Origin of the sequence: Arthrobacter oryzae (assembly GCF_037911235.1) — a bacterium.
Classification (GTDB): Bacteria; Actinomycetota; Actinomycetes; order Actinomycetales; family Micrococcaceae; genus Arthrobacter; species Arthrobacter oryzae_E.
This window is the reverse complement of the sequence record NZ_JBBLYW010000023.1, coordinates 1-55557: the sequence shown is the minus strand read 5'-3', so window position 1 is coordinate 55557 and position 55557 is coordinate 1. Positions and strand designations below refer to the sequence as shown.

Here is a 55557-nt window from a genome sequence, read left to right as displayed (position 1 = left end):
GCACCACCCACCCATACTTCAGCAACACAAGACCGGAAAGAACCATCATGAATGACGTAGCAACGGCGCTGGGCAGGCTCGAGGAGCTTGCCATCGAAGTACCTTCCTGGGCCTATGGAAATTCGGGCACGCGCTTCAAGGTGTTTGGCACGCCGGGCACTCCGCGGACGGTGCAGGAGAAGATTGCGGACGCCGCGAAAGTGCACGAACTCACGGGCCTGGCGCCCACCGTTGCACTGCACATTCCCTGGGACAAGGTGGACGACTACGCGGCACTGCGCGAGTACGCGGCGGGCCTGGGCGTGGGGCTGGGCACCGTCAACTCGAACACCTTCCAGGATGACGAGTACAAGTTCGGATCCCTGACGTCCTCGAACGAGTCCGTCCGCCGCCGGGCCATCGATCACCACCTGAACTGCATCGACATCATGCACGCCACCGGTTCCCGTGACCTGAAGATCTGGCTGGCTGACGGCACCAACTACCCGGGCCAGGATGATATCCGCGGCCGTCAGGACCGCCTGGCGGAGTCCCTGCAGGAGATCTATGCCGGCCTGGGCGGGGAGCAGCGCCTGGTGCTGGAGTACAAGTTCTTTGAGCCGGCTTTCTACCACACCGATGTTCCGGACTGGGGTACGTCCTACGCCCAGACCCTGGCGCTGGGGGAGAAGGCGTTTGTCTGCCTGGACACCGGCCACCATGCTCCGGGCACGAATATCGAGTTCATCGTGATGCAGCTGCTGCGCCTGGGCAAGCTGGGTTCCTTCGACTTCAACTCCCGCTTCTACGCCGATGATGACCTGATCGTGGGCGCGGCGGATCCGTTCCAGCTGTTCCGCATCATGTACGAGGTGATCCGCGGCGGCGGCTTCGGCAGGGAGTCCGGCGTGGCGCTCATGCTGGACCAGTGCCACAACCTGGAGGAGAAGATCCCGGGCCAGATCCGCTCGGTGCTCAACGTCCAGGAAATGACGGCGCGTGCCCTGATGGTGGACACTGCGGCCCTGGGCGAGGCCCAGCGATCCGGGGATGTCCTGGCCGCTAATGCGGTCTTCAACGACGCGTTCTACACGGACGTCCGTCCTGCGCTGGCGCAATGGCGTGAATCCCGCGGCCTGCCCGCGGACCCGATGGCCGCCTTCAAAGCGAGCGGCTACCAAAAGAAAATCAACGAGGACCGCGTGGGCGGCCAGCAAGCCGGATGGGGCGCTTAAAAGATGAATGTAACGACTGTGCATGACGCCGTCCGGGACCTGATTTCCCGTTCCAACCGCCTCGGCGCGGACAAGCGGAACACCAACTACGCCGGCGGCAACACCTCGGCCAAGGGCACCGCAAAGGATCCGGTCACGGGCGAGGATGTCCAGCTCCTCTGGGTCAAAGGCTCCGGCGGTGACCTCGGCACCCTGAAGGCTGAGAACCTGGCCGTGCTGCGCCTGGACCGGCTCCAGGCCCTGAAGAACGTCTACCCCGGGGTGGACCGCGAAGACGAAATGGTGGCTGCTTTTGATTACTGCCTGCACGGCAAGGGCGGCGCCGCCCCGTCGATCGATACCGCCATGCACGGGCTCGTGGACGCCGCGCACGTGGACCACCTGCACCCGGACTCCGGCATCGCGATTGCCACGGCCGTGGACGGGGAGGCACTGACCACCAAGATCTTCGGTGACAAAGTGGTTTGGGTTCCCTGGCGCCGGCCCGGGTTCCAGCTGGGCCTGGACATCGCGGCGATCAAGGACGCCAACCCGCAGGCCGTCGGCACCATCCTCGGCGGCCACGGCATCACCGCCTGGGGCGCCACCAGCGAAGAGGCCGAAGCCAACTCGCTCTGGATCATCGACCAGGCCGAAAAGTTCATCGCTGAAAACGGCCGTCCGCAGCCCTTCGGCCCGAAGCTGCCCGGCTACGCCGCGCTGCCGGAGGCCGAGCGCCGTGCGAAGGCCGCGGCGCTGGCGCCGGTGATCCGCGGGCTGGCGTCCACGGACAAACCGCAGCTGGGGCACTTCAGCGATGACGCCGTCGTGCTTGATTTCCTGGAAGCCGCCGAGCACCCGCGCCTCGGTGCCCTGGGCACGTCCTGCCCGGACCACTTCCTGCGCACCAAGGTCAAGCCGCTCATCCTGGACCTGCCCGCGGACGCGTCCGTTGAGGACTCCATCGCCCGGCTGCAGGAACTCCACACGGCCTACCGCGAGGACTACCAGGCCTACTACGACCGCCACGCAACGCCGGACAGCCCGGCACTGCGCGGCGCGGACCCGGCCATCGTGCTGGTCCCGGGCGTGGGCATGTTCTCCTTCGGCGCGAACAAGCAGACCGCCCGGGTCGCAGGCGAGTTCTATATCAACGCCATCAACGTGATGCGAGGCGCCGAGGCGGTCTCCACGTACGCCCCGATCGAGGAATCCGAGAAGTTCCGGATCGAGTACTGGGCGCTGGAGGAAGCCAAGCTCGCCCGGCTGCCGAAGCCGAAGTCCCACGCCACCCGCATCGCCCTGGTCACCGGCGCAGCGTCCGGGATCGGCAAGGCCATCGCCACCCGCCTCGCCGCCGAAGGCGCCTGCGTCGTCATTGCGGACCTGAACCTGGAGAACGCGCAGGCCGTCGCCGCGGAACTCGGCGGGCCGGACGCAGCCATCGGTGTGCAGGCGGACGTGACCGACGAAGCGCAGATCGCCGCCGCCGTCCAGGAAGCCGTGCTGGCCTTCGGCGGGCTGGACCTGGTGGTCAACAACGCCGGTCTCTCCATCTCCAAGCCGCTGCTGGAAACCACCGAGAAGGACTGGGACCTGCAGCACAACGTCATGGCCAAGGGCTCCTTCCTGGTGGCCAAGGCCGCGGCGAAGGTCATGATTGACCAGGACATGGGCGGGGACATCATCTACATCTCCTCCAAGAACTCCGTCTTCGCCGGCCCGAACAACATCGCCTACTCCGCCACCAAGGCAGACCAGGCCCACCAGGTCCGGCTCCTCGCAGCCGAACTGGGCGAATACGGCATCCGCGTCAACGGCATCAACCCCGACGGCGTGGTCCGCGGCTCCGGAATCTTCGCCGGCGGCTGGGGCGCCAAGCGCGCCGCGGTCTACGGCGTGGATGAGCAGGAGCTGGGCAAGTACTACGCCCAGCGCACGCTGCTCAAGCGCGAAGTGCTGCCCGAGCACGTGGCCAACGCCGCTGCCGTGCTCACCAGCGCCGAACTGTCCCACACCACCGGCCTCCACATCCCCGTGGACGCCGGTGTGGCCGCAGCCTTCCTGCGATGAGCACGTCGCTTAGCGGTGTCGACGGCGCTGATTCTGCCTCCAGCGTTTTTGCCGCCGTCGACATCGGCGCCTCCTCCGGCCGGGTCATCCTGGGCCGGCTTGCAGACCGCAGCGCAGGGTCGGGAGTGACGCTGGAAACGGTGCACCGTTTCCCCAACGGCGTGGTGGAGTCCGACGGCGGCCTGCGCTGGGATTTCGACGCGCTTTTCGCGGAGGTGCTCACCGGCCTCGCTGCCGCGGCCCGCGCCGCCGCCGAACGCGGCGAAACGATCAGCAGCATCGGGATCGACACCTGGGCGGTGGATTACGGCCTGGTCAACGCTGCCGGGCAACTCATGGCGCAGCCCTTCAGCTACCGCGATGACCGCAGCCGCGCCGCCGTCGCCCGGGTCCACCAGAAACTGGACCCGGCCCGGCTCTACGCCACCACCGGGCTGCAGTTCCTGCAGTTCAACACCCTCTACCAGCTGGCCAGCGAACAGGACCTGGACGGGCTGCAGGCCCTGCTCATCCCGGACCTGATCGCGTTCCTGCTCACCGGGCAGCGCCACACCGAGGCCACCAACGCCTCCACCACCGGTCTCTTCGACGCCGTGGCGGGGGAGTGGGCCACCGAATTCCTGGCGGCCCTGGACCTGCCCAAAAAGCTGTTCCCGCCGCTGGTCCAGCCCGGCGAAACCGTCGGCACCCTGCTGCCGGGAATCGCCGCCCGCACCGGACTGGACCAGGCAACAAAGGTGGTGGCCGTCGGCTCGCACGACACCGCCTCCGCCGTCGCGGCCGTCCCGTCGGCGGCAGCTGCCACCGGCGCAACCGGCGCCGGGGACGGGAACTTCGCCTACATCTCCTCGGGGACCTGGTCCCTCGTGGGGGTGGAGCTGAGCCACCCCGTGCTCACCGAAGCCAGCCGGCAGGCGAACTTCACCAACGAACGCGGCGTGGACGGCACCATCCGGTACCTCCGCAACGTCGGCGGGCTCTGGCTGCTCAGCGAATGCCAACGCACCTGGGCGCAGCAGGGATACACGGCGACACTGGACGAACTGCTCACCGCGGCCGCTGCCGTGCCGTTCGGCGGGCCGCAGATCAACGCCGACGATCCCTACTTCATCGCCCCGGACAACATGCCCGAACGCATCCGCGCCGCCGTCCGCAACACCGGCGCCGTCCTCACGGACAGCCCGGCGGCGATCACCCGCTGCATCCTGGACAGCCTCGCCGCCGGCTACGCCCGAACCATCGCCGACGCCGAACGCCTCGCGGACGTCCCCGTGGACGTGGTGCACATTGTGGGCGGCGGCTCGCAGAACCGGCTCCTCTGCCAGCTCACCGCCGACGCCACCGGCAAACGCGTGATCGCCGGACCCGTCGAGGCCACCGCACTCGGAAACGTGCTGGTCCAGGCCCGGGCAGCAGGTATGGCCACCGGAGGCCTCGCCGAGCTGCGGGCCCTGGTTCGCTGCTCGCAGCCCCTGGAAAGCTACCAGTCGGCGCTCGTCTGAGCTGAACCACGTCCCGGAACGCTGCCCCTGACTGACACGATCACACAACACCCAATAGCCCGTTCACAGAACCGGAATCCGATGCCCCTCTTCGACCTACCGCTTGAGCAGCTCCGAAACTACACGTCCGGCGTCACCGCCCCGGCGGACCTTGACGCCTTCTGGGACCGCACCATCAGTGAGGCCCGGGAGTACCCGCTGGACGCAGTGTTTGAGCCCGTGGACAACTGCCTGACGGTAATCGATACGTTCGACGTCACGTTCGCCGGCTTCGGCGGTTCCCCGGTGAAGGGCTGGCTGCACCTGCCGGCGAACCGTTCATCCGACGAGCCGCTTCCCGCCGTCGTGCAGTACGCGGGCTATTCGGGCGGGCGCGGGCTGTGCAACCAGGACACCAAATGGGCGCAGGCAGGGTACGCGCACTTCATCATGGACACGCGGGGGCAGGGGTACGGCGGACTGCTGGGGCACACTGCTGACCCGCACCCGTCCGCGGGCGGCGTGGCGCACGCGGGACTGATGACCCGCGGCGCCGGAAGCCGCGATGACTATTACTACCGGCGGGTCTACGTGGACGCCTTCCGTGCGGTGGAAGCCGCGCAGGCTCATCCCGCCGTCGATCCTTCCCGGGTGGTGGTGGCAGGCGTCAGCCAGGGCGGCGGCATCAGTGTTGCCGTGGCCGGGCTCGCGGCCGGAAGGCTCGACGGCGTGGTCGCCGCGCTGCCGGACGTCCCGTTCCTGCAGGACTTCCCCCGCGCCATCGACATCACGCCGCGCGGACCCTATCCGGAGATTGCCTCGTTCCTGGCCCGCCACCGCGACCGTTACGAGGCGGTCCTCGCCGTGCTCAACTACTTCGACGGCGTCAACCTGGGCCGGGCGGCAACCGCGCCGGCGCTGTTCTCTGCGGCGCAGGCGGACGACATCTGCCCGCCGTCCACCGTCTTTGCCAGCTTCAACGCCTACGGAACTGGCGCTGGAAAGGAGGCTCCGGCCAAGGACATCGAGGTGTACCGCTTCAACAACCATGAGGGCGGCCAGGAACACCAGTGGAACCGGCAGCTGCAATACCTGCGCAAGCTGCTCGGCTGAGGTCCCACTTTCCCCGTCCACCCAACTGACCCGCACTTAACGCTCCGAAATCGCGTTTTCGGAGCGTTAACTGACAGTCAGTTGGGGGATGGTCGCGCGCTTAGGCCCCGCAATATGAGGTCGCGAAATGAGCGTGAATTTGCGGGCCCGGCCTCCTGCGGTTATGGTCTTGGCTATGACTAACCGTTGGTATGCGTATTTTTCGTTGGCTCTGGAGGGGCCCGCGTCTAACTGACACGCATCCAACTTACCTTCAGAGCCAACAGGGCAGAGATCATTCTCTGCCCTTCGCCATTTCTCCGGCGGGTTCTGATCTGGGCCCGCTCCGCACCTTCCGGAACAGGACCCGCACCCATGAGCACCGCAGCAGCCACCGAAACACAGCATTCCACATCCAACCTGCGCGTCAGTGAATTCCAGCCGCTGCCGTCTCCCCAGGACATGATCGCGGAACTGCCGCTTGACTCCCGGGTGGCGGACATCGTCGAACGCGGCCGGGACGAAGTCCGGGCCATCATGGACGGCGTGGACGACCGCCTGCTGGTGATCGTTGGCCCCTGCTCGATCCACGACCCCAAGGCCGGCCTGGAATACGCCCGCCGGCTGGTGAGCCAGGCGGAGAAGCACAAGGAAGACCTGCTGGTGGTCATGCGGACCTACTTCGAGAAGCCCCGCACCACGGTGGGGTGGAAGGGCCTTATCAACGATCCCCGCCTGGACGGCAGCCACGACATTGCCACCGGCCTGCGGGCTGCCCGCCAGTTCCTGAAGCAGGTCACCTCGCTGGGCCTTCCCACAGCCACGGAGTTCCTGGAGCCCATCAGCCCCCAGTACATGGCTGACCTTGTCTCCTGGGGCGCCATCGGTGCGCGCACCACGGAGAGCCAGATCCACCGCCAGCTGGCGTCCGGGCTGTCCATGCCCATCGGGTTCAAGAACGGGACCGACGGCGACCTCCAGGTCGCTGTAGATGCCTGTAGCGCCGCCGCGGCCGCCCAGGCATTCCTCGGGATCGACGGTGACGGCCGGGCCGCGCTCGTTGCCACGGCAGGCAACCCGGACACCCACGTGATCCTTCGCGGCGGCCGCAAGGGCCCCAACTACTCCGCGGCGGACGTCGAAGCGGCGTCGGCAAAAATGGCAGCCAAGCAGCTCAACCCCAGGCTCATTGTGGACGCAAGCCATGCCAACAGCGGCAAGAGCCACCACCGCCAGGCCGAGGTTACCCTGGAAATCGGCGCCCAGCTCGAGGACGGCGGAGCAGCAGCCTCGGCCATTGCCGGGGTCATGCTGGAGAGCTTCCTGGTGGGCGGGGCACAGAACCTGGATGTGGCCGAGCACGCCGCCGGCACCGACCAGTTGGTTTACGGCCAGAGCGTGACGGATGCCTGCATGGAGTGGGATGTGACGGCGTCGGTTCTGGACCAGCTGGCAGCGTCCGCCCGGAAGCGCCGGGGCGCCCTGGAGGGCTGAATTTGTCCGAAGGTTCATCGGAAACTGGTTACGCCGAATGACTTTCACTATGGCACCATCAGCCACTAGAGTAACTAGCACAGGGTAGGTTGATGGCTCAGCATCGGCACACCGCAATGGGGTTTCAATGGGGTTGCCTTTATCAGCTGTCAACAAAGGAATAAGGGAAATGTCCGCAGAGTCGAACTTCTCGAACGCTCAGTTCCTGACTGTGGCCGAAGTGGCCGAGCGCATGCGCGTTTCCAAAATGACCGTGTATCGCCTTGTTCATTCCGGAGAGATGCCTGCCGTCCGTTTCGGCCGGTCCTTCCGGGTGCCGGAGGCCGCCGTCGAACAGTACGTCAAGGGTGCTGTTGTGGAAGGCCAGTCGGACACCGCATAAGCACCTTCGAAGCCGCCGCCGGGCCGCCGCCAAGGTGCGCAGCCAGGCGGGCGGTCAGTGAGTGCGCCGGATAAGCGGTACCCTGTTAGGGAACGTTTTTCGTTATTGTAAGAATCTGTTTGTTGTTTAGTCTGTTGCCTAGTCCACGGACCTCTTCCATCAGACAGGTACTCCATCTAGTTTGTAAGGAACTTTCGTGGGTTCAGTTATTAAGAAGCGTCGCAAGCGTATGGCCAAGAAGAAGCACCGCAAGTTGCTTCGTAAGACCCGCCACCAGCGCCGTAACAAGAAGTAGAGATACTTCCTACAGCGTGAGATGCCCGTTGCCTTTGGCAGCGGGCATTTTTCTTTGCCGGGAAACCGCAGGCAGCAGCGCTCAGCGCGGGCGCTCAGCCGTTCAGCCCGGGACGCTACGCCCGGGGTCCGCGGATGCGGGCGAAGCCTTTCCAGAGGCCGTAGACGGCGCCGCCGGCGGTTGCCGCCTTGAGGCCGAGGGTTGCAGCGCGGCGGCCGGAGCGGAAGTCGTAGACCGGCCAGTTGTTTTCGCGCGCGTGGCGGCGGAGGCGGGCGTCGGGATTGATGGCCACGGGATGGCCCACCATGCTCAGCAGCGGAATGTCATTGTGGGAATCGCTGTAGGCCCAGCAGCGCTTCAGGTCCAGTCCCTCGGCATCCGCGATGCCCTGGACAGCCACCGCCTTGGCCTGGCCATGCAGGATGTCACCCACCAGCCGGCCGGTGTACGCGCCGTCCTTGATTTCGCCCACGGTCCCCAGGGCGCCGCTCAGGCCCAGCCGGGTGGAAATCACCGTGGCCACCTCGATGGGGGTCGCCGTCACCAGCCACACCATGCGGCCCACCCGGAGGTGCTGCTGGGCCAATGCCTTGGCGCCCGGCCAGATCCTGGACTCGATCATCTCATCGAAGACTTCTTCGCCGAGGGCTTTGATGTCTTCCACGGTGATGCCGGCTGCCAGCGTCAGGGCCGAATCGCGGACCGCGTGGACGTCGTCCATGTTCTCGCCGCGGAGGACGAACTTGAACTGCTTCCACGCCATCCCGGCCGCCTGTGGCAGCGTGAAGGCGCCCCGCTGGTGCATTTTCCGGGCCACGTGAAAGAGGCTGGCGCCCTTCATGAGGGTGTTGTCGACGTCGAAGAAAGCGGCCTCGCCGTGCTGCAACGCACCGGCCGGCTGCCGGATCACGGCGACGTACTTCTCCTCGGGCATGACTTGAGTCTAGTCAATGGGCAAGTCCACGCCGTCACGACCGTGCCGTCGCGGCGGGGCAGAAGCCCGGGCTACGGTTGATGCATGGCACATCCCGACGTCGTCCTCATCACCAAAGCTGACTGCCACCTCTGCGACGCGGCGCGCGACGCCGTCGGGCGGGTCACAGCCGCACTGGGACTTGAGTGGACCGAACAACTGGTGGATAACCAGCCGGAGCTCCGCGAACGTTACGCCGAAGAGATCCCCGTGGTTCTGGTGGACGGGATCCAGCGCGACTTCTGGAAGATCGACGAAACCCGCCTGGAACGGATCCTTCGCCAGGCCGTGGCCAAGTAACCGCGGCTACTCCTGCTTTGTTGGCATTGCGGACGGGGCTCTAGAGTGGACTCACAACGCGACGCAATGGAGCAGATAGTGACTTCGCTGGATTCATCCCCCGAGGCCGTCCACGGGGAAAGCGGAACTGCGGCCAAGCAGATTCCGCCCGCGGCCGTGGCCCGGCTGACCATTTATTTGCGCGCCCTCACCACAATGCTGGCCGAAGGCGTTGAACGCGTCTCCTCCGAATCCCTGGCCGAAGCCTCCGGCGTGAGCTCGTCCACCCTCCGCAAGGACCTCTCCCACGTCGGGTCCTACGGCACCCGCGGCGTCGGCTATGAAGTGCAGTACCTGAGCCGAAATATCTCCGCCGCGCTCGGGCTCACCCGGGACTGGAAAGTGGCCATCGTGGGCGCCGGCAACCTTGGCAAGGCCCTGGCGCGGTACGGCGGCTTTGAGTCGCGGGGATTCGATGTCGTGGCCATTTTCGACGCCGACCAGATGGTGGTGGGCAATGAGGTTGGCTGGCTGCGCGTCAGCGACGTCGCGGACCTGGAGACGGTGCTCCAGCGGACCGGCGCCAACATGGTGGTGCTCGCACTGCCTGCCGCCGTGGCACAGGGTGTGTGCGACCGCGTCATCGCCGCCGGAGTGCGGAGCATCCTCAGTTTCGCCCCGGTGATGCTGCAGGTGCCGCCGGGCGTCAACCTGCGCAAGGTGGACATGGCCACCGAGCTGCAGATCCTGGCCTACCACGCCCAGCGCACCCAGACCCCGGAGGACGGCGAGTAACCCCGCCGGTCCGGTGCTGTCCAGGCGCCGTCGTCCGCCTAGCCGTTAGCGGCCGTAGGAGTGGCCGGGCTGCGCATACGGGCTTGCGAACGGGTGGTACTTCCGGAAAAACGGCGCTGAGCCGGGGAGGTACAGGAGCACTATCGCGGCCACACCGGCCAGGATGGACGGTGTGCCCGGCCCGTTCTCAAAAATGCCCAGCAGGGAAAAGGCCGCGAAGATCGTGCCGAGAACACGGGCCCAGTTCCGGCCCTTCCGGATATTGAACGCCACCAGCGCGTACATCAGGACGCCGAAAGCGGCAATCAGCGCCACCATTCCCACGATGACGCCCTTGATCGCCTCGAAATCCACGTCGGCTCCGCTGGTTGCCAGCCTCGCTTCCATCTGGCGGCGCACAGCGGGGTCGTCGATGGAACCCATCGAGAAAAAGATCGAGCCCACCCAGAAGAGGCAGGCGAGGATCAGCAGCCAGAAGGAGGCGTTCACCAGCGGGGGAGCAGCCCGGCCCGAGTTCCCCTGCTGCGGCAGTTCGGAGGGGTAGGCCAGGTACTGCGGCTGCGCGTACTGCTGGGGCTGTACATACTGCGGCTGCGCGTACTGGGGTGCCTGCGCGTTCTGCGGCTGGCCATATTGCGGTGCCTGGCCGTACTGCGGCTGCCCGTACTGGGGTGCCTGGCCAGATTGCGGCGCCTGCGCGTACTGCGCCGGCTGCTGGCCGTACTGACCGCCGGAGGCGGAATCGTTGGGCTGCGACGGCGGGAGGGGCGGGATGCTCATTAGTGATCCTTTGCAACTCGATTACTCTGTAATCTCTTCGGGGATCAGCCACATCATCCTGCCCCCAGTGTGATTTTGGTAACACGGTACCGCCTGCGGGGGTCTTCTGGGCAGGGTTTGCAGCTCAATTTCGGCTCAAGAGATTGCCGGGCAGACGCAAAGGGCGCGGACTCCGGAGGCGGGCGACTGAATTCGCCCGGCCATCCAAAGTCCACGCCCTCTGGCTGTGGAAACGCCGATGCTTCGGTTTGGTGCTGCGTCTGCCGGCCGGACTAGCGGCCGTAGGGGTTGCCCGGCTGGGAGTAGGGACCCCCGAAAGGCTGCTGCTTCTGGAAGTAAGGTGCGGACGCCGGGAGGTACAGCATCACGATCGCCGCGATGCCCAGCAGGCCCGAGAGGGTTCCGAGGCTGAGCGGGAACAGGCTGAAGATCGACAGGGCGGCCAGGACGGTGCCCAGGATGCGCGCCCAGTTCTTGCCCTTGCGCACGTTGAACGCAACCAATGCGTACAGGCCTGCGCCGATGAGGCCCACCACCACCATCATGCCGATGATCAGGCCCTTGATCGACTCGAAGTCCACGTCCGCGCCGCTGGTCCGCATCTGATCCTCGAACGTGCTGCGCATGGCCGGATCATCGAGTGCGGGAATGGCGATCAGCAGGGAGACCAACCACAAGACGCCCGCCGCAATGATCATCCAGAACGCGTTGTTGACCATTTTCGGCACACCGCCGGCTGCGACACCCTGCGGCTGCTCGGACGGGTACTGGGCGTACGGGGACTGGCCGTACTGCTGCGGCGCCTGCCCGTAAGGCTGCTGCGACTGCCCGTACGGCTGCTGCCCGTACTGCGGCGCGGCAGGAGGCTGCTGCCCGTACTGCGGCTGCCCGTACTGGGGAGCGTTCTGGCCGTATTGCGGTGCGGCCGGGGGCTGCTGGCCGTACTGCGGTGCGTTCTGGCCGTACTGGGGAGCCGCGGGGGACTGCTGGCCGTACTGCGGAGCGTTCTCCCCGTACTGCGGTGCGTTCTGCCCGTACTGCGGGGCATCGGGGACGGGCTTGCCGTTTTCAGGTTCGTTCGGGCCGGCCGGGTTTGCTGGAGGGGTGCTCATAGTTGGTCCTTTGCGGGTCGACTACTGATTAATCAGGTACCGGGATCAGTAACGGTTCCCTGCCCCCAGCATGGTTTGGTTCAACCGTACCGCGCTCCGGCCGCCCGGTGGATCATTCGGAAGAGGTATTCTGACCGGTCGAGTCAGGCGGCCACATCGGATAGGGATCCGGCGCCGAATCATGTGCATTAAACACAGCGCCCCGCTCCGTCGCAGGGACGGAGCGGGGCGCTGTGGCGGTGCAGTATCTACCGGTTGCTACAAGGCAGGTAATTAGGCAGCGGGGGCGATGAACGCGAGCTCGAGGTTGATGGCAACCTTGTCGCTGACCAGCACGCCGCCGGCTTCGAGGACGGCGTTCCAGGTCAGGCCGAAGTCCTTGCGGCTGATGGTGGTTTCTGCCGTGAGGCCGGCGCGGGTGTTGCCGAAGGGATCGACAGCCACGCCGTGGAGCTCGGTCTCAAGGGCCACCGGGCGGGTGACGCCCTTGATGGTGAGGTCGCCCTGGAGTTCGTAGGCGTCGCCCTTGGGGACGATCGCATTGGAGACGAAGGAGATCTCCGGGAACTTCTCGACGTCGAAGAAGTCTTCGCCGCGGACGTGGCCGTCGCGGTTGACGTCGCCCGAGTCAAAGCTGGCGGTCTGGATGGTGGCGTTGACCTTGGAGTCGGCAACGTTCTGGGCGAGGTCCAGCGTGGCTACGGCGTCCGTGAACTGGCCGCGGACCTTGCTGATGCCTGCGTGGCGGACGGTGAACCCGATTTCGCTGTGCGAGTTGTCGAGGGTCCAGGTGCCGGTGGTGATGTTGGCGGGCAGTGCCATGGTGTTGCTCCTTGTTTTCTGTGGTGGAAAGTCTCTTGCGAAGGACATCTGATCGCCAGCCAAAACTTCCTTGGTTGAAGTCTCAACTAACTGCTTCACCCAGTATAAACATGCATTTGCATCTTTTATTCCAACTCCGGGGAACATTTCTCCAAACTTCTGAGTTCTACTTCCTGTAGAAGATTTCAGATCGCCCGACATCTTTGAGAAACTGGTAGACATGCCCCAAGCCACTGTTCATCTTCTTCGCCATGGCGAGGTCCACAATCCGGACGGCATCCTCTATGGACGGCTGCCGGAATTCCACCTCTCCGACCTCGGACAGCAGATGGCCAAGACGCTCGCCGTGCACTTCAGCGACCGCGCTGCGCAAGGGGCGAACATTGTGCACCTGGTGGCGTCACCACTCACCCGCGCCCAGGAAACCGCCCTCCCCATCTCCGAAGCGCTGAACCTCGAAATCAATACCGAGGCGCGCATCATCGAAGCCGGGAACCACTTTGAAGGCCTCCGGGTCAACAAGGCTGAACTCCTCAAGCCCAAGCACTGGCCGCACCTGCGCAACCCGTTCGTTCCCTCCTGGGGCGAGCCGTACAAGGCCCAGGCGGCCCGCGTTATCGCAGCAGTGCAGGACGCACGCCTCCGAGCCATTGAGCTGGGCGGCGATCACGCCGAAGCCATCCTGGTCAGCCACCAGCTGCCCATCTGGTCCACCCGCCTGAGCGCCGAAGGCAAGCCCCTCTGGCACGATCCGCGCAAGCGCGAATGCACGCTCACGTCCATCACGTCGCTGGTGTTCGACGACGACGGCGCCGTCCTGCGCGTTGAGTACAGCGAGCCTGCCGCCGCACTTTTGCCTGGCGCATCGAACACTCCGGGGGCCTGAACGTGGCCGGATTCAAATTCAACAAGGCAGCCAGCGCACGAAATGACATGACGAACGCTGCGTCCCGCCGCAGTGTCCTCGCAGCAGGCGGCCTGGGGCTGGCCGCCCTCACCCTGGGACTGTCCGCGTGCGCCCAGGAGGACGCCCTGGCCAAACAGGCCAGGGCAGGGGACAACAAGAACTACGTGGCCGGGGACGGATCCGTTACCGAATTCGCCGCTGCCGACCGGAAATCCGCCGTCACCATCAAGGGGACCCTGTTCGACGGCACCACCGTGGAGCCGGCTGACTTTGTCGGCAAAGTCACGGTGCTCAACTTCTGGTTCGCTGCCTGCGCGCCGTGCCGCGTCGAGGCCCCGTCACTCGAAGCCCTGCACCAGGAGTTCAAGGAGCAGGGCGTGCAGTTCTACGGCGTGAACCTCCGCGATGAAAAGGCCGCCGCCGAGGCGTTCGACAAGACCTTCAACCTGACCTACCCCAGCTTCCATGACAAGGACGGCGGCGTGCTCCTGGCCGTCTCCGGGCTGGTCCCCCCGGGCGCCGTGCCCACCACGCTGGTGCTGGACAAGCAGGGCAGGGTAGCCTCCCGCGTCCTGGGCGAAATCCAAAAGGGCACGCTCAAAGCCCTCATAGCCGCCGCCGTGGCAGAGTAGCGGCGCCCCCACCGTGAACAGCCCCTTCGCCGAAGCCATCCTGAACGGTTCCCTGCTGCTCGCCATACCCGTGGCGCTGCTCGCCGGACTCGTGTCCTTCCTCTCGCCGTGCGTCCTGCCCCTGGTGCCCGGATACCTGGGCTATGTCACCGGACTGACCGGCGTGGACCTGGAGAAGCAGAAGCGCGGCCGGATGCTTGCCGGAATCGGCCTGTTCGTGCTCGGTTTCTCCGTGATTTTTGTCCTGCTGGGCGGGGCTTTCGGCCAGCTGGGGTCCATGATCAGCGGCGGCCAGAACGCATGGATCACCCAGGTACTGGGCATCCTGGTAATCATCATGGGCGTAGTGTTCATGGGCGGATTCAGCTGGCTGCAGCGGGACGCCAAGATCCATGCCAAACCGCCGGCCGGGCTGTGGGGTGCACCGTTGCTGGGCATCACCTTCGGACTGGGGTGGGCGCCGTGCATCGGCCCCACCTACTCCGCCGTCCAGCTGTTGAGCATGTCCGGAGGGTCCTCGGCCGCCAAGGGCGCGTTCCTGGCCTTCGTCTATAGCCTGGGGCTGGGCATCCCGTTCCTGCTGATTGCCTTGGCCGTGCGCCGCGGCGTCGGCGTGATGTCCTTCTTCCGCAAGCACCGCCTCGCCATCCAGCGGATCGGCGGGGGAATCCTGGTGGTCCTGGGCCTGCTGATGGCCAGCGGGGTCTGGGGCGCCTGGGTTTCCGGGCTGCAGTACTGGTTCCAAACCGATGTGAAATTGCCGATCTGATGAGCGAGCGAGTGAACGACAAGAACAAGCCTGCACCCGCGGACGAGACAGCGGAGAACACAGCCCAGAACAAGAACGCGGCGACTCCCGTGGCCAAGGCCAAGGCGGAAGCCGCACTTCCGGCGCTTGGCCTCAAGGGCATGCTGCGCTGGGCCTGGACCCAGCTGACGAGCATGCGCACCGCGCTGTTCCTGCTCCTCCTGCTGGCCGTTGCTGCGGTTCCCGGATCGCTGTTCCCGCAACGCCCCGCCAACCCCTCGATCGTCACGCAGTACATTGCTGACAACCCGGACTACGGCAAGATCCTGGACTCCCTCCAGCTTTATGACGTGTACTCCTCGGCGTGGTTCTCGGCCATCTACATCCTGCTGTTCATTTCGCTGATCGGCTGCGTGGTTCCCCGCGCGATCGCCCACTACAAGGCCATGCGCTCCCAGCCCCCGCGCACTCCGGCCAGGCTCTCCCGCCTGCCCGAGTACGGCACGCTGGTCATTCCCGCGGACGCCGGGATCCCGGCGTCGCGCGCTATTGCGGACGCTGCAGCGAAGCTGAAGAAACGCGGTTACCGCGTTGACGTCAGGGACGACGACGGCGCGCGGCCCTCATTGGGGGCCGAGCGCGGCTTCCTGAAGGAAGTGGGCAACCTAGTGTTCCACACCTCGCTGATCGGCGTGCTGGTGTCCGTGGCGGCCGGCGGCCTGTTCGGGTACAGCGGGCAGCGGATCCTGGTGGAGGGCGACACGTTCGTGAACACCCTGGTGGGTTACGACCAGTTCACCCCGGGCACCAACTTCCAGAGCAGCCAGCTCCAGCCCTACTCCATCCAGCTGGACAAGTTCCAGATCACGTTCGACCGTGAATCGAAGGGCAAGTTCGGCCAGCCCATCGACTTCAAGGCCGATGTGACCACCCGGGAAACACCGGATGCGCCCGCGGAGCAGCAGGTGCTGAAGGTGAACGACCCCGTCAGCCTGGGCGGCACCAGCATTTACCTCACCGGCAACGGCTATGCCCCCGTGGTGACCATCCGCGACGGCGCCGGCAACGTCGCCATGCAGGGCCCGGTAGTGGCCAAGCTGCAGGGGGACAACTACTACTCCTCCGTGGTGATCAAGGTTCCCGATGCCAAGCCGGACCAGCTCGGGTTCGCCGGCTTCTTCCTGCCCACCGCGTTCGTCACCGAGGAAGGCGTCTCCTTCAGCGGGGACCCGGAGCTGATCAACCCGCAGCTCACCCTGAACTCGTACTTCGGCGACCTCGGCCTGGACGCGGGCTCCCCGCAGAACGTCTTCGAGCTCGACGTGAAGAAACTGACGCCGCTGAACGCCCGGAACCTCGACGCCGGCGGCATCACCCTGGCTCCCGGCAGCACCTACACGCTCCCGGACGGCAAGGGCTCCATCAGCTTTGACGGCGTGAAGCGCTACATCGGCGTGGACATCCATCACAACCCGGGCCAGCTCTACGCCCTGATCTTCGCGCTGCTCGCCGTGGCCGGGCTGGTGACCTCCCTCTACGTGAACCGTCGCCGGGTCTGGGTCCGCACGGGCACCCACCCCGACGGCCGCACCATGGTGGAGTACGGGCTTCTGGCCCGCGGCGAGGACCACCGCCTTGCGGCAGAAGCTGAGACGATCCGCGGGCTGCTGACGGACGAATGGGGCCTGGACTCGCAGAACGACGATTCCCAGAAAGTTCCCAGCGGCCAGGCGGATAATGGCCGGGCGGATCATGGCGCGGCGGGCACCGACCGCAGCGAGGCCTCCGATGCGGCGCCCACAGAAGACTTCATCCAGTCAACAGCAGGCTCATCCGACTCGAAGAAGGACCAGTAATGCTCCCCATCAACGAAACCATGGGCCAGTACAGCGAGCTCTTTATGCTGCTGGCTGCCGGCACCTACACGGTTGCCTTTATCGCCTTCGCCTGGGATCTGGCCAAGAGCAGCAAGGCGCTCCAGGCCGTTGACCTCAAAGCTGCGGCCGCGGCGGGCGCTTCAGCGCCGGTCGCAGTCAAAGTCCCGGTGGGCGCCGGTGTTGGCACCGGAGGTGCTGTTGACCGTACCGACGTTGACCGTGCTGATTCGGACGTCAGCGGGCCGGCCGGCCGTGCCGAGCGGCCGTCGTCGTCCACGAGCCGTGCCTCGAGCGGTGCCGCGGCAGGCGCCGGTCAGACCGCCGACGCCGGCATGCGCTACGCCGCCGAACGCCGCGTTCCCGCCCGCGTCGCGGTTGCCCTGACGGTGCTGGGTGCCGTGATCCACGGCGCCGGGGTGGTCACCCGTGCCCTCGGTGCGGGCCGGGTGCCGTGGGGCAACATGTACGAGTTCCTCACCACGGGCGCCTTCGTGGCCGTGGCTGTCTTCCTGCTGGTGCTGATCCGCCGCGACCTGCGGTTCCTGGGCACGTTCGTGATCGGCCTGGCCATCATCATGCTGGTGGCGGCATCCGTGGCGTACTGGACGCCGGTGGGTCACCTGGTACCGGCGCTTCAGAGCTACTGGCTGATCATCCACGTGTCCATCGCGGTGCTGTCCTCCGCGCTGTTCACGCTGACGTTCGCGATGTCCGCCCTGCAGCTGGTGCAGGCGCACCGGCAGAGGGCCATCGCGGCAGGCGGCGCGGACAAGCTGGGCTTCATGCGCCTGGTGCCGTCCGCCCTCAGCCTGGAAAACCTCTCCTACCGCATCAACGCCATCGCCTTCGTCGGATGGACCTTCACCCTGATGTTCGGCGCCATCTGGGCCGAGAAGGCCTGGGGACGCTTCTGGGGCTGGGACACCAAGGAAGTCTGGACCTTCGTGATCTGGGTGGTTTACGCCGGCTACCTGCACGCCCGTGCCACGCGCGGCTGGACCGGCACCCGTGCCGCCTGGCTGTCGATCGTGGGCTACCTCTGCGTGATCTTCAACTTCACCATAGTGAACCAGTTCTTCAACGGCCTGCACTCGTACTCGGGGCTTTAGGGCCGCGTCCGGTCGCCCGGCCGCCGCGGTTCCCCCGCCTCGGTTAGCCGCACCGGTAAGCCGCACCGCGGGTTGCCGCACAATTTGCCACTATTGGCCGCTAAGCCGTGCGCTTAGCGGCCAATAGTGTCAAAGGGCCGAGGTGCTGTACTAAATCAACGACGACGGCGGGCTGGTTCCGGCGCCCAGCCGCGCTCCACAAGCGCTTTGCGCACGCGGGTCACGGCCCGCGGCTCCATGCCGGGCACGAGTAGGTCGAGGTCCAGATGGGTCAGCACCACGACCCGCCAGCCCGCCTCCTTGGCATCCTCGTCGCGGAAGATATCGCTGCGGCGTTGGGCGACCGAGGCGTGATGGCCGCCGTCGTACTGGATTGCCACCTTCTCCTGTTCGTAGGACATGTCGGGATCCTGGATCCAGCGGCCTGCCTCGTCGAACATCGGCTCGTTGATGGCGGGTTCGGGAAGGCCGTAGCGGCGCAACAGCAGCCTGACCTCGGTCTCCTTCGGGGAATCGGTGCGTGCCCGCATCAGAGTGCATTGCACATGCCGCCCCGGAGTGATGTCCGACGGCTCCAGACTCAACTGGTGGCCCACCACTCCCTTGCGCCGGAGGGCTCGCCGGCCGACGGGGCAGGCCAGATGGAGCAGATCGTTGTTCTGCCAGGTCAGCGGCAGCGGAAATCCCCAGAGCAGGGCTGCCGAGAGATGGCTGACCACAGCTCCCGTGACGGCGCCGACAGCAGCGACGCGGAGCAGCAGGGTTGCCTCCGCTGATGCTGAAACCCGTGCTCCGGTGCATGGCCGCGCGAGGTCGCTGGCCCGCAGCCGGCGCCTTGTCAGGCCTGCGGACCGGGCCTGCTCCAGCGTGAAGGGCCCGCCGCGAAGATGATCGGGGAGCTCGGAGGGAGGGCGCATAGAAGCATTGTGGCCCGGCGGCGTGGGGGTACAGGGGTTATCCACAATCCGACGTCGATGTGGAGGACAAGTGAGGGTCCGGGATGTTTGGTGCGGGCGGGCCGCGCGCCGCTTTCTGACGTTGCCGCCTTCGGACGTTGCCGCTTTCGGACGCTGCCCTTTGCCACTTTTGGCCGCTCTACGGGAGGTTTAGCGGCCAAAATCGGCAAATGGGTGAGGAGGCGCGGGCCGGAGCCGCGGCCCGGTCAAGGCGTGAGGGGATCGGGGCCCGGGGGCGACCGAGGGGAGAGCCTACTTTACCTCGTCCGTGCCGTGGGCGTCGGTCTCGGGGTGGTGCGATTCCTCGGTGTGCTTCTCGCCCCGGTGGCTGCCATTCGGCTTTGACTTGCCCTCAGCGCCATTCGTGCCGGGGGTGCCGCCGTTGACCTTGCGTTCCTTGGCCTGCAGTTCGTCCTTGAGCTTCCGAAGGCGGTCCGCTTCGGCCTGGTTGCGACGGCGGATTTCCAGGTTGCGCAGGAAATCGGGGTCGTCATCCGGGGCCGTGGTGCGGGTGTAGGTCTGCGGCGCGCTGCGGTCCTTGCGAGGACGTCCGATGATGAACCAGAGTGCCGCACCCACCACCGGCAGGACAACAACCACGACGATCCAGGCAGTCTTGGAGATGCCCCTGGTGAGGTTCTTATCAGTGCGGATCACGTCCACGATGCCATAGACGTATATGGCAAGAACGGCGACGGCGACCAATACACGGGGCATACCACCAGTCTACCGTCAGGAGGCTTTGGCCGGGGTGCAGGCGGCGGACGGCTAAACTTGGACTGTGGCCTTCATGAAATACTCCCTGATCCGTCTGGCACTGTTTGTGCCGCTGTTCGCACTGTTCAGCTTCCTTCAAATCGGAATGCTGCTCTCCGCAGTCTGCGCCGGCCTGATCGCTTTCGCCATCAGCTACCTGTTCTTCCAGCAGCAGCGCGACGCCGCCACCGCCACCCTGCACGAGCGGTTCTCCGGCCGGGCCAAGCCCATCCGGACCGCCGGCGAGGTTGAAGACGCCGACGCCGAGGACAGCCTGGTGGACGCCAACCCGGACATCACCGTCCGCTCTGAGGTTCCCCGCACCGAAGCTCCCCGCACCGAAGCCCCCAGAACGGAAGCCCCCAGCACGGAAGCCCAGCGCAAGGAACCCTGAGCCGGCCCTCCGGTTCGGCAGTTCCCCTACAGCCCGTGGCTCAGCACGAGGCCCAGGGAGAACAGCACGCTGTAGCCCAGGTTGATCAGGCCCGTCTGCTTGAGGACGGGGATAAGGCTCTTGCGCTTCCGTCCATTGATCATCAGCCATGACGGCATCAGGCTGGCGGGGATCAGCAGCAGCACAATCAGCATCCACGGACGTCCCGGCGCCAGGATAATCACCAGCAGGATCGCGACGGCGAGCATCAGGACGTAGCTTTCGCGGGCGTGCTTGTCGCCCAGCCGGACGGCCAGGGTTTTCTTGCCCGCCTGGATGTCGGTGGGGATGTCGCGGACGTTGTTTGCCATGAGGAGAGCGCAGGCGATCAGCCCCGTGCCGATTGCACCGATGACGGCGGGCAGGCTGATCTGCCCGGCCTGCGTGTAGGTGGTGCCAAGGGTGGCCACGAGGCCGAAGAACACAAACACGAACACGTCGCCCAGGCCCATGTAGCCATACGGATTCTTCCCGCCGGTGTACCCCCAGGCGGCCAGAACGCAGCCCAGGCCCACCAACACCAGCCACCACGCCTGGGTGATGACTACCAGGATCAGGCCGAACAGCATGGCCAGCCCGAATGCACCGAATGCGGCCCGCTTCACCATCTCCGGCTTGGCGGCGCCGGAGCCCACCAGCCGGAGCGGGCCCACGCGGTCCTCGTCCGTGCCCCGGATGCCGTCCGAGTAGTCGTTGGCGTAGTTCACGCCGACCTGCAGCAGCAGGGCCACCATGGCGGCAAGGACGGCGTTGAGCGGCTTGAAAGCGTCCAGGTCGAAGGCTGCGGCGGTGCCGATCAGGACCGGTGCGATGGCAGCCGGCAGGGTGCGCGGTCGGGCGCCTTGGATCCATTGTGCGGCTGTAGCCACGGTCAGTACTCCGATTGGTTCGTTGTTCGGTTCAGCTTGCGAAGAGCTTCTCTATTTTCCCTGATGCAGGGCGTCCAGCTGAACAGTCATGCCCAGCCGGTCCGGTTTGCCGTTGGGCAGCATCATCAGCTCGTCGGCGGCGAGGACGGTTTTCGGCGCCAGGGCACCCAAAGCATCGTGCCGTCGTGCAGTGAAGCCTGCGATGCCGGCGGGGGAGCTGTCCTCCACGGCAACGTAGGCTGCCACGGCCTGGCCCCATTCCTCGGACGGGACGCCGGCCACAAAGGCCGCCAGCACGCCGTCGAGCTTTTCCAGCTCAGCCTGCACGTGCGTGGCCGAAACCTTCACGCCTCCGGTGATGATGACGTCGTCGGCCCGGCCCAGGACGGTGAGCTTCCCGGTGGCGTCGATGGAGCCGAGGTCGCTGGTGCGGTACCAGCGGACGCCGTCCTCCTCGAAGAAGGCGTCGGCCGTGAGTCCGGGAGCGTCCAGGTAGCCCGCGGCCAGCGTGGATCCGCCCAGCAGGATCCTGCCGTCCCCGTCCACCCTGGCAAGCACGTCCTCGAGCGGGAAGCCATCGTACACGCAGCCGCCGCAGGTTTCCGCGGAGCCGTAGGTGGTGATCACGCGCGCACCGGCGCCGCGGGCCGCGGCCAGCAGTTCGGGCGAGGCGGGGCCGCCGCCGAGCAGGATGCCGTTGAACCGGCGCAGGACGGCCAGCGTTTCGGCCGACGGTGAGTCCAGCAGCCGCTGCAGCTGAGTGGGCACCAGGGACGTGAAGCGGATCTTGTCCGTGAGCTCCAGGGCGGCCGCGGTAAAGGCCTCCGGCGTGAATCCGCCGGACAGGTCCATGGCCCACGGCCGCGTCCCGGCAAAGAGGGAACGGACCAGCACCTGCACGCCGGCCACGTACTGCAGCGGGAGGGCCAGCAGCCACTGGCCCTCGCCCTTGAGCGCGAACGCGGTGGCCACCGAGGAAGCTGCCAGGGCGTCCACCGTGAGGACCGTCGCCTTGGGCGCACCCGTGGAACCCGACGTGCGCACCACCACGGCAGCGTCCTCGAAGCCCGGCGTTTCCACGGCGGAGACCACAACGTTCCCGTCGGGACCGGCGGAAAGTTCGACGGCGGGACCCTCGCCGTGGAGGGCGTCCGCCAGCGCTTTAAGCGCGGGTTCGATGTTCGGGGGCTCAGTGGTGGGGGGCTGGGAAGTCACAGGGCTGCCTTCGGAGTTGGGCGGGCTTAGAAGTAATACGGGAACTGGGACCAGTCGGGGTCGCGCTTCTCCAGGAAGGCTTCCTTGCCTTCCACGGCCTCGTCCGTCATGTACGCCAGCCGGGTGGCCTCGCCGGCGAAGACCTGCTGCCCGGCCAGGCCGTCGTCGGCCAGGTTGAAAGCGAACTTGAGCATGCGGATGGCCTGGGGCGACTGCCTTGCGATGTCCGCCGCGTACTCCAGTGCCACTTCTTCGAGCCGCTCGTGGTCCACGGCCTCGTTCACTGCGCCCACGCGGACCATGTCCTCCGCCGAGTATTCGCGGGCCAGGAAGAAGATCTCACGGGCTGCCTTCTGGCCGATCTGGCGGGCCAGCAGCGCGGAGCCGTACCCGGCGTCGAAACTTCCCACAGTGGCGTCCGTCTGCTTGAACTTGCCGTGCTGGCGCGAGGCGATGGTGAGGTCCGCGACGACGTGCAGCGAGTGCCCGCCGCCGGCGGCCCAGCCGTTCACGACGGCGATGACCACCTTGGGCATGGTGCGCATCAGCCGCTGGACTTCCAGGATGTGCAGCCTGCCGGCGCGGGCGGGGTCGATGGTCTCCTTGGTCTCGCCCTCGGCATAGCGGTAGCCGTCCCTGCCCCGGATCCGCTGGTCCCCGCCCGAGCAGAACGAGTGCCCGCCATCCTTTGGTGAGGGCCCGTTGCCGGTGAGCAGCACGGTGGCCACGTTGGGGGTCATGCGGGCGTGGTCCATGGCGCGGTAGAGCTCGTCCACGGTGCCGGGGCGGAAGGCGTTGCGGACCTCCGGGCGGTTGAAGGCGATGCGGACCGTGGGCAGGTCCCGCAGCACGGCGCCGTCCGCATCACGCTCCACCTGCCGGTGGTACGTCATGTCCTGGAAGTCGTCGAAGCCGGCCACGGTGCGCCACCGGGAGGGGTCAAAGACGTCGGATACCTTGGCTGGGAATACGTTGCTCACAGTCCGAGTCTAGTAATCGCCTCAGCTGATGCAGAACTCGTTGCCCTCCGGGTCCGCCATGGTGTGCCATTCGTGGGGGCCCTGGTTGGCCGTCCACAGGAACGTTGCGCCCCGCGCTTCGAGCTCTTTGCGCACCTGATCCTTGTCCCGGTCGCCAATTCGTACGTCCCAGTGCACCCGGTTCTTGACGGTCTTACCCTCCGGCGCGGTCTGGAACAGCAGCCGCCGCTCCGGCGCCTTGGCATCGATCTCCTCCGCCGGCCGGATTGCTGCGCCGGTGGCCCAGACGAGCTTGCCGTGGTGGGTTTTGGTTTCGGCTTCGGTGGCGTACCCCTGGTCGATCATGGACCTGATGAATCCTTCGTCCTGCGGCTCCACGGCCCAGTCCAAGGTTTCCGCCCACCAGTCGGCGAGTTCGTGCGGGTTCTTGCAGTCGATGACGATCTGAATGTTGAGTCCCATGACCCAAAAGTACGACGGCGGCGTGCGCGGCGGTAGGGGGCCGCGGGCCCGGATGAGGGCTTGTTAGGGCTGGACCTGCTGCAGCTGGTCCATCAGTTCGGGCGGAATGGCGTAGATGAACACCACGGCCAGCAGGTTCTTTGCGGCGTGGACGAAGTAGGAGAACATCAGGTTCTTACCGGTCCACACGTACACGAACACCAGGGTGGCGCCCATGGCGAGGTACGGCATCAGCACGGGCAGGGTCAGGGTTTCCTGGCCCACGATGTGCAGGGCCGCGAACAGCACGGTGGACAGGGCGCAGCACACCCAGATGTTGACCCGCCGGCTCAGCTTGCCGATCAGCAGGTGCCGGAAAATGTACTCCTCCACAAACGGGCCCACGATGACCAGCAGGGGCACGATCAGCCACGGCGGCACCTGCTGGACGAGTGCCTGCACGTTGGCCTGGTTGGCGGAGTTCTGCACGGCTCCGGTGATGGCCACCAGGATGGCCGTCAGGATCAGCATGGCCACCACTGCAACAGGAATCATGATGAGCGTGAACCATGGCCTGGTGGCCAGCACCCGCAGGTCGCGGGAAGCAACGCGGCGGGCGGCAGCGACGGCCAGGATGCCTACGCCGCCGTAGAAGAGCAGGTTGACCGAGTAGACGGCGACGGTGGGGTCCGGGGAGAGCTGCAGCAGCAACGGTTGAAGCAGCGGACCTGCCACGGCAAAGAGTGCCGCGACGGCCACGTAGAGCCCCACGGTGGTGTAATCGAGCGCTGAAAAACGGTAGAGCTCCGGCTGCGGCGCCGGGGAATTGCGGACAGCTGTTCCCATGCCCCCAGCCTAGCGGTGCAATACCGGCGGCGTTGCAGCGGACTGACGGCGCCGGGTAGAATATTCGGTATGCCTAAATTTCTGTTTCGGTGCGCCAAAGTAGTCCGCCGAACCGGGGCCCTTCGCTCTGCCGGAGCCGCCGTCGCCGCCGCTGTCCTCTGCCTGTCACTCACCGCGTGCGGCGGCAGCGCCCCCGGCCAGGGGCCCGGCGATGAAAAGCCCGTGGTGCTGACCACCTTCACCGTGCTGGCCGACGTCGCGCAGAACGTGGCGGGGGACAAACTGCAGGTGGAATCCATCACCAAGGCCGGCGCCGAAATCCACGGCTACGAACCCACGCCGGGGGACATCCGCAAGGCGTCCAAGGCGGACCTGATCCTGGACAACGGACTGAACCTCGAAGCCTGGTTCGCGCAGTTCGTCGAGGGCCTGGACGTGCCGCACGCCGTGGTGAGCGAAGGCGTTCAGGTGATGTCCATCAGCGAGGACTCCTACCAGGGCAAGCCGAACCCGCACGCGTGGATGTCGCCGGTCAACGTGCAGATCTACGTGGACAACATGGTGAAGGCGTTCTCGGAGCTCGATCCGGGCAATGCCTCAACCTTCGAGGCAAACGGTGCGGCCTACAAGGCCAAGCTGCAGGCCGTGAAGGACGAGATGGTGCAGAAGCTCGCAACCGTCCCTGAGGCGCAGCGTGCCTTGGTGACCTGCGAAGGTGCCTTCTCCTACCTGGCGCGCGACGCAGGCCTCCGCGAGGTCTACATCTGGGCCGTCAACGCCGAGCAGCAGGCCACACCCCAGCAGATCGCCCGGGCCATCGAATTCGTCAAGGCCAACAAGGTCCCGGCCGTCTTCTGCGAGTCCACGGTGTCCGATGCCCCCATGCGCCAGGTGGTGGGAGCCACGGGCGCGGAATTCGGCGGGGTGCTGTACGTGGATTCCCTGTCCGAGTCGGACGGCCCCGTGCCCACGTACCTGGACCTGATCCGGCACGACTCCAAGGTCATCACCGAGGCACTGGTTAGTGTCCCGGCGGGGGCAGGATCGTGAGCAGCCCGGCCATCCTCGTCGAAAACGTCACCGTCCACTACGGCGAAGTGATGGCGCTGGATGCCGCGTCGCTGACCCTGGATGCGGCCCGGATCTGCGGCCTGATCGGCATGAACGGCTCCGGCAAGTCCACGCTGTTCAAGGTGATCATGGGAATGATCAAGCCCGACGCCGGCCGCGTCCTCATCAACGGAGCGTCACCTGCCAAGGCCCGCAAGGAAGGGGGAATCGGCTACGTCCCGCAAAGCGAAGACGTGGACTGGCAGTTCCCGCTGTCCGTCCGCGACGTGGTGATGATGGGCCGCTACGGGCACCAGGGCTTCACCCGCCGCCCCTCGAAGGCCGACCGTGAGGCGGTCGACCTCGCGCTGGACCGGGTGGAACTGTCCGAGTTCGCGAACCGGCAGATCGGCCAGCTGTCCGGCGGCCAGAAGAAGCGCGCGTTCGTGGCGCGCGGCATTGCCCAGGGTGCCACCATGATGCTCCTGGACGAGCCGTTCGCCGGCGTGGACAAGCGCTCCGAAGCCACCATCACGCGCCTGCTGCGTGAACTCGCCTCGGACGGCTGCACCATCCTCATCTCCACCCACGACCTCCACGCCCTGCCCCAGCTGTGCGACGAAGCCGTGCTGCTGATGCGCAAGGTCCTCATGCACGGCCCGCCCGACCTGGTCCTGCAGCCCGAGCACCTGGCCAAGGCCTTCGGCCTGGACGTCCTGAACCGAGAGCTGCCGGGCCGTGAGCTGCCGGAGAAGGAAATTTCCAAGCAACAGGGCAGGAGCTAGGCCATGGATCTCGTTGACCTCCTGCTGGAGCCCCTGAGCTACGACTTCATGGTGCGCGCCATCATCACTACAGCGCTCGCCGCCGTCGTCTGCGCCGTACTGAGCTGCTGGCTGGTGCTGATCGGCTGGTCGCTCATGGGCGACGCCGTCTCCCACGCCGTGCTGCCCGGCGTCGTGCTGGCCTACATCGTGGGGGCGCCGTTCGCCCTCGGGGCGCTGGTCTTCGCGCTGATCGCCGTCACCCTCATCGGGGTGGTCCGGAACACCAGCCGGGTGAAGGAGGACGCGGCGATCGGCATCGTGTTCAGCTCGCTGTTCGCCCTGGGCCTGGTGCTCATCTCGGTCACGCCGAGCCAGACCGACCTCAACCACATCATCTTCGGCAACCTGCTGGGCGTCAGCATTCCGGACCTCATCCAGGTGCTGGTGCTGGGTGTGGTGGCTTTTGCCATCCTCATCCTCAAGCGCCGGGACCTCACGCTGTACGCCTTCGACCCCACGCACGCGCACGCCATCGGCCTGTCCCCGAAGCGGCTCGGTGCCCTGCTCCTGGGCCTCCTCGCCCTGACCTCCGTAGTGGCGCTCCAGACCGTGGGCGTGGTTCTGGTGGTGGCCATGCTGATCATCCCCGGAGCGACCGCCTACCTGCTGACGGACCGGTTCTCCCGCATGCTGGTGATCGCCCCGGTCATTTCGGCGGCGTGCTCCATCGCGGGCATCTACCTCAGCTACTACCTGGACACCGCCTCCGGCGCCATGGTGGTTCTCACGCAGGGTGTGGTGTTCGCCGCCGTCTACCTCTTCAGCCCGCGGCAGGGCCTGATCGGCACCCGGCTGGCGAAGGCCCGCCGCAGGAAAGCGGTGGCACTCGCCGTCTGAGGCTGCTCTCCGCAGTTCGTCACCTTCCTGGCCAGCCGGCGGTGGGAACAGGTTCGGCAGGGCCTAACGGCCCTGCCCGACGCAAGGGGTATGGCCGTACCGTTGGCCTCGGGAGCGCGCATTCACCGGGAGAAATGAGTGCGCCATGCCTTTTACCAGACGACAACTGTTGCAGGCCGGAGTTGCAGCCGGGGCGGGTATCCTGGTCAACCCCTATCCTGCTGCGGCCGCCCGGTCATTCGCCCCGAAGCCCGGTTCACTAGCGGTGTTCTCCGAGCAGCTGCCGACGTTGGCGGATCTCGGGGTTATCGACATGAGGGCAGGTGGCAGCGCCGGATTGTGGATGCGCAATGCCCGTCACAGGTTCCACAGCCAGATGGACCTGACAGACACCTTCGCATATCAGGGCGCCAATGCGTCCCCCACCTACCTGGGGCCGGTCATCATCGCCGAAAAAGGGACTCCTTTCACGCTCACGGTTCACAATGAGCTGGGGCGGCATCCGCTGGCGTCCGCCATTGACAACGAACTGGTCCCGGCCGGAACAAACGATGCAGACTCGCCAAGGACCTCAACGCACCTCCATGGTGGCAACACCAGGGCGGGCTCGGACGGGGGACCCGAACAGGTCTTCTCGCCGGGCGGGTCTTACACGTACAGCTATGACAACAACCAGGATGCGGCCGGCCTCTGGTACCACGACCACGCCTTGGGCATCACCCGCCTCAATGTCTATGCGGGATTGGCCGGGGGCTACCTGGTGCGGGACACCCAGGGACCCGGCGGGACAGGCATTGACACCGGCGATGGAACGCACCTCCCGCCGCCTCCGTACGAGGTGCCGCTGGTCATCCAGGACCGCATGTTCAATCCGGACGGAACCTTCGCCTATCCGCCGAATCCGGACCTTCTGTTGAGCGACGGCACACCCCGGCCCTGGGCACCGGAATTCTTTGGCGACATCGCCACCGTTAATGGGAAATGCTGGCCGAACCTGGATGTGGCTCGGGGCAAATACCGCTTCCGCGTCTTCAACGGCTCTAACGCGAGGTTCTACAATTTCAAGTTTGTGGCCGGCGAAACGGCAATAACGTTCGCACAGATAGGTTCGGACGGCGGACTGCTCAACGCCCCGGTCAGGCTCAACAAACTGGTTCTTGGCCCGGGCGAGCGGGCCGACGTCGTGGTGGACTTCGCCGCGCTCCCGGCCGGGTCCAAGGTGCTGCTGGCAAATAACGCCCCTACGCCGTTTCCCGACGGTCCGGTTGCCCTGCAGCGAGGTGCTGTCCCTCTTCGCGAGATCATGCAGTTCACCGTACAAAGCAACACCGGATACACCACGCCTCTGCCGGCACAGCTCCGCACGCAGCCAATCACCAGCCTTGCCGGACGGGCCACAGCGGCCACCCGGCGCATGACTCTTGTGGAAGTCCTCAACGCGGCGGGAGTGCCGGTCATGGCCCTCCTCAACAACCGGAACTTCCACAGCCCCGACGTCACGGTGGTCCAGGGCGACACTCTCGAAGAGTGGGAGTTCATTAACACAACGGTGGACGCTCACCCGATCCATCTTCATTTCACCCAGTTCCAGGTCCTCAACCGCCAGCGCTTTGACGGCGACAGATACCTGGCTGCCACCGGCTACATGGACCCCGCCACCGGACTGGTGACGTCCGGCCTCGGCAGCTCCGTGCCCGTCACGCCTTTCCTGATCGGCCGCCCCACGCCCGCCCCCGCGAATGAGCAGGGCTGGAAGGACACCGTGGTGTCGATGCCCGGTGAAGTGACAAGAATTCGCGTTCCCTTCGGTGCAGCGGCTGCCGGCGGAGCTCCTCTGGCCATCGGATCCTCTTTCAAGGGCGAATATGTCTGGCACTGCCACATCCTCGAACACGAAGACAACGACATGATGCAGCGGTACCTCATCGAGTAGCCGGCGCCCGGTTTCTCCTTTGCTCCCGGTGCACAACCTCGGAGGCCTTGCCTTACTCCCCGGCCAGGCGTAGCTTGATCCAGCAATACCACCGGAAAACTCCGTGGCCAGTCATGTTGATTGCCGTTTAACCCACATTCAGCAGGAAGAAAGCATCGATCCAGATGAACATGAACATCAAGGACCAGTGGGACCGCCTCGACCAGACCACGCAGAAGTGGCTCATCGACAATCCGGGGTGTCGGATACTTCCCCGGACCGTCACGACGATCATCGCCAAAGCAACCGGGGAAGATCCGGGCAGCGGGCAGCATGGCGAGATGCTCTTATCGCAGGAGGATCAGGAGTTCATCCGCTCGAAGGCGAACGAAAAGCTCAATGCCTGACCGGGGCGCTTAGAGCTTGGGTCCTTCTGGCGGCAGGTCCATTTGTCGAGCCGTTGGCCGACGGCGCAGGCGCTGCAGGCCGGGTGATGATCCGGTCAAATCAGCCGAAAGTCCCCCGCCCATGGGCCCTGATGGCGCCGATCACCGGCGCTGACCCCTGAGTGCGGTAAACATCGATTGGCCTGGAGCCGAGCTGCACGTTGGGGCTGCACATCCAGTGCATGGCCTGGGCAGGCGTAAAAGCACAGTGGAGATGCCCCACAAGGGCATCCAGGTCCGCAAGCTGGAGTCGTCCGCCCGCATCCGGCGCATCCTGGCCCAGAGCCCAACGACCCAGAAGTTGCACACTGACGCCCAGCAGAGGTGCCGCCGCATCCGCACCCAGTGAGTCGATTAGCCGCGTGGCTATTTCCTTCGGGCTATAACCGGGGGCATCCCTCAGCTCCGCTAGACTCGCGAAAACGGTGGTGGCAGACAACGCCGGTTCTTCAGCGCTCGTCTCCTGCAACTGTTCCATGACGCAATGCTATTCGCGGGCCTCCCCCTGGGAGTAGGGGCACAAGACCTCCCGAGCGCCGGGCCCGGTTGAGGGAGGCAGCGTCCGACGGCGGGACACCGCTTCGGCGGGAACGCCCGCCGGGAACGCCCGCCGGGAACGCCCGCCGGGAACGCCCGCCGGGAACGCCCGCCGGGACTGTACGACGGCGGCGCTTGACGCCAGGGGTCCGGCCGGGCAGGCTGGAGCGATGAAGTCCTAACCAGCAGCGCCCATACTTCGGACCCCGTTAGGACTTACCTTGACTGAACACCTTTCCCTGACCGGCGTCACCCATGGCTACGGTGACCGGCGCCTCTTCACTGCTGTGGACCTCGTCATCGGTGCCGGTGAACATGTGGCCGTCGTCGGCGAAAACGGGGCCGGAAAGTCAACCTTGCTCCGGATCCTCGCCGGGCTCGAGAACCCCGACGAGGGCACCGCCGCGCGCTACGGGCGCGTCGGCTACCTGGCGCAGACCACGGGCCTGCCGGCGTCGTTCACGGTGGGCAACGCCATCGATGACGCCCTGGCATCACTCCGCGAGCTCGAGGCCGAGCTGGACTCTTTGGAAGCCGGCCTGGCCGACGCCGACGGGGAACAGCTGGAGCGCTACGGCAACCTTCAGACGCAGTACCAGCTGAGGGAAGGCTACGCCGCGGAGTCGCGCGTGGAGGCGGCGCTGGACCGACTGGGCCTGGGCGGACTGGACCGGCGGCGGACGCTGGGGTCGCTCTCGGGCGGGGAACAGCACCGGGTGGCGCTGGCCTGCGTGCTGGCTGATCCCGCGGACGTCCTCCTGCTGGATGAACCCACCAACCATCTGGACGCCAGCGGAACGGCCTGGCTTGAGGTGCGGCTGGCCGCCCACCGGGGGACCGTCGTCGTGGTTTCCCATGACCGGGCGCTGCTGCGCAAAGTGGCCGTTTCCGTCATCGAAGTGGACGCCGAACGGTGCGCCGTCAACCGCTACGGCAACGGCTACGAAGGGTACCTGCGGGAGAAAGCGGCCGAGCGTGAACGCTGGGTGCAGCAATACCGCGGCTGGCTGGACGCGGTGGCGGCCGAACGGCTGCAGGCGGACACCGTGGCCGGAAAGATGGGCTACGCCCGGAGGCGCGACGGCGACAAGATGGGCTTCGACTTCAAGGCCGGCACCTGGCAGCAGGCTGCCAGCAGCAAGGTCCGCAACGCCCAGGAACGCCTTCGCCGGCTCGAAGCCAATCCCGTGGACCGTCCGCCGGTCCCCTTGAAACTGGCGGTGGACCTGCAGGGCACAGAGTCGTCCGGCCCTGCCGGGGGCGAGTCCGGTGGCGCCGCCGGACCTGCCCTGGAAGCCCGCGGCGTGGAGGTTCATGGCCGGCTGGAACGCACTGATTTCCGGGTGGAGGCCGGCCAGAAGATCCTGATCACGGGGCCCAACGGCGCCGGTAAATCCACGCTGCTGTCCGTCCTCGCGGGCACACTGGAACCGGACGCGGGCACGGTGGCGCGGCACGGCCGGATCGGTTATCTGCAGCAGGAACTGGAACCGCCAAGCCGCCCGGGGCAGCGGCTTCTGCCCGCTTTCGTCGCCGGCCTGGGCGGAAACATCGACGAGCATGCCGAGGCCCTGCTGCGGCTGGGCCTCTTCCGGACCACAGAATTCCACGTCCCCGTGGGCAGCCTGTCCGCCGGTCAGCAGCGCAGGCTCGCCCTCGCCCGGCTCCTGCTGGGCGGCTTCGCGACGATGCTCGTGGACGAACCCACCAACCACCTGGCACCCGTGCTGGTGGAACAGCTGGAAGCGGCCCTTTCGGAATTCGGCGGAACGCTGATCATGGTCAGCCACGACCGCGCGCTGGGGGAGTGGTTCAGCAAGTGCGCCGCGCGGGAAGGCGGCGCCGGGACCTCCGGCGGGAGCTGGCTGCGGTACACCATGCGGGACGGCGCGCTGGTTTAACTCCGGGCCTATAGCGGGCGCGGAAGCGGCCCGGAAACGGTGAGGTTTGCGTTAAAGGATCGTTACTCCGCGCGCGCCGGGCCGAAACAACGGCGGAGCAGGATGGAAGGGAGTCAGTGATTCCCACGCTCAAGTAGCACCCGCGCGCACCGCTGCGGGGCCTACCCGGCCGGCCGAAAGGATCCCTCCCGTGATCACCAAGAACCTCTTCCTGCAGGGCGTCTTCCCCTTCGAGGGAGCCGGGCTTGAAAAGCCCGTTCCCATCCACCGGGAGCTTGCACACTTCGTTCCGGACGGAACCATCAACCAGACCCTTTACTTCCGGGGCGGGAACTCCAGTTCCGAACTGATCACCGCGGTCCTGATGCGCGACGGCGTGCCCATGCGGTATTTCCCCATCGGGGCAAAGAGCGACGTCCACGTGCCGTTGCGGGTGGTGGAGGACATCGAAGGCGGCTCGGTGATTGAGGTGTTCCTCCTGGCGGCCGACGGCGTGACGGGTTACGTGGTTATCGACCTGGGCATGGTGGAACACTGATGACCGCTGTCACAGACAAGCACAAGGTGCCCGGGCCTGTTTCCCTCGCGAAGGGCAAGCGGCCGCCGGGAAAGCCGGACGCCCGCCGTCGGCTGGTGGTGATAGGCAACGGCATGGCCGGTGCCCGTGCCGTGGAGGAGATCCTGGCCCGCGGCGGCGCTGAGCAGTTCACCATCACAATGTTCGGCGACGAGCCGTACGGCAACTACAACCGGATCATGCTCAGCCACGTCCTCTCCGGCGAGGAAAGCGACGCGGACATCTTCCTGAACTCCCTGCACTGGTACCAGGACAACAACATCACCCTGCACGCCGGCGTCCGGGTGGAACGGATCGACCGTTTCACCAAGTACGTGTTCGCCAACAACGGCCACGTGGTCCCGTACGACGTGCTGATCATCGCCACCGGCAGCCAGTCGTTCATGCCGCCGATGGACGGCCTCTACACGCCCAGCGGCTCGATCAAACCCGGCGTGTTCACGTTCCGCACCATTGACGACACCCGGAACATGGTCCGGCACGCGCAGCACGATCACCACCACACGGCCGTGGTGATCGGCGGCGGCCTGCTGGGGCTGGAAGCGGCGCGCGGGCTCCAAAGCCATGGCATCGACGTCGACGTGGTCCACTCCGGCGGGCACCTGATGAACGCCCAGATGGGGCCCGACGGCGGAGCCATCCTCCGCCGCAGCGTCGAGGCCCTGGGCATCCGGGTGCATACCGGCAGCCGCACCACCGCGGTCCTGGGGACGGACAGGGTCACCGGCGTCCGGCTGCGGGACCAGCCTGACATCGGTTGCGACATGGTGGTGGTGGCCGCGGGAATCCGCCCCAACGTGGACCTCGCCGTGCTGAGCGGCCTGCACGTGGAGCGGGCCATTGTGGTGGATGACCAGCTGCGGGTGGTGGACGAGGACAGCATCTATGCGGTGGGTGAATGCGTCCAGCACCGCGGCGAGGTGTACGGCCTGGTGGCTCCGCTCTGGGAACAGGCCGTGGTCCTCGCCGACCACGTCACCGGAACAGACACGTCCTCGGCCTACCTGGGCTCCCGGACCGCCACGAAACTCAAGGTTGCCGGCGTCGAGGTCGCCTCCATGGGACTGCAGGGCCCGGAACGGGACACGGACGAGCACATCGTGTTCTCCGAACCCAGCCGCGGGGTGTTCAAGTCCATCGTTATCCGCGACAACAAGATGGTGGGCGCCACCCTCCTCGGTGACAGCCGCAAGGTGGCCTACCTGACGCAGGCCTTCGACAAGGGCCTGCCGCTGCCGGAGGAGCGGATCTCGCTCATGTTTGATCTGGGCGGCCCCGCGGCGGAAGAGGGCGTGGCCGAGCTCAACGACGACGCCCAGGTCTGCAACTGCAACGGCGTGAGTAAGAAATCCCTGGTGGACGTGGTCAAGGGCGGGTGCAACACCGTGGCCGGAGCCATGGACGCCACCCGGGCTGGCAAGGGCTGCGGTTCCTGCAAGCTGCTGGTGAAGCAGGTGGTGGAATGGGCGGCGGACGGTTCGGTGGAGGAAGACCCGGCTGCCAGCTACTACGTCCCGGGCATTCCGCTGGACAAGCCCTCGCTGATGGCTGCCATCCGCACGCGGGGACTCCGTTCGGTATCCTCGGTGTTCGCTGCGCTTGCACCGGGCAGCGTGGAGGACGCGAAGTCCAAAATGGGCCTTGCCTCACTGATGAAGATGATGCTCTCGGACCAGTACATCGATGAGCGGGACGCCCGGTTCATCAACGACCGCGTCCACGCCAACATCCAGCGGGACGGCACGTTCTCCGTGGTGCCCCAGATGAAGGGCGGCGTGACGTCGGTGCAGCAGCTGCGCCGGATTGCCGACGTCGCCGAAAAACACAACATCCCCCTGATCAAGCTGACGGGCGGGCAGCGCATCGACCTGCTGGGCGTGCCCAAGGAGGATCTGCCGCAGGTCTGGGCGGACTTGGACATGCCCTCCGGCTACGCGTACGGGAAGAGCTTCCGCACCGTCAAGACCTGCGTGGGCAAGGACTTTTGCCGCTACGGCACCGGCGATTCCACCAAACTGGGGATCGAGATCGAGTCGCGGTTCCAGGGCATCGAGGCGCCGGCCAAGCTGAAGCTGGCCGTCTCGGGCTGCCCGCGGAACTGCGCCGAGTCGCTGGTCAAGGACGTGGGGGTTGTTGCCGTGGAAGGCGGCCGCTGGGAGATCTATGTCGGGGGAGCGGCCGGCGCCCACATCCGCAAGGGCGACCTGCTGGCCACGGTCGATGACCCCGAAGAGGTCAAGGTGCTGACGGGCCGGTTCATGCAGTACTACCGGGAGAACGCCAACTGGCTGGAGCGCACCTACTCGTTCGTGCCGCGGGTGGGCATCGACCACATCCGTGCCGTGGTGGTGGACGATGCGAAGGGCCTCGCGGCCGGGCTGGACGCCGCGATGCAGGCTTCCGTGGACAGCTACGTGGATCCCTGGACCGAGCGGGACGATCCGCTCACGCCGGGCCAGTTCCGCACCTCGCTGCCGCTCACGGTCCTTCCCCAGGTGCCGGTCCGATGAGTGCCGGTTACAACCTCGGCCCCGTCGAACAGGTGCCGTTCGGGGAAGGGCGGGCGTTCGGCGTCGACGGTGAACAGGTGGCGGTCTTCCGGCTCCGCGACGGCAGCCTGCGGGCGCTCTCCGCCGTCTGCCCCCACAAAGGCGGCCCGATAGCGGACGGCACCATCGACCAGAGCGTGGTTATGTGCCCCCTGCACCAGAACGCCTTCAAGCTGGACACCGGATGTTCCACCACCGGAGCCGAACCCCTGACCAGCTACGACGTCCAAATGGATAACCAGCGGAATATTATTCTGTGGACCGCTGCCAGGTAGAAATTTAGTTCGCCATAAATCGCCAGGGCTGTTGTCTGCGTCACTGACGGTTCCACTGGGCTTGTAAACTGGGGAGGCCGCGCGAACTTCGACGCCCTGTGAGTTTTTGTCCAGATAATTGCCCCAAACAGGGGATAAACCCGAATTATCTGGACAAAAACTCTGCGTTCCTGAGCCGGCCATCCCCCGACCCACAAGGAACAGTTGTGCCACAAAGTACCCCCACAGAACTCGTGAGCCCGCCGGCGCAATCCGCCGTCGTCGACTCCACCCTCAGCGCCGAGGGCTACAAGAAGTCCCTCAGCGGCCGCCAGGTCACCATGATCGCCATGGGCGGCGCCATCGGCGTCGGCCTCTTCATGGGTGCCGGCGGACGCCTGGCCTCCACGGGCCCCGCGCTGATCTTCTCCTACGCCATTGCCGGCGTCATCGCCTACCTGCTGATGCGCGCCCTGGGCGAACTCATCATGTACCGCCAGACGTCGGGCTCCTTCGTCAGCTACGCCGGCGAAATGTTCGGCAAGAAGGGCGCGTACCTGTCCGGTTGGATGTACTTCATCAACTGGGCCATGACCGGCATCGCCGAGCTCATCGCGATCGGGCTGTATTTCCAGTTCTTCTTCCCCAACGTGCCCGTTGAACTGTCCGCCATTGCAGCGCTGCTGCTGCTCGTGGGCGTCAACCTCCTGAGCGTCAAGGCGTTCGGCGAATTCGAATTCTGGGCTTCCTGCCTCAAGGTGGGCGCCATCGTGATCTTCCTGGCCGTGGGCACCTTCATGGTGGTCACCAACGCCCAGGTGGGCGACGGCAACGCCTCGGTCAATAACCTCTTCGCAGCCGAAGGCGGCATGTTCCCCAAGGGCGCGCTGGTGATGATCCTCGTTCTGAACGCCGTGATCTTCGCCTACAACGGCATTGAGCTCGTGGGCATCACGGCCGGTGAAATGCAGGACCCTGCCAAGGAAGTGCCCAAGGCCATCCGCGCCGTCGTCTTCCGCATCGTGGTGTTCTACGTCGGTTCCGTGACCCTCCTGGCCATGCTGCTGCCCTCGGACCAGTACGTGGCCGGCACCTCGCCGTTCGTCACCGTGTTCGGCCAGATGGGCCTCGGCTGGATGGGCGACGTCATGAACATGATCGTCATCACCGCCGCCCTGTCCTCCTGCAACTCGGGCCTGTACTCGATCGGCCGGATCTTCCGCACCATGGCCAACAACGGACACGCTCCGGAGTGGCTGACCCGGATGTCCAAGAGCCACGTGCCGTACGCCGCCATCCTGGCCATCGGCGCCGTCTACCTGGTGGGCATCCTGCTGAACATCTGGCTGGGCGGTTCCCACGCCTTCGACCTCGCACTCAACTCCGCGTCGATCGGCGTGATCTTCACGTGGGGCGCCATCTTCGCCAGCCAGATCGCGCTGCGCAAGAAGAAGGGCAAGGTCTCCTCGCTGCCCGCGCCCGGCGGAACCTGGAGCAGCTGGGCCGGCCTGGTTGCCCTGCTGGCCATCACGGTGCTGATCGGCTTCGACACCATGACCAGCAAGACCGGCGAGGTCTTCCACCTCGGCCTGTGGACGCTCGCCACCATCCCGTTCTTCGCCCTGGTGCTGTGGCTCGGCTGGCAGAAGGTCAGGAACAACGAACCGAAGAGCGAGCTCTTCAGCTAGTCGCTTTCGGTAAATTACGACGGCGGCAAGTACGACGACGGCGGCGGTCACCTTCACGAGGTGGCCGCCGCCGTCGTTCTTCCCCTGGGGAGCGCGAGCGGACACTTGTGGCCCCCCTTTGCGTAGGGCCTCAACTGTCCGTTCGCGTTTCTGGGCTAATCCCGCAGGTGGCGGGCGAAATGGTCTTCGATCCGCTGCCAGGCTTCCGCCGCTGCGTCCGGGTTCGGCTTGATGCCCATCACGCGAAAGAGCGGGCGAAGCGCACGCGGGCCTTCCTCGGCGTCGTTCATGAAGGCGTGGCCGGCGCCATCGAACTCCTTGATGTCGTGCTCGATGCCCAGCGTGTCCAGCGCGGTTTCCAGTTTCGCTGCGGCCCCTGGCAGGGTGCGGTCCGCCTTGCCGAAGTTGCCCACCACGGGACACGCGCCCAGCAGGGATTCCTCCGGATTTTTTGGCAGCCTGCCGTAGTTGACGGCGGCCGCGTCGAAGCCGTCCTTGGCCACGAGCAGCGCAAAGCCGCCTCCCATGCAGAACCCGATCACCCCGACTCTGCCGGTGGTGCGCCCTGACTGCTCCAGCCAGGCCTGCGCCGTTTTCAGGTCTGTGAAGGCCTTGCCGGAGCCGGAGAGCATCGATCTCATGGTGGAGACCAGGCAGCGGCGCGGTCCGCCGTCGCTGAAGAGGTCCACGGCCAGGGTCAGATAGCCGGCCGCCGCCAGCCGGTCCGCCTGGCGCCGCGCAATGTCGTTGAGGCCGAACGCTTCGTGGATCATCAGGACTGCCGGGAACGGCCCCGTTCCTTCAGGTTCCGCCAGGTAGCCGCGGAGGTTCCGGGAGCCCGCAGAAGTGCCGGGTCCGCTGAGATCAATGGTTGTCATGGCGCGGACTTTCCCGTCGTCGGATGCTGTCTTCCCGAGAATCTCACAGAAACGGCGGGCATCCCCCATAAGGAATGCCCGCCGTGTTTTCCAGGGCAACGGCCGTGGCCGCCGCCTAGGGTGCTTTAGTCTCTTTTGAACTCGTCCTTCACGTTTTCGCCAACTTTCTTGGCGTCAGCAACAACCTGGTCCTTCTGACCCTCTGCGCGCAGACGGTCATTGTCCGTGGCGTTGCCGGCCGCTTCCTTGGCCTTGCCGCCGAGGTGCTCTGCTTCGTTCTGGATTTTGTCGCCGATTCCCATGGTGTATTCCACCTCTCGTTGCCGGTAAAAACTAAGCAATTTCACCATAACACAAAGCATGCTTACTAAATCTTGCAGCGGATGCGCCACTTTGCCGCGCCGAAGCGGCGCGATCAACTGCGGTTGCATGCGTGGTTGTCGGCGCCGCCCGATAGGCTCGGGAGCATGGAACACCAGACCACCCTCACGCGCCACATCAATGCCAGCCCGGACAAGGTCTGGGCCGTGATCTCGGACATTCCGGGCTCGGCCGCCACCCTCTCCGGTGTCGAATCCATCCAGATGCTCAGTGAGGGCGGATACGGGGAAGGCACGCGCTGGAAGGAAACCCGCACCATGATGGGCCGGGCTGAAACCGTGGAAATGTGGGTGTCCCAGGCCGAGCCGCCGTCGGCAGGCCGGGCCGGAAGCACCACGGTCAAGGCGCTACAGGGCGGCGCGGACTACACCACGCGGTTCGTCCTCGCCGAACGCGATCGCGGGACGGACCTCGCGCTGACCTTCGGTGCCGAAATGGTCAAGCCGACTCTCCTGGGCAAGGTCATGATGGCGCTCTTCGGCCGGCTCGGCATGCGCATCACCAGGAAGGCGCTGGCCAGGGATGTTGCCGAAATAGCGGCCAAGGCCGAGTCCCTCTGATGGCAGGCAGGCCGGCCGCGGGACGGACAGCCGCAGGGAAGACTCCCAAGGTGACAGCCCCCAGGCTTTCACCGGTCAGGCTTGGGGAACTCCGCGATGAGCCGTCCCCGGACTTCCAGCGGGGCGAACGGTACGACGGCGTGAGGTTCAGCCGGGTTGACGCCGACGGTTTGGAGCTGAGCGGCACGGACTTTGCCGAGTGTGAATTCGACGGGGTCTCCTTCAATGAAACCCAGCTCCGCGGTGCCACGTTCCGGGACTGCATCCTGGCCGAGGTCTACGCCCCGGTGTTCACGGCGGCGCGGGCCACGCTGCGGGATGTGGAGATCGGCAATCCCCGGTGGGGTTCCGCGGAGCTGTATGAGAGCGGCTGGACCTCGGTGCGGATCGACGGCGGCAAGCTGGACTACGTGAACCTGCGCGGATCCCGGCTGACGGACGTACAGATCAGCAACTGCATCATCAGCGAGCTGGACCTCGGCTCGGTAACGGGCACCCGGGTGGCGCTGAAGAACTGCACCATCGGCACCCTGGATCTTGCCGGCGCCAAACTCAAGGACTTCGACCTGCGGACCACAGACTTCCGCTCCATCAGCGGTCTCGAGAGCCTGTCCGGCGTGGTGATCGACGACTACCAGCTGAGCCTGCTGGCCCCGCTGCTGGCCGCCCATCTCGGCGTCACTGTTCTCTAGGTACCGTGCACTCGGTTGACCCCTTGCGGCCGCCGTGTAATCTTTATAGAACGAACGGTCGGTAAATTAGCGCTTGTGATTCAAACGCTGTTTGGCGCCGCAGATGACATTGCCGTTAATCGCGTGAAGGGTGTTTCCATGGCCTCAGCAGTAGCAGGACCGCAGGCATTTCTGGTGGGCGGTGCCCGAACCCCGGTGGGCCGTTACGGAGGCGCGCTCTCCTCAGTCCGCCCGGACGACCTTGCCGCCCTCGTGGTCCGCGAAGCCGTTTCCCGCGCAGGCCTTGACCCCGATTCCATCGACGAAGTGATCCTCGGCAACGCCAACGGCGCCGGCGAGGAAAACCGCAACGTGGCCCGCATGGCCACCCTGCTGGCCGGTCTTCCCCTCCACATCCCCGGCATCACGGTCAACCGGCTGTGCTCCTCCGGCCTGAGCGCCATCATCATGGCCAGCCAGATGATCAAGTCCGGTGCCGCGGACATCGTGATCGCCGGCGGCGTGGAATCCATGAGCCGGGCGCCCTGGGTGCAGGAAAAGCCCCAGACGGCGTTCGCGAAGCCCGGCGCCATCTTCGACACCTCCATCGGCTGGCGGTTCGCCAACCCGTTGTTCCAGAAGGGCGAACTGTCCCGCGACGGCAAAATGACGTACTCCATGCCGGAAACGGCGGAGGAAGTGGGCCGCGTTGACGGTATCTCCCGCGAAGATGCCGACGCCTTCGCGGTCCGCTCCCACGAACGCTCCCTCGCAGCCATCGCGGCCGGCCGGTTCAAGGATGAAATCGTGCCGGTGACGGTCAAGACCCGCAAGGGCGAAACCGTGGTTGACACCGACGAGGGCCCCCGTGCCGGCACCACCATGGACGTGCTCTCCGGACTCCGCCCCGTGGTCAAGGGCGGATCGATTGTCACCGCCGGCAACTCCTCCACGCTGAACGACGGCGCCTCCGCCATCATCGTGGCGTCCGAAGCGGCCATCCAGAAGCTCGGCCTCACCCCGCGCGCCCGCATCATCGACGGCGCGTCCGCCGGCTGCGAGCCCGAGATCATGGGCATCGGCCCCGTCCCCGCCACGCAGAAAGTGCTGGGCCGGAGCGGCTACAACGTGGGCGACCTCGGCGCCGTCGAACTTAACGAAGCGTTTGCCACCCAGTCGCTCGCCAGCATGCGCCGGCTGGGCCTGGACCCGGACATCGTGAACAACGACGGCGGCGCCATCAGTCTGGGGCACCCGCTGGGTTCCAGCGGCTCACGGATCGCGATCACCTTGCTGGGTCGCATGGAACGCGAGGACGCCAGGATGGGCCTCGCCACCATGTGCATCGGCGTGGGCCAGGGCACTGCGATGCTGCTGGAGCGCGTGTAATGGCGGGTCCGGACAGCGCGAACGGACACTTGAGCACCCAGGACTTCAAAACCCTCCTGGTCGAGGAGCGTGACGACCGCGTGGTGGTGCTCCTCAACCGCCCGGAGGTCCGGAACGCCATCGACCAGCAGATGGTGGACGAGCTCCACGCAGTGTGCGCCGCGCTGGAGCAGAACCCCAAGGTGCTCATCATTGCCGGCGTGGACGGCGTCTTCGCCTCCGGTGCGGACATCGCCCAGCTGCGCGAACGGCGCCGGGACGATGCCCTGCAGGGCATCAACTCCACGATTTTCGTGCGGATCGCCAAGCTGCCCATGCCAGTCATTGCTGCACTGGACGGATACTGCCTGGGCGGCGGCGCGGAGCTCGCCTACGCCGCGGATTTCAGGATCGGAACGCCCAGTGTCCGCATCGGCAACCCCGAGACGGGCCTGGGGATTCTCGCGGCGGCCGGCGCCAGCTGGCGGCTGAAGGAGCTGGTGGGCGAACCAGTGGCCAAGCAGATCCTGCTGGCCGGCCTGGTGCTGCGCGCCGAGCAGGCCCTGGCCGTCAACCTCATCACAGAAATCCACGAGGCCCCCGTGCTGATGGACGGCGCGCACAGCCTCGCGGACCGCATTGCGCGGCAGGATCCGCTGGCCGTGCGGATCACCAAGTCCGTGTTCCATGCACCCGCCGAGGCGCACCCGTTGATCGACCAACTGGCGCAGGGGATCCTTTTCGAATCCCAGGCGAAGTTCGACCGGATGCAGTCTTTCCTGGACAAGAAAACAGATAAGAAAACAGCCAAGGCGTCAGCCACTCATTCAGACCAGCAAGACGGGACGAAGTAACCATGAGCAATTCCGTACTTCCGGCGGATCTGCCGGCCACAGTAGGCGTCCTCGGCGGCGGCCGGATGGGGGCGGGCATCGCCCACGCCTTCCTGATCAACGGCGCCAACGTCCTGGTGGTGGAGCGGGACGAGGCCTCGGCTGAAGCCGCCCGGGAGCGCGTGGAGTCCGCGGCCGCGAAGAGCATTGAGCGCGGCGCCACGGACGGCAACCTGGACGAAATGGTCTCGCGGCTCTCCGTTACGGTGGACTACGACGACTTCAAGGACCGCCAGCTGGTGGTGGAGGCCGTTCCGGAGGACTGGGGCCTGAAGGTTGCCTCCCTGCAAGGAATCGAAGAGCGCCTCTCCGACGACGCCTACCTCGCCTCCAACACGTCCTCGCTGTCCGTCAACGGCCTGGCCCGCGAACTCAAGCGCCCGGGGAACTTCCTTGGCCTGCACTTCTTCAACCCTGTACCCGCGTCCACGCTCATCGAGGTGGTGCTCGGCGAACAGACGTCCCCGGACCTTGCCGCCGCAGCGAAAAGGTGGGTGGAGGCACTCGGCAAGACCGCCGTCGTCGTCAATGACGCCCCCGGGTTTGCCTCTTCACGCCTGGGCGTGGCCATTGCCCTGGAAGCGATGCGCATGGTGGAGGAAGGCGTTGCGTCCGCCGAGGATATCGACAACGCCATGGTGCTGGGCTACAAGCACCCCACCGGTCCGCTGCGCACCACGGACATCGTGGGCCTGGACGTCCGGCTGGGCATTGCGGAGTACCTGCAGTCGACCCTGGGGGAGCGCTTCGCGCCGCCGCAGATCCTGCGCGACAAGGTGGCCCGCGGCGAGCTGGGTCGCAAGACGGGCAAGGGATTCTTCGACTGGCCGGCTTAAGGTTTGCGCTTAGGGTTTTCCGGGCTTAGCGCCCGGACGGCTTAGCGCCCGGACGGCTTAGCGCCCGGCCCGCGCGTCGAGGGCTGACTTCAGGCCGTTCATCGCGGGGTCCCGGAGCGACATGAATGCCGGCTTCATGAACGGTTCAATGAGCTTGAGGGGGCCCTTGAGCTGGAACTCCGCCGTGTACTTCACCTTGCAGCCGGCCCCGTCGGGCGAGACGTCAATGGAGTCCTCGGAAATGACCGTCTTGTTTTCGCCCCGGAGCTTGATGTGGTTCCTGGTCAGCTCCACCACCTCGTAAATGAGGGCCTGCCGTTTGCCCCGGAACTCCGCTTCGGCGTGGTACCTGTGGCCCACGGCAACGGGGCCCTCGGTGAGCTTCTTCACCACAGGGGTGCCGGGATCCCATTCCGCGGTGTGCTCGAAGGCTGACAGGTAGGTGAAGGCTTCCTCTGCCCCGAGGGGAGAGCTGACGGTTCCCGCTACTGTGATCATGCCGACAGCCTAGCCGCTGCCCCCTAGGATGGTGCGGTGACTTCCATCGAGCCCATCACTCTGACCGGTCAACACGTCGTCCTCGAGCCGCTGAGCCATGCGCACCACGACGGCCTGGTGGAGGCCGCCCGCGACGGCGAGCTCTGGAAGCTCTGGTACACCAGCGTGCCAACGCCGGAAGGCATGGCCGCGGAAATAGACCGGCGCCTCGGCCTGCAGGAACTCGGCTCCATGCTGCCGTTCGCCACGCGCCTCCTTGACCCCGCCACCGGCGGCCCGGGCCGGGTGATCGGGATGACCACGTACATGAATATCGACGCCGTCACTCCCCGCGTGGAGATCGGCTCCACGTGGAATGCGGCTTCTTCGCACGGCACCGGCACCAACGCGGACTCGAAGCTGCTGCTCCTGCGGCATGCCTTTGAAACGCTGGGCTGCCCCGCCGTCGAGTTCCGGACGCACTGGCTGAACCACCAATCCCGCGACGCGATCACCAGGCTGGGCGCCAAGCAGGACGGAGTGCTCCGCAGCCACACCCGGACCGCCGACGGGCAACTCCGGGACACCGTGGTGTTCTCGATCCTGGAGCACGAGTGGCCCATGGTCCGGGCCAGCCTGGAGTTCAGGCTGGCCAAGCGGGGCTAGGGTGTGGTGGGCGTCGAGTAGGCTTCAGCTGCGGCAAGGGCCAAGTGGTAGGCCTGGTACCCGGCTGCGTTGGGGTGGAAGGCTTCTATTGGACCCGCTCCGGGGCCGTTGATCCACGGAACAAGGGAGTTTGCGGCGTGGTCGGCGAATTCATCTGTTACGTCGACAAATTCTGCGTCAGACGTTTCTGCCCCTCTGGCTATGGCTCCGTTGAGCTCAGCGATTGCAGCATTGACGTTCGTCATAAATGCAACTTCCTCCGGCGTCCTGCCGTTGCTGGGGTCGAACAGATACGGATAGCCCGTGAGGACTATTTTCGCTTCGGGGGCTTGAGCACGCACGTCCTCCACCATGTCAACTACGCGGCCTTCGACTTGGCCGATCATGGCGATGGCCGATCCAAAGGCCTGAGCACATTGCGTGGAAGCAGGGTCAGGCACGCAGGTGAAGAGGACGGCCGTTGAATTGATGTCGTTTCCACCGGCAGTGATGGTCACGAGAGTGATGCCAGTGTTCAGTCTCTCCAGCTGTTTCGTGGTGACATCCGCTATGGTAGCGCCGCTACAGGCCGCATTGGCGGCCAGACGGACGGACTTGCTCTCGTCTGCTTCGGCTGGGTAACCGTTCTCGCTGCGGAAGCAATCCAGGTCCTGATACGAGCCACCTCCCACCCCGGCGGCGTATGAATCGCCCAATGCAACGTAGGCAGTCGGGCGGGCGGCTTCAGCCGGCACCGCCAGCCCCATTGCCAGCCCCAGCGTTGCCAGACCGGCTGCGAATGCCGCGCGCCGCCGTCGTAATATCCGGTCACTCATCAGTTTCCCCTTTGTTCTGAACTGTGCACCGGGCTGATGAGCCACGGACCCGCGGCCTGGCCGCAGGTACGCCCAACGGTACAGCCAGTGACCTCCCACAGGACATGGGCCGGAATACCCGTTAATTTGCGGCGCACCACCCCATTTTCCGGCCGGTACCCGTGCCGGATGTCGGGGGTCTGTGATTAGCTGTCTGGATGGAACAGCCTGGACAACCCGTGCACTGGGACGGAGCCGTGAACGCCTGGCGCATTTCCGGCCTCGTCTTCCGCATGGGGCGCCGGGAATGGGTCACCGAGGCGGGCTGGAAACAGGCGTACGACGACGGCGTCCGCACTGTGATCGACCTCCGGAACCCTTCGGAACACGGACTAAGGGACACCGATCCCGAGGTGAGCGCGGACGTATTGGCGGGGTTCGACGTCGTGCACGCTCCCACCGAAGACCCTGACCATCCGGAGTTCAAGGAACTGTGTTCCCCCTACCTGAACGATCCCGCCTGCTACGCCGCCAACGCCCGGCTGTTTCCGGAAAAGCTCGTGGCCGTCTTCAAAGCTGTTGCCGCCGCGCCCGCCGGCGTGGTGATCCACTGCTCGGCCGGGCGCGACCGCAGCGGAATGGTGGCTGCCATGCTGCAGGACCTCACCGGCGCAGGCGATTCGGAGATCGTGACCGGCTATCAGGTTGCCATGCGCGGCATCAACGAGCGCCACCGGACAGCCGGCCCGCCGCACAAACACGAGCGCTACCTGGAAGAAGACGCCTTGGTGCCCCTGCTGGAGAAGCGCGGCGGCGGAACCCTGGAGTTCGTCCGGAGACTGGACACCCGGAACTACCTTTTGCGGCACGGCATCACCGCGGCCGAATTGGCTGCCATCCGGACCCGGCTGGCAACCAGAATGACCACGTGAACACTATATGGGGGACATCTTGACGCATCATTCCGGCCGGAATCCGTTCCACCGCGGCCTTGGACTGGCCGCAACCGCCGCCGTGGCGTTCGGCGCCACGTTCCTCGCTGGTCCCGCCGTCGCAGAGTCGGGTTCCCCGGTTCCCGGTCCTTCCGCGTCTGCGCCTGCCGCTCCGGCAACCCCTGCCGCGCCGGCGGCCGCGTCCGCGCCCGCGCTGTCCGCGCCCGCCGTCAGCGATGCCGGGCTGGCTGAGGCCATCCTCCGCGACCTGGGCATGACGCTGGAACAGTTCAACGCTGCCGGTGACCAGGGTAAGCGCGCGGCCGACGCCGTTGCCTCCTTGCGTGCCTTGCCCGGCTATGTGGGGATCAGCCTGGCAGACGGCCGGATCCTGGTCGAAGGTGCCGGGCCGGAGCTTGAGGCCAGGGTTGCTGAGCTCAATGCCGCAGGACCCTCCGACTTTGTCCTTGTGGCACCCAGCCCCGCGCCGAGCCCCGCGCCCGCAGGTCCCTCGGCATCCGGGCCGTCAGCGTCGCCTTCGCCGGCCGAACCGCCTTCGCAGACTGCGCCGACCCGGCCAGTGGCGCCGGAACGTGTCGCGGCCAGCACGGACCAGTTGTTCAACGACTACGTCAGGGAGGTCGGCGCCGACGGCCTGCAAGCTGTGGCGCATGCCAACGGCAGCTTTGTGATCCGCACCGGCGGCACCAACCAGCCGGAGGACGGCGGGACCCCGGCGGGCCAAGAGGCCCCCGGCACCCCGGCAACGCCGGCCCCCGGCACCCCGGCATCCTCGCCTCCGACGCCGTCCGAATTCGTGGCGCAGTACTCGAACGTCCGTCTGGAGCAGGGCGAGCCGCTTGCCCCTGAGGAGGATTTCTTCGGCGGGCAGGGCTATGTCCTCAACAACGGCATCGTCTGCTCAGCCGGTTATGGTGCGTACAGCCCGGAAGGGGAGCCGCTGGTCCTCACCGCGGGCCACTGCACCGAAGACGGCACGCTCCCCACGGCAAACGTGGAGCGTCCTGAAACGCCGGCGAATAAACTACTGGGTACCCTCGGCTTCAGCCAGTTCGGCGGCCCGGGCAACTCCTGGATCACCGGCGGCGAAGCCAACCCCGGGAACATCGGCACGGACATCGCCGTCATCGAGGGTATCCGGGCGGGACTCGAGGTCCAGCCCGCCGCCACCCGCTGGGATGCGCCCTCGGATCCCGGATCCACGGCCGTGAAGATCATCGGAACAGCGGCGCCTTCGCCGGGGCAGGCCGTCTGCCGGTCCGGCCGCACCGCCGGCTGGTCCTGCGGCACGGTGGATGAAGTGGGCATCTACGTAGTGGGCGGCATCACCGCCGACCCCTCCGACCTCCGGGCCTTCCGCGGCTTCCTGTCCAACTCAGTCCAGTCCAGCGGCGGTGACTCCGGCGGACCCTGGATCAGCGGCAACTTCGCCGTCGGCACGCATTCCGCGGGAGACTCACCCGGTTCGGCGGCCAACTTTGCCGTGGCCACTACGTTGGAGGACGCCATGACCCGGCTGCCGGGCGTCCAGCTTCAGCTGTTCCTCAACAAACCCTTACTTACGGAACCGGCCGACGGCGGCGGGGTGGCAGTCGGCCGGACCATCAGCGGGCAGGTCCCGGCGGCTCCTGCCTCCGCCGTCGCTGCAGGCTCGAAGGTGCGCATCACTGTGCCCGGGCAGCCGTCCGCGGAGGTTCCGGTGGACGCCTCCGGACGCTGGCAATTCACTGCCCCTTCGCCGGCCGGCAGGTTGCGGTTTACGGCCGAAACCGTCAACGGCTTCAGCCACTCGGGTGCCAGCTCCTTCGACATCACTGTGCTGCCGTCCGAGCTGCCCGCGCCCGGTATTTCAGCTCCGGCGGAGGGCGACGTCCTGATGGCACTCGAACGCATCGGAGGGACCGGAACACCCGGTGCCACGGTGGAACTCTCCGGGGACGCCACCGGCCAGGCGGTGGTGGGGCTCGACGGCGCCTGGGCAGTGCCCGTGAACGGGCCGGCGAGGTTCGGGTCCTTCACCGTCAAGGCAGTGCAGACCGCTGCTGGCGTCGCTGACAGCCCGGCGGCGAGCCGGACGTTCACGGTGGTGCCGCCGTCGCCGGCGGTGACCAACATCCAAGACGGTCAGCATTTCGCCCACGACGCCGTTCCGCAACGGATCACCGGTACAGCGCTGAAGGGCGCGTCGGTGACCGTCACGGTCGACGGCGCCTCAACAGTACTCGGCGCGGGGGACGGCACGTGGAGCACGCCGCTTCCGGCCGGGCTCGCCGCCGGGAACCACACGGTGACGGTCCGCCAGGCGGTCGACGGCGTGGCCTCCGCACCGGTGAATCTCACCTTCGTGGTGGACCCGGCTCCTGTGATTGTTCCCGCCGGGCGGGCTGTTCCCGCCGCGATCACCCCGGCAGGTGTCCCGGACCAGCTTCCGGCAACCGGTGCCGACGGCCTGCTCACCGCCGCCGGCGTCGGTGCCGGCGTGCTGCTGCTCGGCGGTGCCGCGCTCGTCCTGGCCAGACGACGTTCCCGCCGCTGACCTGTTCCGGCAACGCGCCCGAGTTTTTGTCCACTTATCGCGACCCAAAGCGGTTCTAACGCGCGATAAGTGGACAAAAACTCCGGGCTATTGGAAGTCGGCCAGCCAGAGGTCCGGGCCGAACACTTCGTACTGGATATCCTTGGCCGGCACGCCCCGTGCAACCAGCGCGCTCCGGACTGACTTCAGAAAGGGCAGGGGGCCGCAGAGATAGTACTCGGCGTCGTCCGGAAGATCGACCGCATTGACGTCCATGAAGCCTTTGAACGCCGGTGCGCTGTCCGTCCCGGCTGCACCGGAGGCAGCGGGTGAGCCGTCCGGCTCGAGGAACCAGGTGTTCAACGATCCGTCGGCCAGCTGCGCGAGGTCCTCGGTGACCTGGGCCCGGAGCGGGAACGACGCAGGGGTGTCATCCGCGTGGAGGAGCATGACCTGGCGCTGGGAGCCGGCCTTCACCATGTGGGACAACATGCCGGCCATTGGCGTGATGCCGATGCCCGCGCTGGCCATGACAACAGGCCTGTCCGTGTATTCCAGGACCACGTCGCCGAACGGTGCCGAAAGCACCACCTCGTCGCCTTCGTGGATCTCGTTGTGGAGCAGGTTGGACATCTCGCCGTCGGGCGTGGGGAGTCCATGGACGCGCTTCACCGCGAACTGCCGGTGGTGGCCGTCGTCGGCCTTGGTGAGGCTGTACTGCCGGGGCTGGTGCACGCCGTCGTGCATCAGCATCTTGATGGTGACGTACTGCCCGGGAAGGGACGGTTTGACGTCGCGCTCGTCGGTTCGTTCCACGATGAAGGTGACCACGTCGTCGGTCTCCTGGATCCGCCGGACAACCCGCCAGGTGCGCCAGATCGTCTCGGGCGAGAGATGGACGGCGTTGTAGAGTCCGCGTTCCTTGTTGATGAGCATGTTGGCCATGAGCCAGTAGACCTCATCCCAGGCCGCCGCGACGTCGGGAGTGACAGCATCGCCGAGCACGTCCACGATGGACCACATCAGGTGGTCGTGCACAATCTGGTACTGATCCGGGGCCAGGCCCAGCGACACGTGCTTGTGGGCGACGCGGGAGAGCAGATGGTCCGGCAGCTGGTCGGGTTTATTCACCAGGAATCCCGCGAATGCCGCGATGGACCCTGCCAAGGCCTGTTGCTGCCGCCCGTCCGCCTGGTTGCCCCGGTTGAAGAGGCCGTCGAGGAGGTCCGGCCGCTCCTCGAACATGTGTTTGTAGAACCGTTTGGCGATCTCCTCGATGTGCTCGCCAACTACAGGCAGCGTTGCCTTGATGACTGGAGAAGAGGTGTCTGAGAGCATGGTTGGTCCCTTCCGGTCGTGCCGGTAAATGCAGGCGGTGTTTCGTCGCTCGGCACAGCAAACCTAGCAGTCCGGGCCTGTCCACTTCCGGGCCGATTGGCACTTCACGGCAGGTGAAAACGGGTGTAGCGGAGGAGGCTTCGGGTCAGCTTTCCGTGGCCAGCTCACCGCGCGCAATGCTGTCCGAGGAGTGCGCGGGGTTGCCGTCGAACGGCTCGTTGGACACGTCCACGATGGGGTACTCCGCCAGGTCGAGTCCTTCGGGGATGGCGAAGACGCCGGGCTCGCCGTCAAGCACGCCCAGGCTGACGAGTTTGGAGAGGTCCGGCGAGATCACCCAGACCTCACGGAACCCGCTGATTTGGCCCTCCGGGAGTTGGACCACCAGTTGGCGGGTGCCGTCGGGAAGCTCCTCCACCAGTGCCTTGCCGCTTGCCGTGTAGGACGCCAGAGGCTGCAGCGGTGCCTGGGCAATGACCACGGCCTGGGGAGCGGTCGGCGTGGGTGAGGGCGCCGCTTGCGGGGCTTGGCCGAGGACGTTGTAGCCCGCCCACACGGCGGCCGCGCCAACGACGATCCCGGCGGCTGCAGCCATCGCCACCCAGCGCCGGGCACCGGAACCTGCCTTGGAGCCCCCGGTTCGTGCCGGACCCGTCCTCGCGCGCTCGGCGCGCGGGCGGGGCGGCGTCGGTGCGGTGACCGGCGCCGCGGAACCCGCCGACTCCGCCGTCGTACCGTCCGCCGTCGTACCGGCCACCGGCGAAGTGGCTACCGCCGTCGTACCAGCTACCGCCGTCGTACCGGCCGGCGAGCCCTCCCGGCTCAACGGGTCCTGAGCCTGGCCGGGGGAGAGGCCCAGTGCCTGGTGGATGGCTGCCCAGTTGTGCGGGCCGGGCGTGGCCAGTTCCACTTCGGCCGGATCCACGGTGGCGGCGCGGACGGTGCGTTCCAGGGCAGCGAGGGTTCCGGAGCATTCACTGCAGAACGCCAGATGGTCGGCCTCGGCCGGAGTCACGGCGGGTTCGCCAAGGGCCAGCAGGCTCAGCTGCTCATCGTCAAGATGCTTCATGGCCCACCTCCAGGCGGGTCCGCATCCGGGAGAGGCTGCGCCGGATGTGGCTCTTGACGGTGCCGAGGGGCAGTTGCAGGCGCGAGGAGATCTGGTCGTGCGTGAGGTCCTCGTAAAACGCCAGCTTCATGATCGCTTTCTGTGGATCGCCCAACCGGTCCAGCTCTTCCTCCAAGGTTATGCGGTCTGCCACGGCTTCCACGTCAGCTGCCAGCGGTCCGGCGACGCGGTCATCGCCCACGAACTGCCCGGCAGCGTGTTCCAGCTCCTGCCGGCGCATCCGGGCGGACAGCGCATCGGAAACCGCGTTGCGGGTGATCCCCACCAGCCACGCCGGAAGGCGGGCGGCTTCCGGCCGGTAGCTGACGCGTGATTTCCAGGCGCGGATGAAGACTTCCTGGGTGACGTCGTCGGCGGCGGACCGTTCCCCCAACGACCTCAGCGCCAGCGTGTACACGAGCGGGCTCAGCCGCCGGTAGGCCTCGGCGAGGGCCGCTTCCTGGCCGTCCGCGAACGCATGATCGAGAGCGGCGTCCCAATCGTGCGGGCCGGCAGGGGTCATCGATGGCTCCTTCGAGCGGCAGTGAGACCTGAGGAACCACATTATGCCGTCCCCGACGCCGGTCCGCCATAGAAGCGGACCTGCGGGGTCTTGACCAGCTCGTCCACGCCGGAGCAAGCTCAATGAAGGCCCTCCGGCAAACCCGGGCCACGCAGAGCCTCCGTGCCGCAGGTCCTCAGCCTTGACCCCCGACTCGAGGAGAGCCCCATGAGCACCACCACTTTCAATGACCTGCTCGCCAAACAGGTGGGCAATGAGTTCGCGGCGTCCCAGCAGTACATCGCCATCGCGGCCTGGTTCGACGGGCAGGATCTGCCACGGCTTGCCAAGCACTTCTACCGGCAGTCGCTGGAGGAGCGGAACCACGCGATGATGATGGTCCGGTACATCCTGGACCGGGGCATCAGGATCTCGATTCCCGGCATCGACCCGGTCCGGAACGACTTCACCTCGGCGGAGGAACCCTTGGTCCTGGCACTTGCCCAGGAAATTGAAGTCACGGACCGCATCAAGGAACTCTTCGCCGCGGCCCGGGCGGAAAACGATCCCCTCGGGGAACAGTTCATGCTCTGGTTCCTCAAGGAACAGGTGGAAGAGGTCGCATCCATGTCCACACTCCTGAACGTTGCACGCCGGGCGGACAACCTTTTCGACGTCGAGATGTTCCTTGCCCGCGAGCGGGTGGGAGACGCCGGGGGCGGCGGCGGGCACGGCGGCCACGGCGGCGATCACGGGCACGCCGGAGGGCATGGCGGCGGAGGCCATGATTCCGGTACGCCGGAAGCGGCGGGCGGAGCGCTCTGAAGCGCACCGCTTGAGCTCTGAAGTACGCACCCTGAAGCACGCCGGTGGGGCCGCCCGTCCAGGCGGCCCCACCGGTAGGGGCTATCGGGGTGAGGCATCAGTGGCGGCCGTGCCACCGCTCCTCGGAGTCAACAACCTGGACTGCAACGGCCAGGTTGCCGTCAGCCAGGCTGCCCCAGGCGTACACGATCGTGTTCTTGCCGCCCTCGACCGTGATGTCGGCCGGCCCGATCACCGGGTCGGTGGTCCCGGCTGCGGCAACGGACGCCGAAATGGTTCCGGCCTTGAGCTTCAGGGTTGCCTCGTCCGGATTGCTGAGTCCCTCGATCACGGCGGATCCGCCGGCGAGGACGTCGACGGCGGGCGCTGCGGCTACGTGCCTGACCGTCAGCTTGCCCTTCTTGTCGTTGCGGGGAGCCTTCGTGTCGTTGGTGAAGAGCGTGGCCGTGGCAGCGCCGTCGGCGTCGAGGTGGGCCACCGCGGTGTAGTCCCCGCCCTCGTCGAGGTCAACGGTCACCGGCCCGATCACCGGGTTGTCGGCGCTGGTGGCCTCCGAGGCGGTGATGGCGATTTCGTAGTCGCCGGCGGCGAGCTCCAGCGGACCCGCCAGGCTCCCTGGAGTGAAGTCATCCAGGGTGAGGTTGCCGTCCACCCACACGTCCACTGTCAGGCCGGGCACGCCGTGCAGGACCGAGAGCTTGGCGGGGTCATCGTCGTGGTGCCAGCCGCCGGCCTGGGCGGGGGCTGCGAAGGACAGTGCTGCAGCGAGCGACAGTGCTCCGGCGGCGTAGGTTGTTTTGCGCATTTTCAAACTCCTCAGAGGGACGCCCGGGGACGGGCTGTGTTTGTGCTTACGCCCTTACTACCTGCGGGATGCCCTCTTTGGATGCAAAGTCATGAAATTTTTTTCCGGTCAATCAGCAGGTTGGTAATCCGGAGCGTGCACAGGCGCTGGCCGGCCTCGTTGGTGAGCAGGACCTCGTGCGTGGTCAGCGTTCCGCCCAGGTGGATGGGCGTGGCCGTGATGGTGATCTGGCCGTCGCGCGCCGACTTGTGGTGGGTGGCGGACACGTCCACGCCCACGGCGGTCTTGCCTATGGTGCTGGCGTGGATCACGGCAGCCCAAGACCCCACGGCCTCGCCGACAGCCAGGGACGCCCCGCCGTGAAGCAGCCCGAACGACTGCCGGTTGCCCTCCACCGGCATCGTGGCAACAACACGCTGCACGGATTCCTCGACGATCTTCACGCCCATCTTCTCGTCGAGCTCGCCAAGCGTGATTTTCCACAGTTCGGCGCTGCCGGTTTCGGGCTGCATGGCCACTTCGCTTTCGTTGTCGGTCTTCCCAGTGTGCAGCAAGGCTAGTGTGCAGCACGGCACATTCATGTACTGTAGACATATTACCGAACGGACGGTCAGTAATGCACTGGCCGTGATGATCTTGCCCCGCGCAGGAAGGACCCGTCAACGATGACCACCACTGCAACTTCTCCGAAATCCTCGCTGGACACTGTGGAGACTGTCCCCAGTTTCGTCCGGGACGCCTGGTGGACGCCCGACGCCGATGCAGCGGCTTCCGCCGTCCCCGTCCTGGACGCCAGCACCGGCGAGCTCCTCGCCAAGGTGAGCACCGAGGGACTGGACCTTGCCGACGTCGTGGATTACGGACGCACCACCGGCCAGAAGGAACTGGGCACGCTGACCTTCCACCAGCGCGCCCTCAAGCTCAAGGAACTGGCCCAGTACCTCAACGCCCGCCGCGAGCACTTCTACGAGCTGTCCGCGCAGACCGGCGCCACCAAGATCGACTCCATGGTGGACATCGACGGCGGCATCGGCGTGCTCTTCACCTTCGGTTCCAAGGGCCGGCGCGAGCTGCCCAACTCCCAGGTTGTGGTGGACGGTCCCATGGAGGTGCTGTCCCGGGACGGTTCCTTCGCCGGCGAGCACATCTACACCCGCATCCCCGGCGTCGCAGTGCAGATCAACGCCTTCAACTTCCCGGTCTGGGGCATGCTGGAGAAATTTGCGCCCGCGTTCATCGCCGGTGTTCCCACCATCGTCAAGCCGGCCACTCCCACGGGCTACGTGGCGGCGGCCGTGGTCAAGGCCATGATCGAATCCAACATCCTGCCCAAGGGTTCGCTGCAGCTCATCTCCGGCTCGGCCCGCACGATGCTGGACCACCTCGACTACCGCGACCTCGTATCGTTCACCGGCTCGGCCTCCACGGCCAACACCCTGAAGTCGCACCCGAACGTGGTGGAAGGCGGTGTCCGCTTCACGTCTGAGACGGACTCGCTCAACGCCGCCATCCTGGGCCCGGACGCCGTCAAGGGCACGCCGGAGTTCGACGCCTTCATCAAGTCCGTGGTCACCGAAATGACCGTCAAGGCCGGCCAGAAGTGCACGTCCATCCGTCGCACCATCGTGCCCCGGGACATGGTGTCCGACGTCGTTGCCGCCGTGGGTGCCCGCATCGAGGAACGCGTGGTGCTGGGTGATCCCCGCGCCGAGGGCGTCACGATGGGCGCGCTGGCTTCCCTTGAGCAGCTGGCGGACGTCCGCGCCGCGGTGCAGTCCATGCTCGACGCCGGCGGCGAGCTCGCCTACGGCACGCTCGATTCGCCCAAGGTGACCAAGGCTGACGGGGGAGTTGCCGTCGTCGAAGACGGTGCCTTCATGTCCCCCGTGCTGCTCAGCTGGGCCGACGCCGAAGCCGAGGAAGTCCACTCGCTGGAAGCCTTCGGTCCGGTTTCCTCGGTGATCGGCTACACCGACCTGGCCGACGCCGTGCGCCTAGCCGCCCGCGGTGGCGGCTCGTTGGTGGCTTCGGTGTGCACCAACGATCCCGAGGTTGCCCGCGAACTCGTCACCGGGATCGCCGCACACCACGGCCGCGTCCTGATGCTCAACCGCGAGGACGCCCGCAGCTCCACCGGGCACGGTTCGCCTGTGCCGCATCTTGTCCACGGCGGGCCGGGCCGCGCCGGTGGCGGCGAAGAACTGGGCGGCATCCGCTCGGTGATGCACCACATGCAACGCACCGCCATCCAGGGTTCGCCGAACATGCTCACCGCCGTCACGGGTGTCTGGCACACGGGCGCGGACCGGAACTTCACGCTCGAGACTGAGGGCCAGCACCCGTTCCGGAAGCACCTGAGCACGCTGCACATCGGTGATTCGGTGCGCTCCGGGCTGCGTGAAGTGACGCTGGAGGAGATCACCAAGTTCGCCAACTCCACCGGCGACACCTTCTACGCCCACACCAACCAGGAGGCTGCGGAGGCCAATCCGTTCTTCCCGGGCATCGTGGCGCACGGCTACCTGCTGCTGGCCTGGGGCGCCGGGCTGTTCGTGGAGCCGGCTCCGGGCCCCGTGCTGGCGAACTACGGCCTGGAGAACCTGCGCTTCATCACCCCGGTGGCCGCAGGCGATTCCATCCGCGTGACCCTGACCGCCAAGAAGATCACCCCGCGCGAGACCGACGAGTACGGCGAAGTGGCCTGGGACGCCGTCCTGACCAACCAGAAGGACGAAATCGTAGCCACCTACGACGTCCTCACCCTCGTCGAAAAGTAACCTGCCCCCTCCGACGCTCTCTCACTTCCTGCGGGTTTTTCTCCGGCGCTCTCTCACCTTTAGTGGGTTTCCCCCAAAACGCTCTCTCACCG

General features: G+C 66.3%; 56 protein-coding genes. 35 read left to right on the top strand and 21 right to left on the bottom strand.

What is annotated here, in order from left to right; all coding sequences use genetic code 11:
• Positions 1-47 precede the first annotated feature (47 nt).
• From rhaI to WMN78_RS07635, 7 genes are all read left to right on the top strand, one after another.
• Positions 48-1214 (top strand): L-rhamnose isomerase, encoded by a 1167-nt coding sequence (gene rhaI, locus WMN78_RS07665; protein ID WP_340533042.1) that lies wholly within the window; start codon positions 48-50, stop codon positions 1212-1214.
• Positions 1215-1217: 3 nt separating this feature from the next.
• A complete protein-coding gene (locus tag WMN78_RS07660) occupies positions 1218-3266 on the top strand; it encodes a bifunctional aldolase/short-chain dehydrogenase (protein WP_340533040.1) in 2049 nt (682 codons plus the stop codon).
• Positions 3263-4768 (top strand): rhamnulokinase family protein, encoded by a 1506-nt coding sequence (locus tag WMN78_RS07655; RefSeq protein WP_340533038.1) that lies wholly within the window; start codon positions 3263-3265, stop codon positions 4766-4768. The genes WMN78_RS07660 and WMN78_RS07655 overlap by 4 nt, the downstream gene beginning before the upstream one ends.
• A gap of 81 nt (positions 4769-4849) precedes the next feature.
• Positions 4850-5860 (top strand): acetylxylan esterase, encoded by a 1011-nt coding sequence (locus WMN78_RS07650; RefSeq protein ID WP_340533036.1) that lies wholly within the window; start codon positions 4850-4852, stop codon positions 5858-5860.
• 354 nt (positions 5861-6214) lie between these two features.
• On the top strand, positions 6215-7333 hold the full coding sequence (locus tag WMN78_RS07645; protein ID WP_340533034.1) for a 3-deoxy-7-phosphoheptulonate synthase: 1119 nt from the start codon (positions 6215-6217) through the stop codon (positions 7331-7333).
• Between the two features lie 169 nt (positions 7334-7502).
• On the top strand, positions 7503-7715 hold the full coding sequence (locus tag WMN78_RS07640) for a helix-turn-helix domain-containing protein (protein WP_340533032.1): 213 nt from the start codon (positions 7503-7505) through the stop codon (positions 7713-7715).
• A gap of 196 nt (positions 7716-7911) precedes the next feature.
• On the top strand, positions 7912-8010 hold the full coding sequence (locus WMN78_RS07635; RefSeq protein ID WP_003792170.1) for a 30S ribosomal protein bS22: 99 nt from the start codon (positions 7912-7914) through the stop codon (positions 8008-8010).
• 115 nt (positions 8011-8125) lie between these two features.
• Here WMN78_RS07635 and WMN78_RS07630 read toward each other — a convergent pair whose 3' ends face one another.
• Positions 8126-8944 carry an HAD-IB family hydrolase gene (locus WMN78_RS07630; RefSeq protein ID WP_340533030.1) on the bottom strand — a complete coding sequence of 273 codons (819 nt, stop codon included), beginning with the start codon at positions 8942-8944 and terminating at the stop codon, positions 8126-8128.
• Positions 8945-9028: 84 nt separating this feature from the next.
• Between WMN78_RS07630 and WMN78_RS07625 the strand changes: the two genes are divergently transcribed.
• Together WMN78_RS07625 and WMN78_RS07620 are read left to right on the top strand one after the other, a co-directional pair.
• Positions 9029-9283, top strand: coding sequence for a glutaredoxin family protein (locus WMN78_RS07625; protein WP_340533028.1), 255 nt, complete (start codon positions 9029-9031; stop codon positions 9281-9283).
• A 78-nt stretch (positions 9284-9361) separates the two neighbouring features.
• Positions 9362-10057, top strand: a complete 696-nt coding sequence (locus tag WMN78_RS07620; protein WP_340533026.1) for a redox-sensing transcriptional repressor Rex — start codon at positions 9362-9364, stop codon at positions 10055-10057.
• Between the two features lie 45 nt (positions 10058-10102).
• Here WMN78_RS07620 and WMN78_RS07615 read toward each other — a convergent pair whose 3' ends face one another.
• From WMN78_RS07615 to WMN78_RS07605, 3 genes are all read right to left on the bottom strand, one after another.
• A complete protein-coding gene (locus WMN78_RS07615; protein WP_340533024.1) occupies positions 10103-10837 on the bottom strand; it encodes a hypothetical protein in 735 nt (244 codons plus the stop codon).
• Between the two features lie 272 nt (positions 10838-11109).
• On the bottom strand, positions 11110-11949 hold the full coding sequence (locus WMN78_RS07610) for a hypothetical protein (RefSeq protein WP_340533022.1): 840 nt from the start codon (positions 11947-11949) through the stop codon (positions 11110-11112).
• Between the two features lie 273 nt (positions 11950-12222).
• Entirely contained in the window at positions 12223-12771 is a 549-nt protein-coding gene (locus WMN78_RS07605) for a YceI family protein (protein ID WP_340533020.1), read from the bottom strand.
• Between the two features lie 220 nt (positions 12772-12991).
• On the opposite strand from WMN78_RS07605, the gene WMN78_RS07600 reads away from it, so the two are divergent.
• From WMN78_RS07600 to ccsB, 5 genes are read left to right on the top strand one after another with little or no spacing between them, the layout of a single operon-like run.
• Positions 12992-13657, top strand: coding sequence for a histidine phosphatase family protein (locus WMN78_RS07600; RefSeq protein ID WP_340533019.1), 666 nt, complete (start codon positions 12992-12994; stop codon positions 13655-13657).
• 47 nt (positions 13658-13704) lie between these two features.
• Entirely contained in the window at positions 13705-14310 is a 606-nt protein-coding gene (locus tag WMN78_RS07595; RefSeq protein WP_340533018.1) for a TlpA disulfide reductase family protein, read from the top strand.
• A gap of 13 nt (positions 14311-14323) precedes the next feature.
• Entirely contained in the window at positions 14324-15079 is a 756-nt protein-coding gene (locus tag WMN78_RS07590) for a cytochrome c biogenesis CcdA family protein (RefSeq protein WP_011693118.1), read from the top strand.
• Positions 15079-16914, top strand: coding sequence for a cytochrome c biogenesis protein ResB (gene resB / locus WMN78_RS07585; RefSeq protein WP_340533014.1), 1836 nt, complete (start codon positions 15079-15081; stop codon positions 16912-16914). The genes WMN78_RS07590 and resB overlap by 1 nt, the downstream gene beginning before the upstream one ends.
• Positions 16914-18044: a c-type cytochrome biogenesis protein CcsB gene (gene ccsB / locus WMN78_RS07580; protein WP_340533013.1), complete on the top strand. Its 1131-nt coding sequence runs from the start codon at positions 16914-16916 to the stop codon at positions 18042-18044. Before resB ends, ccsB begins: the two co-directional genes overlap by 1 nt.
• Positions 18045-18199: 155 nt before the next feature.
• Here the strand turns inward: ccsB and WMN78_RS07575 are convergent, their stop codons facing one another.
• Positions 18200-18961 carry a hypothetical protein gene (locus WMN78_RS07575; RefSeq protein WP_340533012.1) on the bottom strand — a complete coding sequence of 254 codons (762 nt, stop codon included), beginning with the start codon at positions 18959-18961 and terminating at the stop codon, positions 18200-18202.
• A gap of 291 nt (positions 18962-19252) precedes the next feature.
• Entirely contained in the window at positions 19253-19717 is a 465-nt protein-coding gene (locus WMN78_RS07570; protein ID WP_340533011.1) for a PLDc N-terminal domain-containing protein, read from the bottom strand.
• A 73-nt stretch (positions 19718-19790) separates the two neighbouring features.
• On the opposite strand from WMN78_RS07570, the gene WMN78_RS07565 reads away from it, so the two are divergent.
• Complete coding sequence (locus WMN78_RS07565) at positions 19791-20150, top strand: DUF4229 domain-containing protein (RefSeq protein WP_340533073.1); 360 nt, start codon at positions 19791-19793, stop codon at positions 20148-20150.
• A 26-nt stretch (positions 20151-20176) separates the two neighbouring features.
• On the opposite strand, the gene WMN78_RS07560 is transcribed toward WMN78_RS07565, so the two are convergent.
• The 5 genes from WMN78_RS07560 to WMN78_RS07540 all read right to left on the bottom strand — a co-directional run bounded on the left by WMN78_RS07560 (position 20177) and on the right by WMN78_RS07540 (position 24540).
• Complete coding sequence (locus WMN78_RS07560) at positions 20177-21058, bottom strand: 1,4-dihydroxy-2-naphthoate polyprenyltransferase (RefSeq protein WP_340533009.1); 882 nt, start codon at positions 21056-21058, stop codon at positions 20177-20179.
• Between the two features lie 51 nt (positions 21059-21109).
• Positions 21110-22273, bottom strand: coding sequence for an AMP-binding protein (locus WMN78_RS07555; protein ID WP_340533007.1), 1164 nt, complete (start codon positions 22271-22273; stop codon positions 21110-21112).
• A gap of 26 nt (positions 22274-22299) precedes the next feature.
• A complete protein-coding gene (locus WMN78_RS07550; protein ID WP_340533005.1) occupies positions 22300-23253 on the bottom strand; it encodes a 1,4-dihydroxy-2-naphthoyl-CoA synthase in 954 nt (317 codons plus the stop codon).
• A 21-nt stretch (positions 23254-23274) separates the two neighbouring features.
• Positions 23275-23715 (bottom strand): VOC family protein, encoded by a 441-nt coding sequence (locus WMN78_RS07545; protein ID WP_305942090.1) that lies wholly within the window; start codon positions 23713-23715, stop codon positions 23275-23277.
• A 63-nt stretch (positions 23716-23778) separates the two neighbouring features.
• Positions 23779-24540: a lysostaphin resistance A-like protein gene (locus WMN78_RS07540; protein WP_340533002.1), complete on the bottom strand. Its 762-nt coding sequence runs from the start codon at positions 24538-24540 to the stop codon at positions 23779-23781.
• Between the two features lie 69 nt (positions 24541-24609).
• On the opposite strand from WMN78_RS07540, the gene WMN78_RS07535 reads away from it, so the two are divergent.
• The 5 genes from WMN78_RS07535 (at position 24610) to WMN78_RS07515 (ending at position 29573) form a co-directional block, all read left to right on the top strand.
• A complete protein-coding gene (locus WMN78_RS07535; RefSeq protein ID WP_340533001.1) occupies positions 24610-25590 on the top strand; it encodes a metal ABC transporter substrate-binding protein in 981 nt (326 codons plus the stop codon).
• The gene (locus WMN78_RS07530) at positions 25587-26375 is read left to right on the top strand and encodes a metal ABC transporter ATP-binding protein (protein WP_340532999.1); all 789 of its coding nucleotides are present in this window, start codon (positions 25587-25589) and stop codon (positions 26373-26375) included. The genes WMN78_RS07535 and WMN78_RS07530 overlap by 4 nt, the downstream gene beginning before the upstream one ends.
• Before the next feature lie 3 nt (positions 26376-26378).
• Positions 26379-27254 (top strand): metal ABC transporter permease, encoded by an 876-nt coding sequence (locus WMN78_RS07525; RefSeq protein ID WP_340532997.1) that lies wholly within the window; start codon positions 26379-26381, stop codon positions 27252-27254.
• Positions 27255-27399: 145 nt separating this feature from the next.
• Positions 27400-29187 (top strand): multicopper oxidase, encoded by a 1788-nt coding sequence (locus tag WMN78_RS07520; RefSeq protein ID WP_340532995.1) that lies wholly within the window; start codon positions 27400-27402, stop codon positions 29185-29187.
• 164 nt (positions 29188-29351) lie between these two features.
• A complete protein-coding gene (locus tag WMN78_RS07515; RefSeq protein ID WP_340532993.1) occupies positions 29352-29573 on the top strand; it encodes a hypothetical protein in 222 nt (73 codons plus the stop codon).
• Positions 29574-29673: 100 nt separating this feature from the next.
• Here WMN78_RS07515 and WMN78_RS07510 read toward each other — a convergent pair whose 3' ends face one another.
• Positions 29674-30090, bottom strand: a complete 417-nt coding sequence (locus tag WMN78_RS07510; RefSeq protein ID WP_340532991.1) for a hypothetical protein — start codon at positions 30088-30090, stop codon at positions 29674-29676.
• A 280-nt stretch (positions 30091-30370) separates the two neighbouring features.
• Here WMN78_RS07510 and WMN78_RS07505 point away from each other — a divergent pair, with 280 nt between their 5' ends.
• The 5 genes from WMN78_RS07505 (at position 30371) to WMN78_RS07485 (ending at position 37118) form a co-directional block, all read left to right on the top strand.
• A complete protein-coding gene (locus tag WMN78_RS07505) occupies positions 30371-32050 on the top strand; it encodes an ABC-F family ATP-binding cassette domain-containing protein (protein WP_340532990.1) in 1680 nt (559 codons plus the stop codon).
• 190 nt (positions 32051-32240) lie between these two features.
• Positions 32241-32588, top strand: a complete 348-nt coding sequence (locus tag WMN78_RS07500) for a molybdopterin oxidoreductase (RefSeq protein WP_340532988.1) — start codon at positions 32241-32243, stop codon at positions 32586-32588.
• Complete coding sequence (gene nirB / locus WMN78_RS07495) at positions 32588-35137, top strand: nitrite reductase large subunit NirB (RefSeq protein ID WP_340532986.1); 2550 nt, start codon at positions 32588-32590, stop codon at positions 35135-35137. The genes WMN78_RS07500 and nirB overlap by 1 nt, the downstream gene beginning before the upstream one ends.
• On the top strand, positions 35134-35451 hold the full coding sequence (locus WMN78_RS07490; protein WP_340532984.1) for a Rieske (2Fe-2S) protein: 318 nt from the start codon (positions 35134-35136) through the stop codon (positions 35449-35451). Before nirB ends, WMN78_RS07490 begins: the two co-directional genes overlap by 4 nt.
• A gap of 206 nt (positions 35452-35657) precedes the next feature.
• Positions 35658-37118, top strand: a complete 1461-nt coding sequence (locus tag WMN78_RS07485) for an amino acid permease (protein WP_340532982.1) — start codon at positions 35658-35660, stop codon at positions 37116-37118.
• Between the two features lie 155 nt (positions 37119-37273).
• Here the strand turns inward: WMN78_RS07485 and WMN78_RS07480 are convergent, their stop codons facing one another.
• Both WMN78_RS07480 and WMN78_RS07475 read right to left on the bottom strand, forming a co-directional pair.
• Positions 37274-37996, bottom strand: a complete 723-nt coding sequence (locus WMN78_RS07480) for a dienelactone hydrolase family protein (RefSeq protein WP_340532979.1) — start codon at positions 37994-37996, stop codon at positions 37274-37276.
• A 125-nt stretch (positions 37997-38121) separates the two neighbouring features.
• Positions 38122-38298 (bottom strand): CsbD family protein, encoded by a 177-nt coding sequence (locus WMN78_RS07475; RefSeq protein ID WP_011693098.1) that lies wholly within the window; start codon positions 38296-38298, stop codon positions 38122-38124.
• A 165-nt stretch (positions 38299-38463) separates the two neighbouring features.
• On the opposite strand from WMN78_RS07475, the gene WMN78_RS07470 reads away from it, so the two are divergent.
• From WMN78_RS07470 to WMN78_RS07450, 5 genes are all read left to right on the top strand, one after another.
• Positions 38464-38937: an SRPBCC family protein gene (locus tag WMN78_RS07470; RefSeq protein WP_340532977.1), complete on the top strand. Its 474-nt coding sequence runs from the start codon at positions 38464-38466 to the stop codon at positions 38935-38937.
• Positions 38937-39629 (top strand): pentapeptide repeat-containing protein, encoded by a 693-nt coding sequence (locus tag WMN78_RS07465; protein ID WP_340532975.1) that lies wholly within the window; start codon positions 38937-38939, stop codon positions 39627-39629. Before WMN78_RS07470 ends, WMN78_RS07465 begins: the two co-directional genes overlap by 1 nt.
• 138 nt (positions 39630-39767) lie before the next feature.
• Positions 39768-40997: a thiolase family protein gene (locus WMN78_RS07460; RefSeq protein ID WP_340532974.1), complete on the top strand. Its 1230-nt coding sequence runs from the start codon at positions 39768-39770 to the stop codon at positions 40995-40997.
• Positions 40997-41830, top strand: coding sequence for an enoyl-CoA hydratase/isomerase family protein (locus WMN78_RS07455; RefSeq protein ID WP_340532973.1), 834 nt, complete (start codon positions 40997-40999; stop codon positions 41828-41830). Before WMN78_RS07460 ends, WMN78_RS07455 begins: the two co-directional genes overlap by 1 nt.
• A 2-nt stretch (positions 41831-41832) precedes the next feature.
• A complete protein-coding gene (locus WMN78_RS07450) occupies positions 41833-42705 on the top strand; it encodes a 3-hydroxyacyl-CoA dehydrogenase family protein (protein WP_340532971.1) in 873 nt (290 codons plus the stop codon).
• A 57-nt stretch (positions 42706-42762) separates the two neighbouring features.
• On the opposite strand, the gene WMN78_RS07445 is transcribed toward WMN78_RS07450, so the two are convergent.
• Positions 42763-43203: an SRPBCC family protein gene (locus WMN78_RS07445; RefSeq protein ID WP_340532969.1), complete on the bottom strand. Its 441-nt coding sequence runs from the start codon at positions 43201-43203 to the stop codon at positions 42763-42765.
• A 36-nt stretch (positions 43204-43239) separates the two neighbouring features.
• Here WMN78_RS07445 and WMN78_RS07440 point away from each other — a divergent pair, with 36 nt between their 5' ends.
• On the top strand, positions 43240-43848 hold the full coding sequence (locus WMN78_RS07440) for a GNAT family protein (protein ID WP_340532968.1): 609 nt from the start codon (positions 43240-43242) through the stop codon (positions 43846-43848).
• On the opposite strand, the gene WMN78_RS07435 is transcribed toward WMN78_RS07440, so the two are convergent.
• Positions 43845-44663 (bottom strand): SGNH/GDSL hydrolase family protein, encoded by an 819-nt coding sequence (locus tag WMN78_RS07435; RefSeq protein WP_340532966.1) that lies wholly within the window; start codon positions 44661-44663, stop codon positions 43845-43847. The two genes, WMN78_RS07440 and WMN78_RS07435, sit on opposite strands and share 4 nt — an antisense overlap.
• A 197-nt stretch (positions 44664-44860) precedes the next feature.
• On the opposite strand from WMN78_RS07435, the gene WMN78_RS07430 reads away from it, so the two are divergent.
• Together WMN78_RS07430 and WMN78_RS07425 are read left to right on the top strand one after the other, a co-directional pair.
• The gene (locus WMN78_RS07430; protein WP_340532965.1) at positions 44861-45574 is read left to right on the top strand and encodes a tyrosine-protein phosphatase; all 714 of its coding nucleotides are present in this window, start codon (positions 44861-44863) and stop codon (positions 45572-45574) included.
• Between the two features lie 19 nt (positions 45575-45593).
• Positions 45594-48131 carry a trypsin-like serine protease gene (locus WMN78_RS07425; protein ID WP_340532964.1) on the top strand — a complete coding sequence of 846 codons (2538 nt, stop codon included), beginning with the start codon at positions 45594-45596 and terminating at the stop codon, positions 48129-48131.
• 87 nt (positions 48132-48218) lie between these two features.
• Here the strand turns inward: WMN78_RS07425 and WMN78_RS07420 are convergent, their stop codons facing one another.
• From WMN78_RS07420 to WMN78_RS07410, 3 genes are all read right to left on the bottom strand, one after another.
• Positions 48219-49448, bottom strand: a complete 1230-nt coding sequence (locus WMN78_RS07420) for a globin domain-containing protein (RefSeq protein WP_340532963.1) — start codon at positions 49446-49448, stop codon at positions 48219-48221.
• Positions 49449-49593: 145 nt separating this feature from the next.
• Positions 49594-50517, bottom strand: a complete 924-nt coding sequence (locus tag WMN78_RS07415; protein ID WP_340532962.1) for an anti-sigma factor domain-containing protein — start codon at positions 50515-50517, stop codon at positions 49594-49596.
• Complete coding sequence (locus WMN78_RS07410) at positions 50504-51079, bottom strand: RNA polymerase sigma factor (RefSeq protein WP_340532961.1); 576 nt, start codon at positions 51077-51079, stop codon at positions 50504-50506. The genes WMN78_RS07415 and WMN78_RS07410 overlap by 14 nt, the downstream gene beginning before the upstream one ends.
• A gap of 207 nt (positions 51080-51286) precedes the next feature.
• Between WMN78_RS07410 and WMN78_RS07405 the strand changes: the two genes are divergently transcribed.
• Positions 51287-51883, top strand: a complete 597-nt coding sequence (locus tag WMN78_RS07405; RefSeq protein ID WP_340532960.1) for a ferritin — start codon at positions 51287-51289, stop codon at positions 51881-51883.
• A gap of 97 nt (positions 51884-51980) precedes the next feature.
• On the opposite strand, the gene WMN78_RS07400 is transcribed toward WMN78_RS07405, so the two are convergent.
• Complete coding sequence (locus WMN78_RS07400) at positions 51981-52688, bottom strand: DUF4397 domain-containing protein (protein ID WP_340532959.1); 708 nt, start codon at positions 52686-52688, stop codon at positions 51981-51983.
• Positions 52689-52777: 89 nt separating this feature from the next.
• Positions 52778-53200 carry a PaaI family thioesterase gene (locus WMN78_RS07395; RefSeq protein ID WP_340533071.1) on the bottom strand — a complete coding sequence of 141 codons (423 nt, stop codon included), beginning with the start codon at positions 53198-53200 and terminating at the stop codon, positions 52778-52780.
• Between the two features lie 153 nt (positions 53201-53353).
• Here WMN78_RS07395 and paaZ point away from each other — a divergent pair, with 153 nt between their 5' ends.
• Positions 53354-55465, top strand: coding sequence for a phenylacetic acid degradation bifunctional protein PaaZ (paaZ, locus tag WMN78_RS07390; protein ID WP_340532958.1), 2112 nt, complete (start codon positions 53354-53356; stop codon positions 55463-55465).
• Positions 55466-55557 lie beyond the last annotated feature (92 nt).

What these genes read in the sequence shown, in the direction of transcription:
- rhaI (WP_340533042.1), top strand. Translation starts at nt 48, where the DNA reads ATGAATGACGTAGCAACGGCGCTGGGCAGGCTCGAGGAGCTTGCCATC.
- WMN78_RS07660 (WP_340533040.1), top strand. Translation starts at nt 1,218, where the DNA reads ATGAATGTAACGACTGTGCATGACGCCGTCCGGGACCTGATTTCCCGT.
- WMN78_RS07655 (WP_340533038.1), top strand. Translation starts at nt 3,263, where the DNA reads ATGAGCACGTCGCTTAGCGGTGTCGACGGCGCTGATTCTGCCTCCAGC.
- WMN78_RS07650 (WP_340533036.1), top strand. Translation starts at nt 4,850, where the DNA reads ATGCCCCTCTTCGACCTACCGCTTGAGCAGCTCCGAAACTACACGTCC.
- WMN78_RS07645 (WP_340533034.1), top strand. Translation starts at nt 6,215, where the DNA reads ATGAGCACCGCAGCAGCCACCGAAACACAGCATTCCACATCCAACCTG.
- WMN78_RS07640 (WP_340533032.1), top strand. Translation starts at nt 7,503, where the DNA reads ATGTCCGCAGAGTCGAACTTCTCGAACGCTCAGTTCCTGACTGTGGCC.
- WMN78_RS07630 (WP_340533030.1), bottom strand. Translation starts at nt 8,944, where the DNA reads ATGCCCGAGGAGAAGTACGTCGCCGTGATCCGGCAGCCGGCCGGTGCG.
- WMN78_RS07625 (WP_340533028.1), top strand. Translation starts at nt 9,029, where the DNA reads ATGGCACATCCCGACGTCGTCCTCATCACCAAAGCTGACTGCCACCTC.
- WMN78_RS07615 (WP_340533024.1), bottom strand. Translation starts at nt 10,837, where the DNA reads ATGAGCATCCCGCCCCTCCCGCCGTCGCAGCCCAACGATTCCGCCTCC.
- WMN78_RS07610 (WP_340533022.1), bottom strand. Translation starts at nt 11,949, where the DNA reads ATGAGCACCCCTCCAGCAAACCCGGCCGGCCCGAACGAACCTGAAAAC.
- WMN78_RS07605 (WP_340533020.1), bottom strand. Translation starts at nt 12,771, where the DNA reads ATGGCACTGCCCGCCAACATCACCACCGGCACCTGGACCCTCGACAAC.
- WMN78_RS07600 (WP_340533019.1), top strand. Translation starts at nt 12,992, where the DNA reads ATGCCCCAAGCCACTGTTCATCTTCTTCGCCATGGCGAGGTCCACAAT.
- WMN78_RS07595 (WP_340533018.1), top strand. Translation starts at nt 13,705, where the DNA reads ATGACGAACGCTGCGTCCCGCCGCAGTGTCCTCGCAGCAGGCGGCCTG.
- resB (WP_340533014.1), top strand. Translation starts at nt 15,079, where the DNA reads ATGAGCGAGCGAGTGAACGACAAGAACAAGCCTGCACCCGCGGACGAG.
- ccsB (WP_340533013.1), top strand. Translation starts at nt 16,914, where the DNA reads ATGCTCCCCATCAACGAAACCATGGGCCAGTACAGCGAGCTCTTTATG.
- WMN78_RS07575 (WP_340533012.1), bottom strand. Translation starts at nt 18,961, where the DNA reads ATGCGCCCTCCCTCCGAGCTCCCCGATCATCTTCGCGGCGGGCCCTTC.
- WMN78_RS07570 (WP_340533011.1), bottom strand. Translation starts at nt 19,717, where the DNA reads ATGCCCCGTGTATTGGTCGCCGTCGCCGTTCTTGCCATATACGTCTAT.
- WMN78_RS07565 (WP_340533073.1), top strand. Translation starts at nt 19,791, where the DNA reads ATGAAATACTCCCTGATCCGTCTGGCACTGTTTGTGCCGCTGTTCGCA.
- WMN78_RS07545 (WP_305942090.1), bottom strand. Translation starts at nt 23,715, where the DNA reads ATGGGACTCAACATTCAGATCGTCATCGACTGCAAGAACCCGCACGAA.
- WMN78_RS07540 (WP_340533002.1), bottom strand. Translation starts at nt 24,540, where the DNA reads ATGGGAACAGCTGTCCGCAATTCCCCGGCGCCGCAGCCGGAGCTCTAC.
- WMN78_RS07535 (WP_340533001.1), top strand. Translation starts at nt 24,610, where the DNA reads ATGCCTAAATTTCTGTTTCGGTGCGCCAAAGTAGTCCGCCGAACCGGG.
- WMN78_RS07525 (WP_340532997.1), top strand. Translation starts at nt 26,379, where the DNA reads ATGGATCTCGTTGACCTCCTGCTGGAGCCCCTGAGCTACGACTTCATG.
- WMN78_RS07520 (WP_340532995.1), top strand. Translation starts at nt 27,400, where the DNA reads ATGCCTTTTACCAGACGACAACTGTTGCAGGCCGGAGTTGCAGCCGGG.
- WMN78_RS07515 (WP_340532993.1), top strand. Translation starts at nt 29,352, where the DNA reads ATGAACATGAACATCAAGGACCAGTGGGACCGCCTCGACCAGACCACG.
- WMN78_RS07510 (WP_340532991.1), bottom strand. Translation starts at nt 30,090, where the DNA reads ATGGAACAGTTGCAGGAGACGAGCGCTGAAGAACCGGCGTTGTCTGCC.
- nirB (WP_340532986.1), top strand. Translation starts at nt 32,588, where the DNA reads ATGACCGCTGTCACAGACAAGCACAAGGTGCCCGGGCCTGTTTCCCTC.
- WMN78_RS07490 (WP_340532984.1), top strand. Translation starts at nt 35,134, where the DNA reads ATGAGTGCCGGTTACAACCTCGGCCCCGTCGAACAGGTGCCGTTCGGG.
- WMN78_RS07480 (WP_340532979.1), bottom strand. Translation starts at nt 37,996, where the DNA reads ATGACAACCATTGATCTCAGCGGACCCGGCACTTCTGCGGGCTCCCGG.
- WMN78_RS07475 (WP_011693098.1), bottom strand. Translation starts at nt 38,298, where the DNA reads ATGGGAATCGGCGACAAAATCCAGAACGAAGCAGAGCACCTCGGCGGC.
- WMN78_RS07470 (WP_340532977.1), top strand. Translation starts at nt 38,464, where the DNA reads ATGGAACACCAGACCACCCTCACGCGCCACATCAATGCCAGCCCGGAC.
- WMN78_RS07465 (WP_340532975.1), top strand. Translation starts at nt 38,937, where the DNA reads ATGGCAGGCAGGCCGGCCGCGGGACGGACAGCCGCAGGGAAGACTCCC.
- WMN78_RS07460 (WP_340532974.1), top strand. Translation starts at nt 39,768, where the DNA reads ATGGCCTCAGCAGTAGCAGGACCGCAGGCATTTCTGGTGGGCGGTGCC.
- WMN78_RS07455 (WP_340532973.1), top strand. Translation starts at nt 40,997, where the DNA reads ATGGCGGGTCCGGACAGCGCGAACGGACACTTGAGCACCCAGGACTTC.
- WMN78_RS07450 (WP_340532971.1), top strand. Translation starts at nt 41,833, where the DNA reads ATGAGCAATTCCGTACTTCCGGCGGATCTGCCGGCCACAGTAGGCGTC.
- WMN78_RS07445 (WP_340532969.1), bottom strand. Translation starts at nt 43,203, where the DNA reads ATGATCACAGTAGCGGGAACCGTCAGCTCTCCCCTCGGGGCAGAGGAA.
- WMN78_RS07435 (WP_340532966.1), bottom strand. Translation starts at nt 44,663, where the DNA reads ATGAGTGACCGGATATTACGACGGCGGCGCGCGGCATTCGCAGCCGGT.
- WMN78_RS07430 (WP_340532965.1), top strand. Translation starts at nt 44,861, where the DNA reads ATGGAACAGCCTGGACAACCCGTGCACTGGGACGGAGCCGTGAACGCC.
- WMN78_RS07420 (WP_340532963.1), bottom strand. Translation starts at nt 49,448, where the DNA reads ATGCTCTCAGACACCTCTTCTCCAGTCATCAAGGCAACGCTGCCTGTA.
- WMN78_RS07415 (WP_340532962.1), bottom strand. Translation starts at nt 50,517, where the DNA reads ATGAAGCATCTTGACGATGAGCAGCTGAGCCTGCTGGCCCTTGGCGAA.
- WMN78_RS07410 (WP_340532961.1), bottom strand. Translation starts at nt 51,079, where the DNA reads ATGACCCCTGCCGGCCCGCACGATTGGGACGCCGCTCTCGATCATGCG.
- WMN78_RS07405 (WP_340532960.1), top strand. Translation starts at nt 51,287, where the DNA reads ATGAGCACCACCACTTTCAATGACCTGCTCGCCAAACAGGTGGGCAAT.
- WMN78_RS07400 (WP_340532959.1), bottom strand. Translation starts at nt 52,688, where the DNA reads ATGCGCAAAACAACCTACGCCGCCGGAGCACTGTCGCTCGCTGCAGCA.
- WMN78_RS07395 (WP_340533071.1), bottom strand. Translation starts at nt 53,200, where the DNA reads ATGCAGCCCGAAACCGGCAGCGCCGAACTGTGGAAAATCACGCTTGGC.
- paaZ (WP_340532958.1), top strand. Translation starts at nt 53,354, where the DNA reads ATGACCACCACTGCAACTTCTCCGAAATCCTCGCTGGACACTGTGGAG.